39 protein-coding genes (1 of these 39 running past the window's edge) are annotated in these 44,687 nt (G+C 36.0%); 17 read left to right on the top strand and 22 right to left on the bottom strand.

What is annotated here, in order from left to right:
• Positions 1-1,151 (top strand): hypothetical protein (locus tag B6C84_RS11540; protein ID WP_165755852.1); only part of this gene is annotated, 1,151 nt, incomplete at its 5' end.
• Positions 1,152-2,382: 1,231 nt separating this feature from the next.
• Here the strand turns inward: B6C84_RS11540 and B6C84_RS02790 are convergent.
• Together B6C84_RS02790 and B6C84_RS02785 are read right to left on the bottom strand one after the other, a co-directional pair.
• Positions 2,383-2,727, bottom strand: a complete 345-nt coding sequence (locus B6C84_RS02790; protein ID WP_065578240.1) for a helix-turn-helix domain-containing protein — start codon at positions 2,725-2,727, stop codon at positions 2,383-2,385.
• Positions 2,711-2,959: a type II toxin-antitoxin system RelE family toxin gene (locus tag B6C84_RS02785; protein WP_082205163.1), complete on the bottom strand. Its 249-nt coding sequence runs from the start codon at positions 2,957-2,959 to the stop codon at positions 2,711-2,713. The genes B6C84_RS02790 and B6C84_RS02785 overlap by 17 nt, the downstream gene beginning before the upstream one ends.
• A gap of 475 nt (positions 2,960-3,434) precedes the next feature.
• Between B6C84_RS02785 and ubiG the strand changes: the two genes are divergently transcribed.
• From ubiG to B6C84_RS02750, 7 genes are all read left to right on the top strand, one after another.
• Entirely contained in the window at positions 3,435-4,223 is a 789-nt protein-coding gene (gene ubiG / locus B6C84_RS02780) for a bifunctional 2-polyprenyl-6-hydroxyphenol methylase/3-demethylubiquinol 3-O-methyltransferase UbiG (protein WP_108720918.1), read from the top strand.
• Between the two features lie 131 nt (positions 4,224-4,354).
• Positions 4,355-5,818, top strand: coding sequence for an IMP dehydrogenase (guaB, locus tag B6C84_RS02775; protein WP_086354286.1), 1,464 nt, complete (start codon positions 4,355-4,357; stop codon positions 5,816-5,818).
• A gap of 626 nt (positions 5,819-6,444) precedes the next feature.
• Positions 6,445-7,542: a hypothetical protein gene (locus B6C84_RS02770; RefSeq protein WP_086354285.1), complete on the top strand. Its 1,098-nt coding sequence runs from the start codon at positions 6,445-6,447 to the stop codon at positions 7,540-7,542.
• A 1,108-nt stretch (positions 7,543-8,650) separates the two neighbouring features.
• Positions 8,651-10,087, top strand: coding sequence for a hypothetical protein (locus B6C84_RS02765; protein WP_133052303.1), 1,437 nt, complete (start codon positions 8,651-8,653; stop codon positions 10,085-10,087).
• Between the two features lie 467 nt (positions 10,088-10,554).
• Positions 10,555-11,997: a hypothetical protein gene (locus B6C84_RS02760; RefSeq protein WP_133053376.1), complete on the top strand. Its 1,443-nt coding sequence runs from the start codon at positions 10,555-10,557 to the stop codon at positions 11,995-11,997.
• A 534-nt stretch (positions 11,998-12,531) separates the two neighbouring features.
• Entirely contained in the window at positions 12,532-13,992 is a 1,461-nt protein-coding gene (locus tag B6C84_RS02755) for a hypothetical protein (RefSeq protein WP_133053375.1), read from the top strand.
• Positions 13,993-15,528: 1,536 nt separating this feature from the next.
• On the top strand, positions 15,529-16,944 hold the full coding sequence (locus B6C84_RS02750; protein ID WP_133052322.1) for a hypothetical protein: 1,416 nt from the start codon (positions 15,529-15,531) through the stop codon (positions 16,942-16,944).
• A 588-nt stretch (positions 16,945-17,532) separates the two neighbouring features.
• Here B6C84_RS02750 and pgm read toward each other — a convergent pair.
• From pgm to B6C84_RS02735, 3 genes are all read right to left on the bottom strand, one after another.
• Entirely contained in the window at positions 17,533-19,170 is a 1,638-nt protein-coding gene (gene pgm, locus B6C84_RS02745) for a phosphoglucomutase (alpha-D-glucose-1,6-bisphosphate-dependent) (RefSeq protein ID WP_034903334.1), read from the bottom strand.
• A 74-nt stretch (positions 19,171-19,244) separates the two neighbouring features.
• Positions 19,245-19,748 carry a hypothetical protein gene (locus tag B6C84_RS02740; RefSeq protein WP_034903337.1) on the bottom strand — a complete coding sequence of 168 codons (504 nt, stop codon included), beginning with the start codon at positions 19,746-19,748 and terminating at the stop codon, positions 19,245-19,247.
• A 21-nt stretch (positions 19,749-19,769) separates the two neighbouring features.
• Positions 19,770-19,955 carry a hypothetical protein gene (locus B6C84_RS02735; protein WP_034903340.1) on the bottom strand — a complete coding sequence of 62 codons (186 nt, stop codon included), beginning with the start codon at positions 19,953-19,955 and terminating at the stop codon, positions 19,770-19,772.
• A 166-nt stretch (positions 19,956-20,121) separates the two neighbouring features.
• Here B6C84_RS02735 and B6C84_RS02730 point away from each other — a divergent pair, with 166 nt between their 5' ends.
• Both B6C84_RS02730 and gloA read left to right on the top strand, forming a co-directional pair.
• Positions 20,122-20,610 carry an outer membrane lipoprotein gene (locus tag B6C84_RS02730; protein WP_207463560.1) on the top strand — a complete coding sequence of 163 codons (489 nt, stop codon included), beginning with the start codon at positions 20,122-20,124 and terminating at the stop codon, positions 20,608-20,610.
• Positions 20,611-20,838: 228 nt separating this feature from the next.
• Positions 20,839-21,246, top strand: a complete 408-nt coding sequence (gloA, locus tag B6C84_RS02725; RefSeq protein WP_086354280.1) for a lactoylglutathione lyase — start codon at positions 20,839-20,841, stop codon at positions 21,244-21,246.
• A gap of 60 nt (positions 21,247-21,306) precedes the next feature.
• Here gloA and gmk read toward each other — a convergent pair whose 3' ends face one another.
• Complete coding sequence (gmk, locus tag B6C84_RS02720; protein ID WP_086354279.1) at positions 21,307-21,936, bottom strand: guanylate kinase; 630 nt, start codon at positions 21,934-21,936, stop codon at positions 21,307-21,309.
• Between the two features lie 229 nt (positions 21,937-22,165).
• Between gmk and B6C84_RS02715 the strand changes: the two genes are divergently transcribed.
• Positions 22,166-22,861, top strand: a complete 696-nt coding sequence (locus B6C84_RS02715) for an AzlC family ABC transporter permease (RefSeq protein WP_086354278.1) — start codon at positions 22,166-22,168, stop codon at positions 22,859-22,861.
• Positions 22,858-23,181 (top strand): AzlD domain-containing protein, encoded by a 324-nt coding sequence (locus B6C84_RS02710; RefSeq protein ID WP_086354277.1) that lies wholly within the window; start codon positions 22,858-22,860, stop codon positions 23,179-23,181. The genes B6C84_RS02715 and B6C84_RS02710 overlap by 4 nt, the downstream gene beginning before the upstream one ends.
• Before the next feature lie 58 nt (positions 23,182-23,239).
• Here B6C84_RS02710 and B6C84_RS02705 read toward each other — a convergent pair whose 3' ends face one another.
• The 8 genes from B6C84_RS02705 to B6C84_RS02670 form a co-directional block, all read right to left on the bottom strand.
• Positions 23,240-24,139 carry a heme biosynthesis HemY N-terminal domain-containing protein gene (locus tag B6C84_RS02705; protein ID WP_086354276.1) on the bottom strand — a complete coding sequence of 300 codons (900 nt, stop codon included), beginning with the start codon at positions 24,137-24,139 and terminating at the stop codon, positions 23,240-23,242.
• A 10-nt stretch (positions 24,140-24,149) separates the two neighbouring features.
• A complete protein-coding gene (locus B6C84_RS02700; protein WP_086354275.1) occupies positions 24,150-25,580 on the bottom strand; it encodes a uroporphyrinogen-III C-methyltransferase in 1,431 nt (476 codons plus the stop codon).
• A 22-nt stretch (positions 25,581-25,602) separates the two neighbouring features.
• The gene (locus tag B6C84_RS02695; protein WP_086354274.1) at positions 25,603-26,337 is read right to left on the bottom strand and encodes a uroporphyrinogen-III synthase; all 735 of its coding nucleotides are present in this window, start codon (positions 26,335-26,337) and stop codon (positions 25,603-25,605) included.
• Complete coding sequence (gene hemC / locus B6C84_RS02690; protein ID WP_086354273.1) at positions 26,337-27,254, bottom strand: hydroxymethylbilane synthase; 918 nt, start codon at positions 27,252-27,254, stop codon at positions 26,337-26,339. The genes B6C84_RS02695 and hemC overlap by 1 nt, the downstream gene beginning before the upstream one ends.
• Positions 27,255-27,372: 118 nt before the next feature.
• Positions 27,373-28,740, bottom strand: a complete 1,368-nt coding sequence (gene purB, locus B6C84_RS02685) for an adenylosuccinate lyase (protein WP_086354272.1) — start codon at positions 28,738-28,740, stop codon at positions 27,373-27,375.
• A 29-nt stretch (positions 28,741-28,769) separates the two neighbouring features.
• The gene (hflD, locus tag B6C84_RS02680) at positions 28,770-29,420 is read right to left on the bottom strand and encodes a high frequency lysogenization protein HflD (protein WP_065578968.1); all 651 of its coding nucleotides are present in this window, start codon (positions 29,418-29,420) and stop codon (positions 28,770-28,772) included.
• Position 29,421: 1 nt separating this feature from the next.
• Entirely contained in the window at positions 29,422-30,540 is a 1,119-nt protein-coding gene (gene mnmA, locus B6C84_RS02675) for a tRNA 2-thiouridine(34) synthase MnmA (RefSeq protein ID WP_086354270.1), read from the bottom strand.
• 217 nt (positions 30,541-30,757) lie between these two features.
• Positions 30,758-31,444 carry a LexA family transcriptional regulator gene (locus B6C84_RS02670; protein WP_086354269.1) on the bottom strand — a complete coding sequence of 229 codons (687 nt, stop codon included), beginning with the start codon at positions 31,442-31,444 and terminating at the stop codon, positions 30,758-30,760.
• A gap of 155 nt (positions 31,445-31,599) precedes the next feature.
• On the opposite strand from B6C84_RS02670, the gene B6C84_RS02665 reads away from it, so the two are divergent.
• Entirely contained in the window at positions 31,600-31,827 is a 228-nt protein-coding gene (locus tag B6C84_RS02665; protein ID WP_065578965.1) for a helix-turn-helix domain-containing protein, read from the top strand.
• Positions 31,828-31,881: 54 nt separating this feature from the next.
• On the opposite strand, the gene tpiA is transcribed toward B6C84_RS02665, so the two are convergent.
• Positions 31,882-32,646: a triose-phosphate isomerase gene (tpiA, locus tag B6C84_RS02660; RefSeq protein WP_034902247.1), complete on the bottom strand. Its 765-nt coding sequence runs from the start codon at positions 32,644-32,646 to the stop codon at positions 31,882-31,884.
• Positions 32,647-32,746: 100 nt separating this feature from the next.
• On the opposite strand from tpiA, the gene zapB reads away from it, so the two are divergent.
• The 4 genes from zapB to B6C84_RS02640 all read left to right on the top strand — a co-directional run bounded on the left by zapB (position 32,747) and on the right by B6C84_RS02640 (position 36,214).
• Positions 32,747-32,992: a cell division protein ZapB gene (gene zapB / locus B6C84_RS02655; protein WP_034902244.1), complete on the top strand. Its 246-nt coding sequence runs from the start codon at positions 32,747-32,749 to the stop codon at positions 32,990-32,992.
• A gap of 76 nt (positions 32,993-33,068) precedes the next feature.
• Positions 33,069-34,370 (top strand): DUF2868 domain-containing protein, encoded by a 1,302-nt coding sequence (locus B6C84_RS02650; protein WP_086354268.1) that lies wholly within the window; start codon positions 33,069-33,071, stop codon positions 34,368-34,370.
• Position 34,371: 1 nt separating this feature from the next.
• Positions 34,372-35,730: a DUF3482 domain-containing protein gene (locus B6C84_RS02645; RefSeq protein ID WP_065651011.1), complete on the top strand. Its 1,359-nt coding sequence runs from the start codon at positions 34,372-34,374 to the stop codon at positions 35,728-35,730.
• Positions 35,678-36,214, top strand: coding sequence for a C40 family peptidase (locus tag B6C84_RS02640; RefSeq protein WP_081298901.1), 537 nt, complete (start codon positions 35,678-35,680; stop codon positions 36,212-36,214). Before B6C84_RS02645 ends, B6C84_RS02640 begins: the two co-directional genes overlap by 53 nt.
• Before the next feature lie 296 nt (positions 36,215-36,510).
• Here the strand turns inward: B6C84_RS02640 and nifJ are convergent, their stop codons facing one another.
• The 7 genes from nifJ to rsmE all read right to left on the bottom strand — a co-directional run.
• Positions 36,511-40,053 carry a pyruvate:ferredoxin (flavodoxin) oxidoreductase gene (gene nifJ / locus B6C84_RS02635; protein WP_086354267.1) on the bottom strand — a complete coding sequence of 1,181 codons (3,543 nt, stop codon included), beginning with the start codon at positions 40,051-40,053 and terminating at the stop codon, positions 36,511-36,513.
• A gap of 289 nt (positions 40,054-40,342) precedes the next feature.
• Entirely contained in the window at positions 40,343-41,380 is a 1,038-nt protein-coding gene (purM, locus tag B6C84_RS02630) for a phosphoribosylformylglycinamidine cyclo-ligase (RefSeq protein ID WP_086354266.1), read from the bottom strand.
• Positions 41,381-41,472: 92 nt separating this feature from the next.
• Entirely contained in the window at positions 41,473-41,892 is a 420-nt protein-coding gene (gene ruvX, locus B6C84_RS02625; RefSeq protein ID WP_034902234.1) for a Holliday junction resolvase RuvX, read from the bottom strand.
• A gap of 3 nt (positions 41,893-41,895) precedes the next feature.
• Positions 41,896-42,453 carry a YqgE/AlgH family protein gene (locus tag B6C84_RS02620; RefSeq protein ID WP_034902232.1) on the bottom strand — a complete coding sequence of 186 codons (558 nt, stop codon included), beginning with the start codon at positions 42,451-42,453 and terminating at the stop codon, positions 41,896-41,898.
• 21 nt (positions 42,454-42,474) lie between these two features.
• Positions 42,475-42,930 carry a GNAT family N-acetyltransferase gene (locus tag B6C84_RS02615; RefSeq protein ID WP_086354265.1) on the bottom strand — a complete coding sequence of 152 codons (456 nt, stop codon included), beginning with the start codon at positions 42,928-42,930 and terminating at the stop codon, positions 42,475-42,477.
• 2 nt (positions 42,931-42,932) lie between these two features.
• On the bottom strand, positions 42,933-43,889 hold the full coding sequence (gshB, locus tag B6C84_RS02610) for a glutathione synthase (RefSeq protein ID WP_086354264.1): 957 nt from the start codon (positions 43,887-43,889) through the stop codon (positions 42,933-42,935).
• 195 nt (positions 43,890-44,084) lie between these two features.
• On the bottom strand, positions 44,085-44,687 hold the 3' portion of the coding sequence (gene rsmE / locus B6C84_RS02605) for a 16S rRNA (uracil(1498)-N(3))-methyltransferase (RefSeq protein ID WP_065614209.1). The gene runs 123 nt beyond the window's last position; the window shows 603 of its 726 coding nt (coding positions 124-726); its start codon lies off the right edge, out of view; it ends in the stop codon at positions 44,085-44,087.

Here is a 44,687-nt window from a genome sequence, read left to right as displayed (position 1 = left end):
TGTTAGTACCAACGGATACTAATTCTATTGCATTAAGTTCACTTATTGGCACACCGTATAATTATTGGGGTGATGATGATGGCGATGGTCAGGGGATTGATGGTATCACCGCTACCGGTAGTTTAAATTTATCTATTGTTGATAGATGGAATTATCCTGTTACCCGTAATAAAGTACTGACTATTTGTAATTCGCCATATAAATTAACCTTATCTAGTTATGGAGGTAGATTAACAACACGTTATGGGGTACCTAATGAAAGTCGTTTTACGGCAGGTAATGCCACTTATTATATTAATCCTAAGGCATCATCGCCAGTGATTTGTTTTGCAAGACCTTACTTAGAAAGGGGTGGAGGTATTTCTGCTGCCGTTTGGGAATATGGTAAGGGTTTTCTACCACAGTCAGTTACGCCGTCGTCTTATGGTTTAAACTTCCCGACTACTGGTGCTCATAATTTGTATTTTGATTTAGATATTAGTGGTAATAATCAGGCCTTATCTTGGGCGCCGGTTTCTCATGGTGGTATTACTGCTACTATGACCGATTCAACAAGTACCAGCGTTAAAGTCACCCTAACTGGTCCTGCCGTTACAGACCCTAATCAATGGGAATCAGAAAATCCAGATAGAATCGACAGACCATCTTTACCGCAGGTATTTGAGTTAGTCGGTCGTGATAGCAGTGGTAATGCGGTGGTCAAATATGGATTTGTGTTAAAGCAGTGGTTTGTTAATCGTGGTAATGCTTGGGTTAACTATTCTAGTGTGGAATCTTGGTGTAATAAGATTGGAGGATATCGTCTCCCAAATGTCAGGGATTTAACTAATGCGTCTTGTCGGGCAGGTAGATATAGTCCAGAAGTCATTTGTAACGGTGTAGTAGATGCAACACCTTCATCTGGTGGTATTTATAACAGTCGTCACATTGGTGCAGGATTTTTCACGGAATGGGGGTATATGTGCAAATACAGGGGTGCCAACTTTCCCTGCGAAACCAGACTCGTTGGGGGATATGAGTTTGGTTATTGGACGCAAGATAGGAGGGGGGATATTCCTCGAAGGTTTTGGTATGTTACCTCGAGGGATGGTTATATGGCTAGCAAGATCAGGGATATCGACAAAAGTGGTGGGCTCTGTGTCTATCCCTAACTATTATTTCTTAGTCCTTAGGTATTGAAGCTGAGGATAAGAAAAATAACGTTAGGACATTAAAGAATCATTGCCCAGCCAAGGCAATGGCGTTGACGTTAACGAAGTGGCGATAAAAAGCGATTTTGTGGCGCGACATTGGCAACGTGCTGACAACTGAGAGAGGTTAGCATGACAAACAGGGATGTTTGGCAAGGCTGTGTTTTGTCAGGAACAAATCACAGTCGGTGCGTTAAGAGCGAACGAAGGCGAAAGGCAGTCACATCGTGACCACTTGCGTGGTCGCCGCGGGAGATTGTAAAGAGGGTTGGCGCCAACCCTCTTAACTCGGACGTAATCACCGTATAGAAACAACCACCAAACAACAAACGTCCGAAACTAAAACAACTAAAAAATTTTGAGGAGAGGGGTTTTTAAAGCCAAAATCCATCCAATAAATCGCTAACGTTAGTTATAACATCAGCTATTACTGATAATAAACGTTTATTTTTATAAATTAGTTTAGTGCTTCTTATTTAGCGACATTGGCAATGTGCTGACAACTGAGTGAGGTTAGCATGGCAAACAGGGATGTTTGGCAAGGAGCGTTAAAAGCGAACGAAGGCGGAAGGTAGTCACATCGTGACCACTTGCGTGGTCGCCGCGGGAGATTGTAAAGAGGGTTGGCGCCAACCCTCTTAACTCGGACGTAATCACCGTATAGAAACAACCACAAAACAACAAAACGTCCGAAACTAAAACAACCAAAAAATTTTGAGGAAAGGGGTTTTTAAAGCCTAAATCCCGCCAATAAATCGTTAACGTTAGTTATAAAATCAACTAGTAACCAAAAAATTTGAGGAGAGGGGTTTTTGAAACTTAAATTCCTACTTATTGCTAACCCTTTTTTTTAACTTAAAATAAAATGATTGAAAATCAATATATTAAAAAATTACTTAAAAAAAGGGTTTTTAATAGTAAAATTGCGCTTTGTCTTTTTAACAACTGCATTTATAGTATATTGGATTCTAGTTCACTGCCGTATAGGTAGTTTAGAAAATTCTCCTAGGCCTAAAAAGAAAAAGGCTAACGTTCACTGCCGTATAGGTAGTTTAGAAAGTTTAGAAAGCATTATGATTGAATATTTCATAGTTCACTGCCGTATAGGTAGTTTAGAAAAAACGAAATAACGGCTAGACATTGCTCATTAAGTTCACTGCCGTATAGGTATTTAGAAATAATATTGTATAAATTAAAAATCCAGTAGCTCAGGGTTAATACCTAGTGCGCTAGCTATTTTAATACGTGTTGCTTTCCTTAATTTTTGACTTTTTTCATATTGAGAATATGCAGATTGACTGATACCGATTTTATTGGCAACTTCAACTTGAGATAATTTTAGATATTCTCGCCATGCTTGAACTGGTGAATAATTATTATCAAAAACCAGATTAACAACTTCGTTGGGCACACCAGTATCAGTATTAATTTGTTTAGTATTCGCTAATTCTAAATATTGTGTATAAGGCATAACCACAAACTGTGGTTGCCCTTGTTCATTATTAATAAACTGTATGTTATTAGTAAGTGCGTTCATCTCGTTTTTTCACCTCTTCGATAGAAACAATATGAATAATGCCATCAAAATTAAAAAACACTCGATAATTTCCAACTCTTAATCTGTACTGATATTTGTAGTTAGTCAGAGATTTTACATTAATGCAATTAGGCATGTTTGATAACTCATCAATTTTATTACGAATCAAAGCGTTGTTTTTAATTTTTCTTAATTGCTTCAATGCTTTTATTTGGTAAATAACTTTATTCATATATTCGCGGTAATTGATTTTTATATAAGTATTGTATAAGTAATATAAGATTTGTAAAGTAAAATATAAGTAATTTCATCACAAACCACTATAGGGCGGTTTTATATTACTGCGAATCCATAAATAACATACTATTAACTAAAATATTAAGTTCACTGCCGTGTAGGTAGATTTAAATTTTAAGCCATTACATTATGTTGACGAAAGAGATTAAAGATCATGTCAAATATGCCTTTTTGACAAGGCTATTTAAGTTCTAAAACAAATAATAGATAATGTATAAATACTTAACGTCAAAAAACTAGTCACGTAATGACCAGCTAGTTTCGCTGTCGATGGCGAAAACTAGTGGGGGGTATAACCCCCTTATTCGAAAATATCCTTTGTACTAAAATCCCCTCAGAAATTATTTAAACCTCTAAACGTTAGTAAGCTAAAACAGTTCAGTGTGATAAAAAGTTGAGAAAAAGAGAGCATGAAATCTTTGATATTGCTAATCATCAGCCCATCGCATATATTACATAAAATATTTACGTCTCTAAAAAGAATAGTCATGACACAAAATATCGATTTAAACGAAATAGATAAGTTTGCAAAACTTGCTTCGCAATGGTGGGATCCCAATGGTCAATGCAAACCATTGCATATTATTAATCCATTACGAGTAGATTATATAAAACAACAATCCGGTGATCTAAACGGAAAACATGTATTAGATGTTGGCTGTGGCGGGGGTATTTTGGCAGAGAGTCTTGCTAAACTTGCGGCTAATGTAACTGCAATTGATCTTGCTGAAGAATCATTAGCAGTGGCAAAATTACATGCCGAGCAAAATGGTTTAGACATAAACTACCAGAATCAAACCGTAGAGCAACATGCTGAACAATTCCCCGCACACTATGATGTTATTACTTGTATGGAAATGTTAGAACATGTTCCAGACCCGTTTTCAATCATTCAGGCTTGTGCGAAATTGCTTAAGCCTAATGGACAACTCTATTTATCGACCATTAATCGTAATCATAAAGCAAAATTAATGTTGATTTATGGTGCGGAATATATTGCACGCTTAGTGCCGAAAGGTACTCATGATTTTAATCGTTTTATTCGTCCTTCTGAATTAATGACTTGGGTTGAACAGGCTAATTTAACTGTCAAAGGGATAATTGGTATGGAGTATCATTTGCTCAGTAATCAATTTCGCTTAGGTAAAAACGTTGATGTCAATTACATCTTAATGGCACAAAAAAGCGATGGCGAGTAACAGAGATTAGTTTGCGCTATATTTATCTGCTGAAATATAAATATAAAATTTTACTGGTCTTTTATATTAAAAGTGAGTAGAATACATCGGCAATATTTTATCAACAATTCAACTCAATGGTGAATATTGTCATGTCTCGTATAGTTAAAGAAGCCCTCACGTTCGATGATGTTTTATTAGTTCCAGCCCATTCAACTGTTTTACCTAACACTGCTGATATTACAACTCAACTGACGCAAACCATAAAATTAAATATTCCAATGTTATCTGCGGCAATGGATACCGTTACTGAAGCCGAACTTGCTATAGCTCTTGCTCAAGAAGGTGGCATTGGTTTTATCCATAAAAATATGTCAATTGAAGCTCAAGCTGAACATGTCAAACGGGTTAAAAAACATGAAAGCGGCATAGTACAAGACCCAGTATCGGTACTACCAACGGCGAGTATTAAACAAGTGATTGACCTAGCTAAAGAGTATGGTTTCGCTGGTTTCCCAGTTATAACAGAATCGCAAGAATTGGTTGGAATTATTACTGCTCGTGATGTTCGATTTGCTACTGATTTATCACTATCTGTTACAGCGGTGATGACGCCTAAAGAACGCTTAGTTACTGTTAAAGAAGGTGAATCTCGGGAAAGTGTTTTGAAAAAAATGCATGAACATCGTGTTGAAAAAGTATTAGTTGTTGATGATCGTTTCCACTTAAAAGGCATGATAACAGTCAAAGACTACAACAAAGCCGAGCAAAAACCAAATGCTTGTAAAGATGAAAAAGGTCGTTTACGAGTGGGCGCTGCTGTTGGTGCCGGAGCAGGTAATGAAGAACGGATTGCTGCATTGGTAGAAGCTGGTGTTGATGTATTACTTATCGATTCATCACATGGCCATTCAGAAGGTGTACTTGAACGTATTCGCCAAGCAAGACAAGCTTATCCGAATTTACAAATTATTGGCGGTAACGTTGCTACAGGAGAAGGTGCTAAAGCACTAATTGACGCAGGCGTTAGTGCAGTAAAAGTGGGTATTGGTCCAGGTTCAATTTGTACTACACGTATTGTTACTGGGGTAGGGGTACCACAAATTAGTGCGATTATGGATGCTGTTGAGGTAGCCAAACAACATAATATTCCTGTTATTGCTGATGGCGGTATTCGTTTTTCAGGTGATATCGCTAAAGCAATTGCCGCTGGAGCATCTTGTGTTATGGTTGGTTCAATGTTTGCTGGTACGGAAGAAGCACCAGGCGAAATTGAATTATTCCAAGGTCGTGCTTATAAATCTTATCGTGGTATGGGGTCGTTAGGGGCAATGGCAAAAGGATCATCTGATCGTTATTTCCAATCTGACAATGCTGCTGACAAGTTAGTACCAGAAGGTATAGAAGGTCGAATTGCATATAAAGGCTTATTAAAAGAAATTATCCATCAACAAATGGGTGGCTTACGTTCATGTATGGGATTAACTGGCTGTGGAACTATCGATGAACTTCGCACTAAATCGAAGTTTTATCGCATAACTGGTGCGGGTATGAAAGAGAGTCATGTTCATGATGTTCTTATCACCAAAGAGCCACCTAACTATCGAGCCGGCTAATAAGTATGATTTAGAAGGGATTGAATACAATCCCTTTTTTTATTTGTATCATTTGCATTCTGAAAATCTTAGGCGTGTTTTTTTAAGAATTAAAACTATGCTTTAATTACCTAACTTAATAATAATATTTACAAAATTTAACAAATAAACAATTAAATACTATTGCTTAGATTTTTTTTATGACTATACTTCAAGTGTTTATAATAAACAATATTCGACGGATATTTAGCCGATAAAAATAAAATAAAACCAAAAAAAATCATAGAATTACTTGACAGGAACGTCAAAATGCATTATAATTTACAACACCAAACACCAAACACCAAACCTGCCCAACCTCTCTTTTAAATTCGGTTAATTTAAATAATAATCCTATTTTTTTTCTTTTATTCATATTATGTTTTTTATTCATTAGTCAAAAAAGTCAAGCCATCACAACACATACTATAAATACTATTATCGGTAATAAACCAAGCGTTATTAATATAGAAGCTGCTGCCAAAAAACATGGCTTTACCTTAAATGGTGTTTTTTATAGTTCAAGTTCACATAATTTAAGTGATACGGATATCAATATATTTGAGGGTTTTACACATTTAAGTGATTTTATTATTAAAGACTACACTGTGGATGATTTAGATATTTCATCTAATTACGATGATTCTGACGGTGATAGCATCCGTAATAATATGCCATTTACCGTCGAACAGACGATTTATCATTGGTTTGATAATTATGGAGTGAAAATTCCTGATATTGATAAACATAATATAATAGGTTGTGCCAATTATGCCTTGCCTTTAACATTATCAATAGAAACTTTAGTAAAAACTTATTCTGAATATGGTAACCCGAATGAAAGTGAGGCAGTAACGATAACTAAACTATATAAAATCGCACCTATAGGTGATATATGTTATCTGAAGCCAAATTCAACTAAAGTTTATCCTTTAAAACAATGGCGTGGTGGTGATGCTCAAGGGACTCTGTATCCATGGCATACAGGTCCAATAAAACCAGATCCCGAAAATGGTGGTGGTTATAATGAAGATTTTATTGTTGATAAGGGTTTCAGAGCTAAGCCAATTGTTTCAGATAAACACTTTCCAACTACAGGTTTCCCAGGTGCACAATTTCAATTAATAATGGATTATCCTCCCGATAATTATATCTATAGTGTACGAGTTAATCCTGGCAATGTAGCAACCGTAGATGAAACAGGTAATGTTCTTTTAAAAGCTAAACCACCGGAAGGTAATGGTGATATTGTTATCCGAGCAACATTGAAGTTATCTCCTAATCAACATTTTGATTATAAATTTAATCCGACATCCATTTGGATAGAACCTCAGGATGTAGGTAATCATTATTGGCAGGATGCCTTTAACCAATTTTGTGGAGGAATTAATGGATTTCCATCCCGTAAAGATTATTCAAACTCACCTATAGTGAACGCTGGCCCAAATTGGCAACGCAATGGTAAATGGAATTTTTCTACTCGGGCAATTAATCAAGGACTTTATCCTGAATGGGGATATATAACTCGTCGTAGTTATCCAAATTCAAAATGGGAGTGGGATGACACTGCTTATTTTACTAAAGAGCCTAATAATGAAACGCAATACTTTGTTGCTTATTTACATGATGGTGGAATATTACCTGTACCTCATCCACCTGATGATTCACACGGAAATGATGTTGCAAATATAGCTTGTTTAAAATAACATTTTGTTAAACTGAGTTATGATTTATCTACATCAACGCTTGACTGAATCCGTTTGACTTAAGTTGAGGCCTTTGACTTTTATTGGAATCGTTGGGAAATGGTAGCGCTAGGAAATTGTGAAATGTAACAGCACTTGTTAAACAATGAACTAACGCTACGCAGTAAAACAAAAGAATTCAATTATCGATGACTTTTCGGAAAGTATTTTTAATCTATAATTTGTTATTTTTTGTGATGACATAGATAGCTTATAGTTTAAAAGAACAGATTGAATCTTATCAAAATATATCCAATAACCCATATCTCAATAGAACTAGCCACCAAACTAACTACAAAACAACAAAACGTCCGAAACACAAACAACCAAAAAAATTTGAGGAACGGGGTTTTTGAAACTTAAATTTCTACTTATTGTTAACCCTTTTTTTTAACTTAAAATAAAATAATTGAAAATCAATATATTAAAAAATTACTTAAAAAAGGGTTTTTAATAGTAAAATAGCGCTTTGTCTTTTTGCCAACTGCATTTATAGTATATTGGCTTCTGTTCACTGCCGTGTAGGTAGTTTAGAAACGGACAAGGTAACTATCAATGCGAATTAGTGGGTTCACTACCGTGTAGGTAGTATAGAAATATATAAATGGATGTATAATCAAGAAATATACTGCTTATTGAGTAGGTTAAAAAATAGAATTTTAAAAGCGATTGATGCAATCTCTTTAATATTTATATCGTATGTTATACCCAAAAGTTGAAAAATACATTTTTAAGAATTAAAACGATATTTTAATGATATAACTTCATAATAATATTTACAAAATTTAACAATTAAACTATTAAATGCAGTTGCGTCGATTTTTTTCAGACACTATACTTTACAGATAATTTTAATCGCAATATTTGGTGGTGATTTAGTCGGTTAAGATGAAATAAAGTAAAATAAAACATGAGATTACTTGACAAAGGATGTTAAAATGCATTATAATTTACAACACCCAACACCCAACACCCAACCTGCCCAACTTATAATTTAAATTCATCAAAGTTAAGCTCTCAATATTCATTTTTTGCTATAAGCGAGATCCCACGAAATTTTGCGCGATCCTTGCTTCAATCATTTTTGTCTCGGCAGATCTTTTTATGGTTATCGTTTAGCTTGTTGCTAATAACTTCCTATACCAGCCACGCATTAACGGCTAAAACATCAAATCCTATACATGGTAATGCGCCTTATTTAACCTTTGATGGCGGTCAAACCCGGGTGACTAATACCGAAGCGCTACTCGGGATATCCCTTTCTGATGGTAGACAATTCACCCCCACCCTCACAACCAGTAATTCAAGAGACAATCCTATCGTTTTACCTGTTGCTGGTCAAAGTTTTGCAGATATTGGTATGTTTATACCAACGGATACTGATTCTATTGAATTAAGTTCACTTATTGGTCCGCCCAATAATTATTGGGGGGATGATGATGGCGATGGTCAGGGTAGGGATGGTATTAGAGCTAGTGGCACTCTAAGTTTATCCATAGTTGATAAAAATGATAATGCTGTTGCACGTAGTGATGTACCAACAATTTGTAATGCGCCTTATAAAGTGACATTAACAAGTACAAATGGAACGTTAAACACTCTATACGGTATTCCTAATAATAGTGATTTCAGCGGTAGTAGTGTGAGTTATTATATTAACCCTAAGGATTCGCCAAGGGTGTGTTTTGCTAAACCCATTTTAGTGTATGGTAATTACTCTGAAGGACATGACTTTGGTGGTTCTCCTGATATTTGGAATGAATATAAGGGATTTATTGTTCAGTCTACTGATCCATCATCTTATAATTTAAATTTTCCGACTATTGGAGCCAATAATTTATATTTTGATTTAGATATAGGTGGTGCTCGATCTTTAACATGGGAGGGAATAGAGCAAGGTAAAATTACTACTATAATAACCCCTACGCCAGGTGATTCTACAGGCACAAGCTTTCGTGTTACCCTAAAAGGACCTTCCGCTACTAAAGAACAATGGGGATCCAATGAACCGAATAATATAAAAGTAATACCTAAAGCTGAATTACCTAAATCATTTGAGTTAGTCGGTAGGAATATTAATGGTGATGTAGTTGTCAAGTATGGTTTTCAGTTAAAACAATGGGTGGTTAATCGCGGTACCAATGAATATAATTATAGTAGTATTTCTTCATGGTGTGGCAATATTGGCTATCGCTTACCTAAGGTAAAAGATTTAACTAACGCGTCTTGCAGGGGGCGCAGCAAATATCCTTTATCTAACTGTCAAGATGCGGAGGGTGCTATGCCTGCATCTCCTGATAACTATTATCAACGTCGAATTGGTGCGGGTTTTTTTTCGGAGTGGGGATACGTGTACTTATATCCAGAAGCTAACTTCCATGATCGTTACTATTATTGGACTAGTGATACCAATAGAACAGATTCACGGTTTATTATCGACTCTCATAGAGGGGATATACATATCCAACAGAATCATTCCACTTTCGGGCTCTGTGTATGGCCGTAGTTTTAACAACTGATTTTTTAGTTTAAGATCATGAGAAAAAATAAAGTAAAACCACCAAAGAAAAGTTGCGAACATGCACAAAATGGAACAACAATTAATTGTTGGTACTTTTATTATTAATGTCTTGATTTTGAAGTATAATTTTTCATCAAATTTTACAAAAATTAACAATTAAACCGCCAAAAATAGTTGCATGGTTTTTTCCAATCACTATACTTTCAAACTTTATTTTTATAAAAGGATAACTTTTATAATTTTTGGTATAAAAGTATAAATTAATCATTAGTTTAATTGACAAGGACGTCAATATGCATTATAATCTTGCAACACATAACACCTGCTCAACCTATAATTTAATCTTTTTAAAGTTAAGTTCGTATCGTTTATTACTTAACTGTAGTTTGTTTTTTAAGCAATTTGGGCGAAATTTTTCAAAATTTCTTAATTTAGCCTTTTTATCTCGGCCGATGGTTTTGGTATTAACCGTAGTTGTTTTACTTTCTATTTCTTTCGCTAATCATGCATTAACCGCTCAAACGACCAATATTATTTATGGTAATGCGCCATATTTAACCTTTGATGGTGGTCGTACCCGGGTAAAAAATACCGAAGCGCTACTCGGGATATCCCTTTCTGATGGTAGAACATTTACTCCCACAACCAATAATTCAAGTTCAACTAATCCTATCGTTTTACCTGTTGCGGGTCAGAGTTTTAATGATATTGGTATGTTAATACCAACGAATACTGATTCTGTTGAATTAACTTCAGTTATTGGTCCGCCCAATAATTATTGGGGTGATGATGATGGTGATGGTGATGGTCAAGACCCTGATGGTATAACTGCCACAGGTAGTTTAAATTTATCTATTATTGATAGATTCAATAATCCTGTCACACGTAATACAGTGCTAACCATTTGTAATGGGCCCTATAAGGTGAAATTGGCTAGTACCAACGGCACTTTATCAACCCGTTATGGCGTTCCTAAAGGTAGCGATTTTAATGCTAGTAATGCGACATATTATATTAATCCTAAGGCACCACCAGAAGTCTGTTTTGCAAAACCGAACTTGCAATATGGTACTCTTCTTGGAAGATCGGATTTCCGAGGTCCTGCTACAATGTGGAATGAAAAGATGGGGTTCATTACACAGTCGAAAAATCCGTCGTCTTATGATTTGAATTTCCCTACTACAGGGGCTCATAATTTGTACTTTGATCTAGATATAGGAGGTAATTATCGAGAATTATCTTGGCAGCCAGTTTCTCATGGTGGTATTACAGCTACTATGACGGAAGCAACAAATAAAAGTGTGCGGGTTAGCCTAACGGGTCCATTTGCTAAAGATGAGCAATTGGGTTCAAGTAATCCAAGTAGTTTGGGAACTATACTCAATCCGACATTACCACAGACATTTGAGTTAGTTGGTCGAGACAGTCAAAGTGGGGAAGAAGTCGTCAAATACGGATTCAAGTTAAAGCAGTGGTTTGTTAACCGTGGACTTAAATCTTATACTAATGAAAGTGTATCGTCTTGGTGTAGTGATATTGGATACCGTATGCCTAAGGTCAAGGATTTAACTAACGCGATTTGTGCGGGGGCTAATTCAGGTAGCAACGGCAACATATGCAAGGGTGTAGTTGGTGCGACACCTTCATCAACTGGTAATCATTATCAGCGTAGAATTGGTGCCGGTTTCTTTTCGGAGTGGGGCGACTTAAGGGGCAATACTGATGCTGGTTTCAATTATGGTTATTGGACTAGCGACCCTGGCCGAGATAGTAATTATAATAATTTTGTCGTGTTCGCCTATGCTGGCTATGCATCTAGTGTCTTTATAGCCAATGGAAGTAAGACTGATACTCATATAGGAGTTTGTGCCGCAGCTCCTTTAAAGGATGATTAATTCAATAACCAAGCGAATTATGACGTGGGTGGCTAAAGCAATGTTGTGGCGACAACCATCCGTCCCAACTGGGACGGGGTTATTTTTGAGGATTGGGATTTTTAAGATAAAAAATTTGAGGAACGGGGTTTTTAAAGCCTAAAAATCCCCCTAAAGTTTCTTCGAAATTGGTTTTAAGGGCGTAATTAAGACATAATATTACATTCACCTTTACAAAAGTTAACAATTAAACCATCAAAAAAAGTTGCATGGTTTTTTCCAATCACTATAATTTTTGAACTATATTTATATAAATGGATAAATTTTATGCTGTCAGGCATAAAATTGCAAATAAATCATCAATTTAATTGACAGGATTGTCGATATGCATTATAATTTAAAACACCAAACACCAAACACCAAACCTGCCCAACCTATAATTTAACGTTAGTAAAGTTAAGCACGCACGGCCTATTATCTCATTACAATTTATTTTTCCAGCAAATTCGGCAAGCGTTTTCAAAATTTCTTAATTTAGCCTGTTTACCTCGGCCGATGGTTTTGGTATTAACCATGGTTGTTTTACAGTCTATCTCTTTTGCTAATTATGCATTAACCACAAAAACGACCAATATTATTCAAGGTTCAGCGCCTTATTTAACCTTCGATGGTGGTCGTACTCGGGTGACGGAGACATTCTTTCCCAATAAGCTGCATTGGATATCCCTTTCTGATGGTAGAAAATTCGACGGCGGAAGTATTCGTTCAGATGTCGACCCTATCATTTTACCCGTTGCAGGTCAGAGTTTTGAGGATATTGATATGGTAGTGCCAAAGAATGCTGATTCAATTGAATTAAGTTCACTTATTGGTGAGCCTTATAATTATTGGGGTGATGATGATGGCGATGGTCAGGGTATTGATGGTATCACCGCTACCGGTAGTATAAATTTATCTATTGTTGATAGAAAAGGTCAACCGGTTGCGCGTAATGAGGTGCTGGATATTTGTAAAGCGCCGTATATATTAACATTAAGTAACACTGACATTACATTAAAAACACGTTATGGCATACCTAATGAAAGATTTATTCATGATTCTTACATTATATACTACATTAATCCTAAGGTAGAGTCACAACAACAAATTTGTGTTGCTAAACCTAACATGAGATTTGGGGGAGCTTTACTACCTGATAGCAGTTGGATTTATAAACGTCATCTTGGCCCAGCTTCCATGTGGAACCCTAATATGGGTTTTCTTACTCAGTCATTTACGCCATCGTCTTATGATTTAAATTTTCCGACTACTGGTGCTAATAATTTGTCTTTTGATTTAGAAATTGGTGGTGTTAGACATATGTATATAGATTGGGAGGTGATTACATCTGGTGATATTAAGGCGACGATAACCAGATCGTCAAAAAATAGCAGTACGAGTATCACTGTCACTCTAACAGGTCCTGCCATTACAGATAATTCGCAAAAGGATACAAATAATCCGAGTCCTATCGGTATACCATCTTTGCCGCAGGCATTTGAGATAGTTGGTAAAATGAAAGATGGTGGTAGGGAGACTGGGGTCGTGGTGAAGTATGGTTTTGTGTTAAAGCAGTGGTTCGTCAACCGACAAAAGCGTTTCTACACTTATCGTGATACATCAACATGGTGTACTAAGGTTGGATATCGTATGCCTACGGTTAAGGATTTAACTAACGCGTCCTGCAAGGGCGAAGGTGTAGGAAATCCTTATTACTGTGAAGGTTCTGTTGGTGCTACACCATCAGCACCCAATAATTATTACACGCGTCACATTGGTGCGGGATTCTTCTCGGAGTGGGGGAAGATGCAAGATTATTCCGGAGGCGATTTCCACGGCGGTCGCAATTATGATGATGCATACTATTGGACGAGTGATAGAAGCCCTCATAATGCCTTTTTTGTGGTTAACTCGAACACTGGTGCTATAAGTGTGAATATGTATTCTGAGCGTTACGGGGTTTGCGTCTATCCTTAGTGTTTTTTCTTAATTCTTAGCTCTTGAACTAAAGAGCTAGGTATAAGAAAAATACCGTTAGGGCGATAAAAAGCGATTTTGTGGCGCGACATTGGCAATGTGCTGACAACTGAGTGAGGTTAGCATGGCAAACAGGGATGTTTGCCAAGGAGCGTTAACAGCGAACGAAGGCGGAAGGCAGTCACATCGTGACCACTTGCGTGGTCGCCGCGGGAGATTGTAAAGAGGGTTGGCGCCAACCCTCTTAACTCGGACGTAATCACCGTATAGAAACAACCGCAAAACAACAAAACGTCCGAAACTAAAACAACCAAAAATTTTGAGGAGAGGGGTTTTTAAAGCCAAAAAATCCCCCTAAAGTTTCTCCGAAATTGGTTTTAAAACTAAAATTAGCTTGCTATAAACATAAACGTTTATTTTGGCAAATAAGTTTGGTGTATTTAATTTAGCGACATTCGCAATGTGCTGACAACTGAGTGAGGTTAGCATGGCAAACAGGGATGTTTGCCAAGGCTGTGCTTTGTCAGGAACAAATCACAGCCGGTGCGTTAAGAGCGAACGAAGGCGGAAGGCAGTCACGCAGTGACCACTTGCGTGGTCGCCGCGGGAGATTGTAAAGAGGGTTGGCGCCAACCCTCTTAACTCGGACGTAATCGCCGTATAGAAACAACCACAAAACAGCAAACGTCCGAAACTCAAACAACTAAAAAATTTTGAGGAAAGGGGGTTTTAAAGCCTAAAATCCATCCAATAAATCTCTAACGCTAGTTATAACATCAGCTATTACTGATAATAAACGTTTATTTTTATAAATTAGTTTAGTGCTTCTTATTTAGCGACATTGGCAATGTGCTGACAACTGAGTGAGGTTAGCATGGCAAACAGGGATGTTTGCCAAGGCGGTGCTTTGTCAGGAACAAATCACAGCCGGTGCGTTAAGACCGAACGAAGGCGGAAGGCAGTCACATCGTGACCACTTGCGTGGTCGCCGCGGGAGATGGTAAAGAGGGTTGGCGCCAACCCTCTTAACTCGGACGTAATCACCGTATAGAAACAACCGCAAAACAACAAACGTCCGAAACTCAGCGAACCAAAAAATTGAGGAACGGGGTTTTTAAAGCCTAAAAATCCCCCTAAAGTTTCTCCAAAATAGGTTTTAAGGGCGTAATTAAAACGTAATATTACATTCGCCTTTACAAAAGTTAACAATTAAACCGTCAAAAAAAGTTGCATGGTTTTTTGCAATCACTATACTTTTATAGCATATTTATACAAATGGATAAATTTCATGCCATTAGGCTTGAAATTTTAAATAAATAATTAAATTAGATTGACAAGGATATCTGATATGGATTATAATTTTCAACACACAACACACAACACACAACCTGCCCAACCTATAAATTCACCTCTCTAAAGTTAAGCTCATACCGTTTATTATTTCACTACAATTTATTATTTCAGCAATTTCCAAAATTTCCGAAATTCCGGCAAAATTTTTCAAAATTTCTTGGTTTAGTCTTTTTATCTCGGCCGATGGTTTTGGTATTAACCATGGTTGTTTTACAGTCTATCTCTTTTTCTAACTATGCATTAACCACTAAAACGACCAATATTATTTATGGCTCAGCACCTTATTTAACCTTTGATGGTGGTCGAACTCGGGTAACAAATACCGAAGCGCTACTCGGGATATCCCTTTCTGATGGTAGAACATTTACTCCGACAACCAATAATTCGAGTTATAGAAATCCTATCATTTTACCTGTTGCTGGTCAGAGTTTTAATGATATTGGTATGTTAGTACCAAGGAATACTAATTCTATTGCATTAAGTTCACTTATTGGCACACCGTATAATTATTGGGGAGATGATGATGGCGATGGTCAGGGCGTTAATGGTGTCACCGCTACCGGTAGTTTAAATTTATCTATTGTTGATAAATGGGGTCTAGCTGTGGCCCGTAATGAAGTGCTTAATATTTGTAAAGCGCCATATAAATTAACCTTATCTAATGATAGCGGTACATTAAAAACACGTTATGGTGTGCCTAATGAAAGTCGTTTTAGTGCAAGTAATGCCGTTTATTATATTAATCCTAATCCTAATATATCATCGCCATTGATTTGTTTTGCAAGACCTACCCCACAACCTGCTAATGGATTTATTGTTCCTGCTTCCATTTGGGACAGGGATAAGGGGGGGGTTCTAACACAGTCAGTCACGCCGTCGTCTTATGGTTCAAACTTCCCGACTACGGGGGCTAATAATTTGTATTTTGATTTAGATATTGTTGGTAATAATCAGGTCTTATCTTGGGCGCCGGTTTCTCATGGTGGTATTACTGCTACTATGACCAATTCAACAAGTACCCGCGTTCGAGTCACCCTAACAGGTCCTGTTGCTACACCATCGCAATGGAGTTCAGATAATCCAGGTCAAATCAACAGACTATCTTTACCTCAAGTATTTGAGTTAGTCGGTCGTGATAGCAGTGGTAATGCCGTCCTCAAATATGGATTTGTGTTAAAGCAGTGGTTTGTTAATCGGGGTAATTATGGAAGTACCTATACCTATTCTAGTATGGAATCTTGGTGTAATAAGATTGGAGGATACCGTCTTCCAAAGGTCAAGGATTTAACTAATGCGGGTTGTCAGGGATCTGTTCTACAACATAGATGTGGAGATAATGTAAATGAAGTAGTAGAGGCAACGCCTCCGTATCCTGATGGTAATTATGCCCGGCCTTACATTGGTGTAGGATTTTTCGCGGAATGGGGGGAGCTGGATCATTACCCTAATGCCAACTTCATCAGAGATTTATATTACGAAAAATCCTATTTAACGAGTGAGCAGACGAGTGATAGCCGAGTTTACTTTAGGGTTTTCTTGAGCGGTAAAATTTGGGTTAGGGGGGGAAGCTCTGGCTACGGAATATGTACCTATCCTTAGCTATTATTTCTTAGTTCTTAGGTATTGAAGCTGAGGATAAGAAAAATAATGCTAAGACGTTAAACAATCATTGCCCTGCCAAGGCAATGGCGTTGACGTTAACGAAGTGGGCGATAAAAAGCGATTTTGTGGTGCGGCATTCGCAACGTGCTGACAACTGAGTGAGGTTAGCATGGCAAACAGGGATGTTTGCCAAGGCGGTGCTTTGTCAGGAACAAATCACAGCCGGTGCGTTAAGAGCGAACGAAGGCGGAAGGCAGTCACGCAGTGACCACTTGCGTGGTCGCCGCGGGAGATTGTAAAGAGGGTTCGCGGCAACCCTCTTAACTCGGACGTAATCACCGTATAGAAATAACCACAAAACAACAAACGTCCGAAACTCAGCGAACCAAAAAAATTGAGGAACGGGGTTTTTAAAGCCTAAAATCCCGCCAATAAATCGCTAACGCTAGTTATAACATCAGCTAGTAACCAAAAAAAGTTGAGGAACGGGGTTTTTGGGAAAGAAAAACCAGATGATTGTGCTATGATTTAGAGCATTATTCATCTGGTTTTATATTGAATAGATTAATTGTTTAATCTACTTTTTTATTTTATCGCTTTAGCCACTATTTGCTGAGCTTCTTGTTGTAAGGTTGCTAAATGCTCATTACTTATAAAGCTTTCCGCATAAATTTTATAGGCATCTTCAGTACCAGACGGACGAGCGGCAAACCAACCGTTTTGCGTGATAACTTTTAAACCACCGATTGGTGCGTTATTCGCTGGTGCAGTAGTTAGGCATTGGGTAATTTCTTCACCGGCTAGTTTATTTGTAGTTAATTGGCTGGCATCGAGTTTGGCTAATTTTTGTTTTTCAGTAAATGATGCAGGCGCTTGAATTCGACCATAATAAGAAACACCAAATTTAGCTTCAAGCGCTTGGTATTGCTCTTGTGGGTTTTTGCCAGTTTTTGCTGTCATTTCAGCCGCTAATAGGCATAAGATGATACCATCTTTATCCGTTGCCCAAACTTTGCCATTAGTTCTTAAGAATGATCCGCCAGCGCTTTCTTCACCAGCAAAACCTAGTTTACCGTGATAAAGGCCATCTGCATACCATTTAAAACCGACAGGATATTCAAGATATTTTTTGTTTAAGCTATTAGCTACACGGTCGATCATTGAGCTAGTGACTAGCGTTTTACCAATAGCGATATTTTGATGCCACTGTGGACGATTTTGAAATAAATAGTTTACGCAAGTTGAAAGGTAAGCATTTGGGTTCATTAATCCTTTCGGTGTAACAATGCCGTGACGGTCAGCATCAGTATCGTTACCAAAAGCTAAATCAAATTTATCTTTAAGGTTTAATAAACCAGCCATCGCCCAGCGACTTGAACAGTCCATACGGATCACTTGATCATGATCAAGATGCATAAAGCTAAATGTTGGATCAATTTTATTATTGACGATTTCAAGGTTTATGCCGTACTTTTCAGCAATACGAGGCCAATAGGTAATACATGCACCGCCAAGGGGATCAACACCAATTTTTAGCGATGATGACTTGATTAATGATAGATCTAAAATATTTTCAAGATCGTTGACATAATCAGTTTCATATTCTTTAGTATGTACAAAGTCTGATTTTAGCGCTTTTTCTAAGCTGACACGTTTAACACCATTAAGGTTGTTTCTTAGCAGTTCATTAGCACGGTTTTCGATTTGTTTGGTAATATCAGTATCGGCAGGACCACCATTAGTTGGATTGTATTTTATACCGCCATCTTCAGGTGGATTATGTGAAGGGGTAATTACAATACCATCAGCTAATTGAGATTGTTTATCCTGATTATAAGTCAATATCGCATGCGATATTACTGGTGTCGGCGTGTACCCCCAATTTTGTGCTATAACCACGGTTTGTTCATTAGCTACAAAGACTTCAAGCACTGATTTTAATGCAAGTTCAGATAAAGCATGAGTATCTTGACCAATAAAACATGGTCCAGTGATATTGTTTGTTTTGCGATACTCGGCTACCGCTTGGGCAATTGCTAATATGTGTGCTTCGTTGAAGGTGGCTTTATTTGAGCTGCCACGATGACCTGATGTACCAAAAATAACTAATTGGCTAGCATTATCAACATCTGGTTGAATTTGATAATAGTTATTTTGTAATGTTTGGATATTAATTAGGTCAGATGGTTGAGCTAATAATCCCGCACGGCTTGACTTAGCCATTTTTTACTCCTCTTTCATAACTTTATTTTAATATTCACTTTTATAATCATTATGTTAGTGAATTGTTATATAGTCTACGGTAAAAAGGCATGGATAACTTGATTAATCATGCTTTCTGAAATACCCATGTCACTCATAATCGATTCAATAATATATAGTTTTCGCGCTGTATTCGTATTACTAATTACCCAATATGGGGTACCAACAATTTCTCTTGGTTTAGTGTTTTTTCCTGAAGTTTCTAAGGATTGTTTGTCTTTAGCTAGGTATTGCCGTTTACTGCCATGTAGTGACGTTGCTGCAATTGAAAATAGTGCTGGGTTGTAGTTATATAGCGCGCCAAGTAGTAATAAAAAACGGCTTATGATCGATTTTTCATTCGTGAATGTATCGCTAGTAAGGAGATCATTAAAAATTGGGTAATGATTTTCTTTGGCTAATATAGGATCAGCTTTAGTCATTTCAGGTTGGTTAAAGTTTAATAAACGTCGCAAAATACTTGATGCATCTTCACCAATATGTTTAGTTTGACCTGCAATAAATTGATAAAGTTCTTCGTCGATTTCGATAGTTTTCATTCTGTTACTTTGCCTATTAAATTATTGTACTGGACAACCATTAACTGGAATGGTGTCAAAATTTAAACTTTTAGTTGGTCTGTCTTGTAAACAATCTGGTTTAGATTGATGTGTGACGGTTTCATTTTTTATCGTCGTTTGCTGATTTTCATCATGACAGGCCGTTATCATAACTGATAATAGTAAAGGAAAAAATAACCGTTTCATGTACTTATTGTATGGTAGATTAACAATTGAGCTGAGTATAACTCAAGTTAGCCAAAAATTGTATTATCTAATGATAAAATAATGAAAATGATATTGTTGTTTTTCAAAAAGAATATTATTCTAAACAAGGTATAAAAATATACTCAAATTATATGAGGAATAAATTATGAAAAAAATCGTCACATTAACTATTCTAGCAGCAATTTTATCTGGATGTAGTAATAGTGATATCTATTCTGGCGATGTTTATACAGCAGACCAAGCAAAACAAGTTCAGCAAGTAAGTTATGGTACAGTTGTATCGGTAAGGGCAGTTAAGATTCAAGCAAATTCAAATGGTAAAGACGGTGGAAATGTTGCTGGTCCTTTAGGTGGCGCGGTAATTGGTGGCGTTTTAGGTAATACAATAGGTAATGGTACTGGTCAAATCTTAGCCGCAGCAACAGGTGCTATTGGTGGTGCGATTTTAGGCGATGCGATTGAAAACAAATCTAGTCAAGCTGATGCAGTTGAGTTAGAAATTAAACCAGAAAATGGTTCTAACTTTGTTATCGTACAAAAAGGTGATGTTAAACAGTTTTATGCTGGTCAAAATGTTAAATTAATTACTAATGGTCAACGTATCAATGCCGCACCAAGATATAGTGGTAAATAATATCTGATCTATTTCAAATCTATCATTCAAATCTTGTTAGTTTTATCTGAATTTGCTTTCACTTATACTTGTTATCAGTGAAAGCTTTTTTCTATTTTAATTATCTTATTTGCTATTTTATCCTTATCAGCTAATTGATTATTTTGTCGACATAAAAATTTGCCTGTCTAATCACAAATCGCTAAACTCAAACTAAATGTTTTAATAGAAATAAGGAACTATATAGTAATGCGTATATTACATACAATGATCCGAGTCGGGGATTTAAAACGATCAATTGATTTCTATACTCGAGTTATGGGAATGACATTGCTTAGAACTAGTGAAAACCCGGAATATCAATATTCACTGGCTTTTGTCGGTTATGGTGATGAATCAACCAATTCAGTAATTGAATTAACTTATAATTGGGGAACTGAAAAATATGATCATGGTACTGCTTTTGGTCATATTGCTATTGGTGTTGATGATGTTGCTAAAATGTGTGAGGATGTTCGTCAAGCTGGTGGTCGAGTTACCCGTGAAGCAGGTCCAGTTAAAGGTGGTAAAACGATTATTGCTTTTGTTGAAGATCCCGATGGTTATAAAATAGAGTTAATTCAAAATAGCCAAGCGACTAAAGCATTAGGCAATTAATTCAGTTATTTAAATTTTACTATCGCCGAGTGATCGGCGATATTGGTTATTAAAATTTAGTTAATATTTCGCCGTCAATAGATCGGTTAATAGTTGGTGATGGGCTATGGCTTGTTTGCTTTGTTCAAGACTAGCACTAGTCATAATGGCATTTAATGCAGTTAATGATTCATCAAAATCATCGTTGATAATTACATAATCATATTCGTTGAAATGTGAAATTTCAGATTGAGCTTTATGCATTCTTTTGCTGATCACCTGAGCATCATCTTGACCACGTTTGATGAGTCGATTTTCAAGTTCTTTGAGTGATGGCGGTAAGATAAAAATACTTTTTGATTCAGGCATTTGTTGTCTAACTTGTTCGGCACCTTGCCAGTCAATATCTAAAAAAACATTAATACCTTGCAATAGAGATTGCTCAATTTCGGCTTTAGATGTTCCATAATAGTGATCGAATACATGGGCATATTCCACGAAAGCGTTCTGCTTAATTAATGATTCAAATTCTTGATTATCAACAAAATAGTAATGTTCACCTTGTTGTTCACCAGGTCTTGGTTTTCTTGTCGTATGAGAAATTGAAACTTTTGCTGGATGGTGGTTTTTTTGTGCTAAATAGGCACGAATAAGACTTGATTTACCAGCACCACTTGGTGCTGAGATAATGAATAAAGTACCCGTATACATAAATAATATTACCGTTTTTTAATAAGATAATGAGTGATTTTTATTGTCACAAAGAGTCGATAGGCGCTATTATAGCAAAATTTGCTTACTGTATGTGGCTTATTGTTACATATAGATTTTATTATTAGCGATCAATCATATAACGAATAATACGGCAGTGAAATTGAATCAACATTATTACAATTATTAAATATATTAGATAGCAGTTTATGTCATTAAGGAAAGGAAAATGTCTTTAACATTTAAAGATGGTGTACAAGCGTGTATTCCAACTTTATTGGGTTATATTGGAATAGGTATTGCCGCTGGTGTTGTGGGTAAAGCGTCTAACTTATCGGTATTAGAAGTGACTCTCATGGCAATTATTATTTATGCGGGCGCATCACAATTTATCATCACCGGTTTAATGATGGTAGCAACGCCAATATCTGCGGTTATTTTCACGGTGTTTTTAGTTAATTCGCGGCATTTTTTGATGAGTATGGCGACTGCACCGGCATTTCGTCGTTTCTCATTATTGAATAATATTGGTATTGGTAGTTTATTAACTGATGAAAGTTTTGCGGTAGCCATGAATGCTATTGCTAATAAACAACCCGTAAATCCAGCCTGGATGCATGGCCTAAATATAACCGCTTATGCTGCTTGGATTCTATCATGTTTAGTTGGGGCATTGATTGGTGAATGGTTGCCCAATCCAGCACAATTTGGATTAGATTATGCTTTAGTGGCGATGTTTATTGGTTTACTTTATTTACAGCTAACAGCTGATAAATCTAAAACACTTTTAAATCGTGTTATTGTAATTTTGACAGTCAGTGTAATATTGATTTTTTTATTACGTTTTGTCTCATCCGAAATGGCGATATTACTTAGTACTTTTGCCGGTTGCTTTATGGGGATTATTGTGGAGCGTAAAGCATGAGTATTTATAGTATATTAATCATTTTGGGTAGTGGTTTGGTGACTTGGTTACCTCGGGTTATCCCTTTCTTATTAGTCAGAAAATTGCAATTGCCTGAAGTGGTAATTCGTTTTTTATCCTATGTACCTATTTGTATCTTAACCGCACTGTTTGTCGAGAATCTTTTTATAGTTAAACAAGGCGAATTTCCTAGTCTTAATTTTGAATATTGCTTAGCTGCGCTGCCAACTATTGGTGTTGCTGTTTTGACTCGCAACTTAATGTGGGTGGTTATTGCTGGAATGAGTAGTATGGCATTAATTCGCTATTTTATTATCTAAACAGATTATCTATTCAAACAAAAACAGGGCAATTGCCCTGTTTACTATTTAATATTTTTTAGGTTCTTTCTTTTTGTTGTAATTTTAGAATACTTTTATTCAACTTTTCCGCTTCGGCTGTTTGGCCTAATTGATTTAAATAGTTGGCCATTGCTTTTTGGTTGGCTAGGTTATTAACAATAACTTTTGGTTGTTGTTTCCACCATTTTATCAAAGCAAGTGGATCACTGTTGGTTGATAATTGTTTGATACGGCCAATATAGGCTGCTTGTCTAAACTGATCAAGTTGAGAGTCTGGATAAGCTTTAGTTTTATACATGATTGGTAATAAATCAATAACTGATTGATAATCTTCCGTTTCATAATAGAGTTGATCGGCTAATCTCAATATTTCAACATTACGCGGTTTTTCGTTTAATAATTTTTCAATTGTGATTTTAGCTGCACTATATTCATGATTTTTGAGTTGTAGACGAATTTGTACCAGTTGAAAAGCAAATAACTCTTTTGGTTGGCAACATTTTGCCGCTTCGGCTAAAGATTGATTGGCGGCGATTAATTGGTCTGCATCAATTTGTGCTTGAGCTGCAAGTAAATAAGATAAAGTAGAGCTTTTTGCACCTTTGGCACTTTTCATAAATAGTTTTGCAGCTTGTTGATAATCACCTTGTAAAAGGTAAAATTGCGCTTGTTCAACCCGTTTAATTGATTTCTTCGGTGATTTTAATCTTAACCATTCACCAAAAGCAGTTTTTGAGTTAAAGACTTTTTTACCTATTTCATAAACTAAATACAGGACAAGCAATCCCAACAATTGTAGTATGACAAATGAGTTAAAAGACATACTTATTCTATATTTAGCAACTTCAAATATCGCTGAACCTTGATTGCCTTCAAGAATAGGGCCAAGAAAAAATCCACCGACTAATACTAAGAAAATAATGAGTATTTTTAACATTATTATTCTCCTATTTGCCTAATGCTGATTTGACTCGAGTTTGCATTAATTTTTCAAGTTCAATAATGCTGTCGAGTTTATCGGGGATGTTTTGATTACTAATCGATTGTTTTTGTAAACTATCAAGATCATTTAAGAACAATTTAACCGCTGATGCATTACCATCGAAATAAGCATTAATCCAAGTCGAAGCATCATGTAAAGCACGTTGATATATGAGTTCTTGATGTCTTGGTACTGCCTGCGCCGCAATTAATAACCGGAAACGAATATTTTCACGAAGATACAGAGTCTGTTCTAAACTTAAAGGTGTTTTTAAAATTTGGCATCTGACAATTTGCTTTTCATCATTACCTGCCTTATCGAGACAAGTGGCAAAATGGTTATCTTTTGCGTCTAGTTTTTCAATTTTGATAAATTTGTCCATAAATTTTTCCGCATTAGCGAGTAAATTGTCTGACCAATCATCTATTGATGAGCTAACTTGATCTTCAGCTAAGTTTGATGACGGTTTATTATTTGTTGAAACCTCATTTGCGGTTTTAATTTCATTTTGGTTAACTGCCTGTGCAGCTTCTTTATAATTACCGACTAAAGGTAAGTCGGTTAATGATTCAGATAAACCTAATAGTTTAATAATAATCCCATCTTCATCAATAAAACTGATTTGTGATAAGGCATTAATATCTTTGCTAATGGCTTGTCTTGCGGTTAATAGACTTGGATCATTGGTTTTGGCCAAACTTTCATCAGCACTTTTCAATAATAAACGGGCACTGGTATAATCTTGGTCATTCCAAATTTTTCTACCCGCAAGGTGGACTAAATAGTTAGCCTGTGAGATTAACCAAACATTATTATCAAGGGTGGATAGGGCAGATAAACGTTCATTAATCGTATTCAAATTTTGTTCGTTTAACTTTGTTGCATCATTAATTTGTATGGTTAATTGTTGTTGAATTTTTTGGTTTTCATTTAATTGGCGATCAACACGCTGTGATAGAGATGTAAACTGTTGGTTTTGTTGATTGACGGCATCATTAATATTAGTTTGCAAATCATTAATTATGCTAGCTTTAGTATTTTGCTTTAAGTTTGCAACTTCTGTTTGTAAGGTGGAAATTTTTCGCTTTTGATTTTCAATTTGTTTATATCCTTGGAAATAAACAAATCCACTTAAGCAAACTGTTAATGCTATGGCAAGTATTGACAGTTTTGATACAGGTGCGTGGGATTTACTACTATTAACCGATGAATTGGTAACCGATGAATTGGTTGGTTGTTCGATTTTTGGACTAGAAGTTTTTTTGATTGGTTCTTTTTTATCTACGTTCATCGTCGTTTTCGCTTCTTTGTTTGCATTAGGTATTGGCGGTTGACTAAATGAAGTGGTGCTGATGTTGGATAGTGTTGCATTGGCACCATAATATTTTGTTGACATAAATTAACCCCATTTAGATTTTTTAAATATTTTTGGCATTATGACATAGAGTTATCATTGTTTTAAATAAAAATTGATTATTTGCACTAACAATTTTTAAAACTTTTTGCCAATTTAACTGTTTAGCTTTTGCAAAAATTCTCTCACTGGTTACGATTAGTTGTGCATCACTTTTATGTTTATTTTGGCAGTAAATATCCAGTTGTAATAGGTGATCAACACTCGTAATTAATATGATTTGTTGGGTAATATTTTCGGCTAATATGTTTGGTTTATAAGTAATAGTTTGACGAGTATAACATGCAATTGTTTTCACATTAACTGTTTGTAACTTTAGCTGCTGAGATAATTGTTGACCGCCTTTATCCCCACAAAGAATTAACGCATTATGACCACTTATTGCTTGTTGATTTAATAATGATAATAATCCGGCACTATTTTCTTCATTAGGGTAATCAACATGAACGCTATTTTGTTGACTAAATAGTTCGGCAGATTTTTTGCCAATGGCAAAATAGCGAAGGTGATTAGGTAACCTGAGATTAGGTAGATGTTGTTCAATCATATAAGTGACTTGTGGTGAAACAATAATAACCATATCACCTCGATTGAGGTTATCCAATTGTTGCTGTAAATACCCCAGATCTTGACCAGCTAAGATATTAAAAAAAGGTAGATGTTTTGCTGGTATATTGGCTTGATTTAATAATAGGGTTAAATTATCCCCTTCGGGGGAAGGGCGAGTAATATAAATCATTAGTTATTTAGTTCCGCTAATATTTTATCAGCGCCTTTAGCTAATAATTTTGCTGCCAATTTTTCGCCTAAGCTCTCGGCTTCTGTAGCTGCTCCTGTTACGCTAACTTTAATAATTGTTGAACCATCTAGACTGCCAACTAAACCAGTTAAGGTTAATAAATTGTTAGTTAAAAGACTTTGACAGGCAATAGGCACTTGGCAACCGCCTTGTAATGCCTGATTCATTGCTCTTTCAGCTTGTATACATATTCGGCTATGTTTATCATCAAGTGGCGCAAGTAATTGCAAAATTGTTTCATCATTAATTCGAGTTTCGATACCAATGGCACCTTGGCCTACCGCAGGTAAAATTAAGTCAGTATCAATGTATTGTTTGATTCGCTCTTGTAACCCTAGTCGTTTTAAACCGACAGCAGCTAGAATAATGCCATCATATTCTTGGTTATCCAATTTGGCTAAACGGGTACCAACATTACCACGTAAATCTTTGATGATTAAATGTGGATATTTAGCCCGTAATTGACATTGACGTCTTAAACTTGAGGTGCCAATGATAGCTCCATCAGGTAAATCATCTAAACATTGATATTGATTTGATATGAATGCATCACGAACATCATCACGTTGACAGATTGTGGCAAGCGTTAATCCTGTAGGAAATTGAGCTGGAATGTCCTTAATAGAATGAACGGCAATATCAGCTTCATTATCTATTATGGCTTGTTCTAATTGTTTGACAAATAATCCTTTACCGCCGATTTTCGATAGCGGACTATCCAATAGTACATCACCCTTAGTTACCATTGGGATTAGTTCAACGGTTAAATTTTGGTGGATTGTCATTAATTGTTGTTTAACAAAGTTAGCTTGCCAAAGGGCTAAGGGACTTTTTCTTGTTGCGATGCGGATTTTCAATGATGCTCCCTATCTTCCGAACTTTAAATATTTTTGTTGTTATATTTCATTCAACATAAATTGGTTCGCCTAAAACTCATTATATTTGAGCTTTAGGCTGCAACACTTATTATGTCATTTATAGTTCATCAACAAAATTAATGGCAAAACCAATGTAATTTGCTGGGGTTAGCTGTTTTAAACGAGCTTTTTCATGTTCAGGTAACGCTAACGAATCGATAAATTGTTGCATTCCTTGTGCATCGACACGTTTACCTCGCGTTAATTCTTTTAATTTTTCGTATGGTTTTTCGATACCATAACGACGCATCACGGTTTGAATGGGTTCTGCTAATACTTCCCAATTGCGGTTAAGTTCATCAAGTAGATACTCTCGATTGACTTCAAGTTTATTTAGACCTTTAAGTGTAGATTGATAAGCAATAATCGCATAACCAATACCTACACCAAGATTACGTAATACGGTTGAGTCGGTTAAATCTCGTTGCCAACGAGAAATAGGTAATTTACTACCAAGATGACTCATGATTGCATTAGCAAGCCCTAAATTGCCTTCTGAATTTTCGAAATCAATTGGGTTTACTTTATGTGGCATAGTTGAAGAGCCAATTTCACCAGCAACGGTTTTCTGTTTAAAATGATTTAGAGCGATATACCCCCAAACATCACGATCAAAGTCGATCATAATGGTATTAAAACGGGCAATGCAATCAAAATATTCTGCAATATAATCATGTGGTTCAATCTGGGTGGTATATGGGTTCCATTGTAATCCTAATGAAGTTACAAATTCCTCACTAAATTTATGCCAATTGATTTGTGGGTAAGCAACCATATGCGCATTATAATTACCTGTAGCGCCATTAATTTTACCAAGAATTTCAATTGACTCTAATTGTTTGAGTTGTCTCTTTAGTCGATAAACAACATTGGCAAACTCTTTACCGATGGTGGAAGGTGTAGCTGGTTGTCCATGTGTTCTTGATAATAATGGTAAGTCACGATAAGTCTTAGCTTGCGTAGTGATGGTTGCAATTAATTTGTTCCAGTAAGGGATAAGAACTGTGTCTCTGGCTGTTTTTAACATTAATGCATAAGATAAATTGTTGATATCTTCTGATGTGCAGGCAAAGTGGATAAATTCATTAATAGCTTGCAGTTCTTCGTTAGTGTTAACTTTTTCTTTTAAGAAATACTCAACAGCTTTAACATCGTGATTTGTTGTTTTTTCGATTGTTTTGATACGTATTGCATCTTGTTCATTAAAGTTGTCAACAATTTCATTCAGGTGCTTGTTAGCTTGCTCACTTAGTGTTGGTACCTCAAGAATATCTGCTTGATTAGCGAGTTTTTGTAGCCATCGAACTTCAACTTGCACACGATATTTTAATAAACCATATTCACTAAAAATGGTGCGTAATTCTGTTGTTTTGTCACCATAACGACCATCAATTGGTGATAGGGCGGTAAGAGCAGATAATTCCATCGGTTTTACTCCGTTGCTATTTTTTAAATTTAATAACTTTGTTGATTAATATCTTTTAATAATTCTTGTGCTGCATTACATATTCGTTTACGACCCAGCAAAATTTGCCAACGACTTCCACCAACTTGATACCATAAAATGGCAGAACGAACACAACCTAGTAGTGAAGCTCTAACTTTGGCTTGCACCAATGAATTTTGTAAATACTCCGCTTTACCTACTACTTTGATTTTGGTTGATAAGGGACTGATGATATCCGAATAGATTCCCGCTAATGAATAAGAGAGATCATCAACATGATTACTGATTGTCTCTTGATTCATATCTGAATAAAGTCCAGATATCCGTTGCAAACGTTGATCTATTTTACCTAATGCATCGTTATTTTTTAAAAGTTTGCTGGTGACACTTAATGCACCAAACAAATAACGGATGTTTTCAACTTGTTGCTTTTGATTTGATGATAGTAGTGAGATAAGAGTTTCTAGGCCTGTTTTAATATTGATAATACCATCATAAACATCATCAGTGGTTTTTGGCGATGTATTGAATATACTTTTAATTGCTATTTGATAAAGCGTATTGTTACAAACCCCTGTATTAGCAAGTTGGGGAATAAGTGACGCACTTTGTGTTACGCCGGCAAGGGCTATTGCAATATGATGATATTTACTATTCACTTTAATGCTCCTTACTGCTTACAATTCGTTCCTCAATAATACCGCCACCAAGGCAGACTTCATCTTGATAGAATACCGCTGATTGTCCAGGTGTTACTGCTGCAACAGGTTGTTCAAATATTACTTGAATTTTATCTTGTTCTAATGGTGTGACACTACAAACAATATCTTGTTGACGGTAACGCGTTTTTACTGTGCATTGAAAAGGTTTGGTCACAACTTTACGATCAACCCAGTGTAGTTGTTGAGCAATTAATCCATCTGAAAACAAAGCTGGATGATCATGACCTTGGGCAACAATTAATTCATTATTTTTTATGTCTTTGTCAACAACATACCATGGCGTATCATCGGCTTGTTTTAGACCACCTATGCCAAGTCCTTTACGTTGTCCTAATGTGTGATACATTAGCCCTTGATGTTGGCCGATAACTTCACCATCTACAGTCCGAATCACGCCTGATTGTGCCGGTAAGTAACGAGCTAAAAAGTCACTAAATTTTCGTTCACCAATAAAACAGATCCCGGTTGAGTCTTTTTTAGCTGCGGTTGCTAGGCCTAGTTTTTCGGCGATTTTTCGTACTTGTGGTTTTTCTAGTTCACCAACAGGAAATAAGCTTTGTCTGATTTGATCTTCACTCAGCGTATATAAAAAATAACTTTGGTCTTTATTGTTATCTATACCGCGCAGTAATTCGACTTTGCTTCCATTTTCTCGCTTGCGAACATAATGGCCAGTAGCGATATAATCAGCACCAAGATCTTCGGCTGCATATTCAAGAAAAGCTTTAAATTTGATCTCTTTATTGCATAAAATATCAGGATTAGGTGTTCGACCTGCCTTATATTCGGATAAAAAATGTTCGAATACGTTATCCCAGTATTCGGCAGCAAAATTGATTGTGTGTAATTTGATGTTTAATTTGTCACATACTGCTTGCGCATCAGCTAAATCGATCGCTGCTGAACAATATTCTTCTGTGTCATCTTCTTCCCAATTTTTCATAAATAAACCAACAACATCGTAACCTTGTTGTTGTAATAAATAAGCAGAAACAGAAGAATCTACGCCGCCAGACATGCCGACAACGACTTTTTTTCGAGTGTTTATATTTGGCATAATAACTAAATCAATGGGCAAAAATTTTATAACGATTTTAGCATAATTATGATGAAAAGTGTAAGGCTATGCGAAAGAGGGATAAGGGTTTGACTAACAAATTTTTATTAGTAGTTGTCTGCTGATATCTATTCGCAGAAAAAAATTAATTATAGTTCCAAACTCCATTGATAATATCAATGGAGTTAAATTTAAAGATAGCATTATTATGGTGATCTTAATTAAGATCTTTCAGTAAATAGACCACATGGCCGATTATTTTAAAATCGTGTTGTTCTTTTTTGTCAACCACAATAGCTGGATATTTAGGGTTATCTGAAATTAAAACTAAGTTAGCACCTTGATTTTGAATACGCTTGATACTTATATGATCATCATACTGTACCGCATAAAGAAAACCATCAATAGGTTTAGCGTTAGCTTTATTGATAATAAGAATATCATGATTTGATATGGTTGGTTCCATACTGTCACCCTTAGCCCAAACAGCGATTAGATTATCAACTTCACAACTGTGATGTTTGATTAAGGTGATATCAAATGGGATTGTTTCTAAAACTGAAAATGCACTATTTGTTTCATTGAGATGATGAAATGGAATATCAATAGAACCTTTACCTTGGCTTTCTGGAAGTAAACGACATTCGCCTTTTCCTGTTGCAAGCCACTCGATTGGTATATCACATTTCTGCGCTATGGTTGCCAATCTATTTAGCGATGGATAGGTTTTACCACATAAATAATCTCGTATTACTGCTTCTGACATTCCTACTTTTTTCGCAAAAGCGTTACCAGAAAGACCTTCTAAAACAATAGTTAATCGATTTTTAAAATTTATAACTCCTGTACTGGTCAATGTTCGTGTTTTTTCCTGTTCTGACTGTTTTTTTACTTTGTTTTCCATTGTTTTTCATTCCATTTCTAGATATTTTTTTGTTTTTATTATTTTAATTCGTTTTTTTATATGCTATTCTTTGCAGGTAACTTGTTATCGCTTTAGTCGCGTAATACCGATAATCTTTACAATAGCAAAAAATTTAACCAATAGAGGATCTCATAATGAGAGAACAAGATCAAGACTGGACACCATCAAGAGTTGTAGGTGAGATTAAAATCCGAGGCGGAAATTTAAGAGCGCTTTCTCGTTCAAGTGGTTTACAGGCTGATACTTTACGTAATGCACTATATCGACATTGTCCTAAATATGAACGTATTATCTCTGAATATTTACAAGTGCCTGTTGAGCAAATTTGGCCATCTAGATATGAAAAGAAGGGTAAAAAATAAGTTACAATTGTACTACTGAGTAGAAAAAGACGCCTAAAATAGGCGTCTTACGTTTTATTTCTTAGCTTGTTCTGCCGCTTTAACGATTGCTGCAAAAGCATCGACTTTTAATGAAGCTCCACCAACTAAAGCACCATCAATATCTGGTTGGGTAAATAGTTCAGCTGCATTTTTATCATTAACTGAACCACCATATTGAATAATTACTTGTTTAGCTACAGCTGCATCTTGTTTTGCGATATGATCACGGATAAATTTGTGAACAGCTTGTGCTTGAGCTGGAGTTGCAGATTTACCTGTACCGATTGCCCAAACAGGTTCATAAGCAATTACTGCGCCATTAAATGCTTGTACACCTAATGCATTAATAACAGCATCAATTTGACGAGCACATACTGCTTGAGTTTGGCCAGCTTCGTTTTCAGCTTCAGTTTCACCAATACAAAGTACTGGTACTAGACCTGCTTCTTTTAATACACCAAATTTTTGGGCAATAAATTCATCAGATTCTTTGTGATAAGTACGACGTTCAGAATGTCCAATAATGACGTGAGTTACGCCGATTTCTTTTAACATAGTTGCTGATACTTCACCAGTATAAGCACCAGAAAGATGAATACCGACATCTTGAGCACCTAAAAGAATGTTTGAGCCACCTAATTGATGTGCTACAAAATCTAAATAAACGCTAGGCGGTGCAATTGCAATGCCACAGTTAGCGTCTGTTGATAGCTCATTTCTTAATCCTGCGACCAAGTCTTTTGCCATACTGATACTACCATTGAGTTTCCAGTTACCCATAACGAGAGGTTTTCGCATATTTTTCTCCAACTTAAAATTTAAAAAGGTGTTGATTTCAGAATGAATTAGTTATAATACTACTTATTATACACCAAATAAATTGAGCTTGAGGAAAAATATGTCATTAGAAATATTGAATCAATTAGAAACTAGAATTCAACATACTGTTAACACCATTAATACATTGCAACAAGAGATTGCTAGATTAAAGCAAGGTAATCAAGAACTTGAGCAATTAATTAATGATAGTTCTGATGAAATGAAAGCATTACGCGATGAAAATGAAAAACTAAAACAAGATCAACAAATTTGGCAGCAACGGATTCAAACTCTTTTAAGTAAAATTGGTGAAATCACCCAGTAAACGACTCAATCTATCTTAAACGCGACTTATGTCGCGTTTCTTTTATGACTAACCTAAATGTGAAAATTAAATAAAAATGCGTGAACAGCTAAAATCTTTATGGCTTACTGAAACTATTCATTTAATTGAGTCACAATCTGGACGCTTTGCTGATCAAGATATTAATCGGCAAGTTAAAGCTATGCCAACCTCTTTGGTTAATCGTATTGTTACGCGAGCCACCTTATTATCTAAACAAAATGGTTTATATTTGGCACAAAAAGTAATGTTGCGCTCAATTAAGCTGTCATTTTTGTTATTATTGTTTTTATCACTTTTTATCGGTAGCTCGTTGACATTTGGCGCGTTAAGTCAAAATCCAATCAATTTATATTTGGCATTATTTAGTTTATTGGGTGTTCATTTTATTACGCTAATTATCTGGCTTTGCTCATTTTTATTTTTTTCTCGCTTTGGTGGTAGTTTATTAATTCACGGTTGGTTATGGATAGCGGAAAAACTCTACCAAAAAAAGACTGTGCAACAACTTGTTCCTGCTTTTGTTTCATTATTTGGCTACCGAATTCGTTGGTTGCTAGGTTTTGTACTTAATTTGTTTTGGACAGTTATTTTAACTAGCGCTTTAATTGTTTTGTTAGTGCTTTTTTCTACCCAACATTATAGTTTTGAATGGAAAACAACTTTATTAAGTGCCGATTCAATTATTGAATTAACTCATTGTCTAGGTTATTTGCCATCTTGGTTTGGATTTTCTATTCCAAAAGATGATGTGATTAAACTGAGTGAACATGCATTAAGTTCTGGTGATATTCGTTCTTCATGGGCGATATGGTTACTTGGCGTTTTTATTTTTTATGGCTTAACTGTTCGTTTACTTCTGATGATTTTTTGTGGTGTCACCTGGATGGTAACCAGTCGAAAAATTAAGTTAAATTTAGATGATCCTGATTATCAAATACTTGCGCAACAATTACAGCCATTAGTTACTAATGTAGAAGATGAAGATAAATTAGGTGAAAGCAGATGGCAATTGCCGATTTCGCAAATTGAAGAAGGGCATGGTATCTATTTAGTGGCAGTGGATATCGTTGAAAGTTGGAAACCTACAACTACAGTTCCGTTCTATGGCTTTCTCAATACCCGTGAACAACGGGTTGCTATATTGGACTATTTACAATTAAAACCAGCGAAAAAATTATTAATCGCCATCGATACGGATCGCGCCCCTGATCGTGGATTATTAAACTTTATTCAACAGCTAATTAATAAATCCCAGCAAACTCGGATATGGTTTATTAATCACGGTAAGCAATTTCATAATTGGCAATCGTTATCTTTACCATTAGCCGAACCTAATTGGTTAGAGCAGGATAATTAATATGATTACTTCATTGAAATTAGCAATAGTTGGCCATGCCAATTTTGGCAAAACTTCGCTTTTGCGAGCATTGTCGCACAATAGTCATTTTGGTGATGTTTCAGATAAACCGGGCACCACAAGACACGTTGAATCAATTAAATTGTCTTTGGCTAATAATACCGACATTACTTTTTATGATACTCCGGGTTTTGAAGATAGTTTGGCGCTTTATGATTATATAACACAAATTCTACCAGCTAATACTAAGCTAGATGGTATCGATAAATTAACGACTTTTTTACAAAGTCCGGAGGCTGAAAACCTTTTTAATCAAGAAGCAAAAGTCATCAGACAAGTGTTAAATTGTGATGCAGCTATCTATGTCATTGATGTCCGAGAGCCTGTGCTACCTAAATATCATGATGAATTGGCCATTTTAGCAAATAGTGATAAACCTATTCTTGCTGTCCTTAATTTTACTTCAAGCAAAGAACAAAATGAAAAGGAATGGAAAAGATTGCTTTCAATAATAGGTATCCATGCTATCATTGGGTTCGACGCTGTGTTTCCACCCATAGATGGTGAAGAAAAATTATACAAAAGTTTAGCTTTACTAATTGAATCAGCTAAAAAAATATTGGATAATTGGTTAGATAATATTACGAGGATTCGTGAATCACGTAATCATACAGCAAATAAGCTTATTGCCGAAGCATTGGTTGATGTGACTGCTTTTTATAAAATGGCAAAATCAGATGATAAGCAAGCTGTAACTGATATGCAAAATAAAGTTAGGTTACGTGAACAAAAAGTAATAAATGATTTATTGCAACTCTATCAATTTGATTCAACTCAAGAGAGTGAAGAAAATCTACCTTTAATTAAAGGTAGATATAACGCGGATTTGTTTAATTTAGATGCGTTGAAATTGATGGGTATACATTTGACTAAAGGATTTGTATCTGGTGCAACTATCGGAGCAAGTATTGATTTAGCTACTGGTGGATTATCCTTTGGTTCAGCTGCGTTAATTGGTGCAGCCGTGGGTAGTTTGATGCAAACTGCAAAGCATTACGGTTCTAGAATGCGTTATCAGCTTTCTGGATATAGTAAATTAAGCGTTGATGATGTGATTATTTGTTTTCTTTCTTTACGATTAGTTCAACTTAAAGAGAGTTTAAATTATCGCAGCCATGCGAACACCAGCCCGATTAGATTATCTAAGCTAGATAAAAATGAGTGGCAAAAAGGTGTGTTACCTAAAAGTCTAAAGGTAGCAAGACGTTATTCGCATTGGTCGACTTTAAATAAAGGAACAAAAAGAAATGATAAAAAAAGGCAGTCGGTTATTAACCAAGTTGCGCAACAATTGCGGTAGTGTTAAAAAACGATGTTTAGTAATCTCGATTATTTTTTCTCTGTTTGTATTGTTTGGTTGTAGTAGTAGTCAAGGTCAAGTAGCGGTAAATAAATCAGATCCAGTTATTTTGGCAAAAATCGATCAACATTATAAAAAATGGAAAAAAACGCCATATCGTTATGGTGGTACAACCTTAGCTGGTAGTGATTGTTCTGGTTTAGTTATGAATTTCTACAAAAATAGATTATCAAAAACTTTGCCAAGAAGTACTGTAGAACAAGCTAAACTAGGCTATAAAGTTACTACTCCTAAAGCGGGTGATTTAGTATTCTTTAAAACCGGTCGTAGTCGTAGCGGTTTGCATGTTGGTATCTACTATGCAGATGGTAAATTCCTACACGCTTCAACATCAAAAGGTGTTATTTTCTCTAATTTAAAAGAAGATTATTGGAAAAAACATTATTGGATGACTCGTCGGGTTATCGATACCAAAGTTAAGTAAAATTTTAGACTCACTGATATGATCTATACAGTGAGTCTTTAGCGTTCCTTCCTCGGTTGTTTCAATTTTATATCAGTGAATTTTCCCTTAAACCATACAACACATTGGCAACATATAACATTTTTCCAGGTGTTCCTAGCGATATTCGACACCAATTGGTAGCTAGATTGAAATTTAGTTCGGGTTTGCCCCCATTATGTCAATATTTAAGATCATTGCTAATATTAATGAATATACTAACAATGATCTTAATACCGCATAACTAAGGCTATTTTTGCCTGATAGTTATTTTGTGATTAACTATCTGCTGGCGTTTCAATATCAGAATAGGTTGCCAGCATTTGCAAGAATTTATATTTAGAATTTACCATTTTAGTTGATTGCGCATGTAAAGTATTGGCAATAACTGGTTCGAGTGTTTCTAAACGACGGAAACGTTGTTCTTTAAGTAAAACTTCCGTTAATGATTCACTGTTTGGTGCTTTAGAGTCTAACACTAAACCTGGTTTTCCTTCTTGCATACGACGCGGATCATAACGATATAATGGCCAGAAACCTGATTTAACTAAATCTTTCATCTGTTCATGAGATTTAGATAAATCGTAACCATGTTCTTCACAAGGGCTATAAGCAATAACCAGAGAAGGGCCATTATAAGCTTCAGCTTCTTGCAATGCTTTAAGTGTTTGGTTCAATTGCGATCCTAAAGCAACTTGGGCGACATAAACGTGACCATACATCATTACACTGACCCCAAGATCTTTACGAGCTTTATGTTTACCTAAATCAGCAAATTTGGAAACTGCACCCATTGGTGTTGCTTTCGATTGCTGTCCGCCAGTATTAGAGTAGCATTGGGTATCAAGCACTAAGATGTTAACGTTTTCGGTTAAACTCATTACATGATCGAGTCCACCAAAGCCAATATCATAAGCCCAACCATCACCACCAATAGCCCATACTGATTTATCAATCAAATAATTAGCATCTTGCATTAACTCTTTAGCTGCAGCTGAAGTTAAATGCGCTAATTGTTGACGTAATAAGTTAACTTGAGTTCGTTTTTCATCAATAGATAAATCTGGTGATTGTAAATTAATCACTATCTCTGGTGAAACTTCACCGGCAACATGTTCAAGCAAACGTAATGCTCGTTTTTTATGCTGATCATAAGTAATACGATAACCAAGTGCAAATTCGGCATTATCTTCAAATAATGAATTTGCCCAAGCCGGTCCACGGCCATTGCGATCGGTTGTATATGGGGATGATGGTAAATTACCACCATAAATTGACGAGCAACCAGTTGCATTAGCAATAGCGAGATGATCACCATATAATTGGGTTAGTAGTTTAATGTATGGTGTTTCACCACAACCAGCACAAGCACCAGAATATTCAAATAACGGTGTTAATAGTTGTGATGTACGTACATCAATTCGTTCTAGCGTTTTGATTTCCCGATCAGGAAGGTCGGTGAAATACTCATAGTTAGCACGTTGAGTTTCGAGATTGTCAATTCGTGAACGCATGTTAATGGCTTTGATATCAAAGTTATTACGGTCACGTGAAGGACAAACTTCAACACATAAATTACATCCGGTACAATCTTCAGGCGCAACTTGTAAAACATAACGTTGACCTTTCATATCTCGAGCTTTTACTTCAAGTGAGCTTAATGACTCAGGTGCATTGAGCATATCATCTGGTTCAACAACTTTTGCTCGAATGGCTGCATGCGGACAAGCAACCACACAATGGTTACATTGAGTACAAAGTTCAGGTTGCCAGATTGGTATTTCTTCAGCAATATTACGTTTTTCCCATTTGGTGGTGCCAACAGGCCATGTTCCATCGGGTGGAAAAGCTGAAACAGGTAAACTATCACCTAAGCCAGCTAACATAGTTGCAGTGACCATTTTAACAAAATCAGGGGCATTGCTTGGCACAACTGGCGGACGTAATGGACTACTTTCATCCACGCAACTTAATGGAATTTGCTCAAGAGATGCAATGGCTAAATCAAGTGCTTTCCAGTTATTTTCAACAATATCTTGTCCTTTACTGCTGTAACTTTTGGCAATAACTTCTTTTAGTTGTGAAATGCTAAAATCATTTTTAAATATTTCTGATAAATGAAAGAATGCGGCTTGCATTACGGTATTAATTCTTGCCCCTAAATTACATTCTCGAGCAATTTTAGCTGCATTAATAATATAAAAATGTGCTCTTTTCTTAATTAGTTGAATTTGCACTTCTTTAGGTAATCTATGCCAAACTTCATCCTTACTATAAGGTGTATTCAGCAAGAAAATACCATCATCTTTTAATCTTTCAACTATTTGATATTTGTCGATAAACTGATCTTGATGACAACCGATAAAATGGGCACTGGTTATCAAATATGGTGAATCTATTGGTTCAAGGTTAACTCGAAGGTGAGAAGTGGTTAAACCACCTGCTTTTTTCGAATCGTAAACGAAATAACCTTGTACATAAAATGGTGAACTATCACCAATGATTTTGATATTATTTTTGGTCGCTGAAACTGTACCATCACTGCCTAAACCATAAAATAGAGCTTCAAGTGCTGATTTTTGTGGAATGGATTTTTCTGGTAATGGTAGTGACAAGCCGGTTATATCGTCATAAATACCTACTGTAAAGCGAGGTTTAGGTTTCTCTGTTGTTAGTTCATTAAAAATGGCTAACACACAGCGAGGATCGAACTCTTTGGATGATAAACCATAACGACCACCAATAATTTGTGGTAAATGGTCACGTTCGCCACGTGAAAAACTTTCAGCAAAGGCTGTCATTACATCTAGGTAAAGAGGTTCAGCTTGTGCGCCGGGCTCTTTGGTACGATCTAGCACTGCGATTTTTTTCACAGTTTGCGGAATAACGTCAAGGAGATGAGTCGCTGAAAATGGTCGGAATAATCTTACGATAACGACACCAACTTTTTCGTCATTTTTAAGCAGATGATCGACAACTTCCTTCGTGGTGCTGACGCCTGATCCCATAATGACAATGATACGCTCAGCATCTTTTGCGCCATAATATTCGAAAGGTTGATACTTTCTACCGGTCTCTTTTGCAAAGGCTTGCATAGCATCAACAACATGATTAAAAGTATTCTCATAATATGGATTAACTGCTTCACGGCATTGGAAGTAGGTATCAGGATTAGCTGATGTACCACGAATAACTGGATTATCTGGTGTTAAGGCACGGCGACGAAAAGCATCAATAGCTTGATTGGGAAGCAAATTACGAATCTGTTCATCACTGATTGGATAAATTTTATTTACTTCGTGTGAAGTTCTAAAACCATCAAAAAAGTGAATAAATGGTACTCTACTATTGAGTGTCGCTATTTGTGCGATTAAGGCTAAATCTTGGGCTTCTTGTACCGAGCTAGAACACAGCATGGCAAAACCAGTTTGCCTAACTGACATAACATCAGAATGATCGCCAAAAATAGATAAGGCATGAGTTGCAACAGTACGGGCGGCAACATGTAATACAAATGGTGTTAATTCCCCAGCTATTTTATATAGCGAAGGAATCATTAATAACAGACCTTGCGATGAAGTAAATGATGTTGCTAATGCTCCAGTCATTAATGCACCGTGCACCGTTGATATTGCTCCCGCTTCCGATTGCATTTCAACAACTTTAGGTGTATCACCAAAAACATTGGGTTTGTTAAACTCCGCCCACGAGCTAGCTTGTTCAGCCATAGATGAACTTGGAGTTATTGGATAAATAGCAATGACTTCGTTTGCACGATATGCGACAGATGACACCGCACTGTTAGCATCTGATATGATCATTAAAAAACCTTGTATCTTAGAGTATTATGACATTACTTAGTTATAATAATTTTGCATATTGTACCAGAAACTAAGATAGCTTTTAGTTATTTTTGAGTTAAATTTTTGCCTAACTATACGTTTTTAGTAAAAATAAAAAAGGCAGGGGATTAGTATATTAAAACATAAGGCAGATATTGCAGATTGATACTAAAAGGAATTATTTTGATGATTTTTATATCGATAATTTTTGTCCAGTAATATTGACTGATTAGTTACTATTACTAGACAAAAATTGATATCGTATATATTACTGGATAACAACTCGTTCAGTTGATGAAGAGTGTTTTATTTCGCCAAGTAACCAAGCTTTTTCACCATGCTGGTTAAGTAAATTAATGGCTTGCTCGGCTAACTGTTTTGGTAAAGCGATGATTAAACCTACGCCACAATTGAAAGTACGGTACATTTCATGACGGCTTACATTACCTGCTTGTTGTAACCAATTAAAGATGGCCGGCCATTGCCAACTAGATTCATCAATAACAGCTTGAGTATTATCAGGTAAAACTCGTGGAATGTTTTCCCAAAAACCACCGCCAGTAATGTGTGCAATAGCATGAACATCGATTTTCGAAATCAAATCAAGCACTGATTTTACATAAATCTTAGTTGGCGCAAGTAAGTGATCTGCTAATGGTTTTCCGTCTAATTGTTCTGTTGCTGGATTAACACCACTAACTTCAATAATTTTACGTACTAGTGAATAACCATTTGAATGTGCACCGCTTGATGCAAGGGCAATTAAAGCATCACCATCTTGTACTTTACTACCATCAATCATTTCTGATTTTTCAACTACACCAACACAAAAACCTGCTAAGTCATAATCATCACCATGATACATACCTGGCATTTCTGCGGTTTCACCACCAACTAATGCACATCCGGATTGTTTACAGCCTTCCGCAATACCCGTAACAACTGTCGCTGCAACATCAACATTTAATTTGCCAGTAGCATAATAGTCGAGGAAAAATAAAGGCTCAGCTCCTTGAACAATCAAATCATTAACGCACATAGCAACCAAATCAATACCAATTGATTCATGACGATTTAAATCCATTGCAAGGCGCAATTTTGTGCCAACACCATCAGTACCTGAAACTAAAATAGGTTGTTTATATTTTTGTGGAATTGCACATAATGCACCAAAACCACCAAGTCCACCCATAACTTCAGGACGTTTGGTCTCTTTAACGACAGATTTAATACGATCAACCAATTCATTGCCAGCATCGATATCAACACCAGCATCTTTATAGCTAAGAGATTTATTATTTGACACGGGGAGCAGTCCTTTCAATAGAAAAAATTGCTTGTTATTTTAGCAAGGATGAAATTTATTGGCGACTAATTATTGTTAAAATAATCTTTTGATTATCTAGATTCACAATTTTCGAACCAACTTTCTAAAATAATAATTGCCGAAGTTGCATCGACATGACCTTTTTCAAGGGCTCGGTAACCACGTGAAGCAAAAATATGTGATTTTGCCTCAACGGTTGATAAACGTTCATCTTGTAAATGAACTTGATAGCCAAACATGCCATGCAAACGGTTAGCAAATTTGCGTGCTCTTGCGGTTAATGGTTGTTCTGTACCATCCATATTTAGTGGTAATCCTACCACTAAATAATCAGGTTGCCATTCATTGAGTACTTTCTCTATTGACTGCCAATTAGGAATGCCATCTCGAGCTTTGAATGAACAAAGTGAATTTGCGGTCTTAGTTATATCTTGACCGATAGCTGCGCCGATGCTCGCTGTACCAAAATCAAATGCAATGATGGTAGCCATAACTTAAGCGGTGCCCATTTGATGTGAAATTGTTTTAATATTAATGCCCAATGATTCAGCCGCTTTCTGCCAACGATCTTCAATAGCTACCTCGAAGATAATTGCAGGATCAACATCGGTAACTAACCAATCATTTTTTGCTACTTCACTTTCAAGTTGTAATGATTGCCAACTTGAATAACCTAATGCTAAGAAAAGATCTCTTGGTTGTTCTGGTGTACCAATAGACTTTAATGCATCGAGAGATGTGGTAACCATGATATCATCAGAGATTTGTATACTTGAAGCAAACCCTTGATGAGGTGTATGGAGAATAAATCCTTGCTCTTCAGCAAGCGGGCCGCCACAAAACACAAGGTGTTCAAGTTCAGCACAGCTTTTTGATGCGGTTATCTCTAAACGGGATAATACTGTTTCTATGTTAAGATCTACAATGGGTTTATTAATAATAATCCCCATTGCGCCATCACGATTATGTTCACAAATATATACTACTGAACGACTAAAAATTGAGTCATTAACAGTTGGCATGGCTATAATAAAATGATTTTTTAGATTCATATGCTCACATTGTCGTTAAATTTATAATGCACATTTACCAATTTTGACTTTATGTTCAACATTACAGCGCATTAATATTTCAGGATGATTGGTTTCTTCATTAATTGATTCACCAACAATTGCAAAATTTTGTGATAAATAAAAGTTAATTGCATCACTATTTTGTTTGTAAACATGTACCATTAATTCGTTATGACGTTGTTTGGCTTTTTCAACTAATGCTGATCCGGTACCTTGATGACGAAAATTCTTTTCAACATATAAACCTGAGATATAGTTTTCAGTTAGGCCAATAAAACCAACAACAACGCCGTTGATATCTTGAACATATATTGTTGACATTGGGATCAACATCTTCACTAATTCAAAGTTTTGTTTAAAAAACTCAGGATCGATAAAATTATGTGCTTGTTCATTACCTTGCAGCCAAATTGTCATTATGGCATCTAAATCTTTTGCTTGATATTCTCTAATCATTTTTAACTCTTTATATTTAATCTTGATTCAATCGCATCCATTAATAAACCTGTGATTGATAAATCTGGGTTAGCTGCTTCAATTTCTCGAACGCAAGTCGGGCTGGTAACGTTAATTTCGGTTAGTTTGTCACCAATAATATCAAGTCCTACAAATAGTAGTCCTTTTTGTTGCAAAACAGGGCCGATACTGTTAGCGATTTGCCAATCACTATCACTTAATGGCCTAACTTCACCATGTCCACCAGCAGCTAAATTTCCTCGAGTTTCCCCTTGTTGTGGAATTCGTGCTAAGCAGTAAGGCACGGGTACACCGTCGACAACTAAAACCCGTTTATCGCCATCTTTGATTGCGGGAATAAATGTTTGCGCCATGCAATAACGGGTATTATGTTCAGTAAGTGTCTCAATAATCACCGAAACATTAGGATCATCTTGTTTCACGCGAAAAATTGACGAACCACCCATGCCATCTAGTGGTTTTAAAATGATGTCATGATATTGTTGATGAAAAGCTTTGATTTGTGTTGTCTGACGAGTAACTAAGGTTTCAGGTGTAAAGTCAGCAAACCAAGCAGTAAATAATTTTTCGTTACAGTCGCGTAGACTTTGAGGTTTATTTACTACCAATACGCCTTTCTCTTCCGCACGCTCTAATATATAGGTTGCATAGATAAATTCAGTATCAAAAGGTGGATCTTTGCGCATTAATATTACATCAAGTTCACTTAATGCTATAGTCTGTTCGTCTCCAAAATCAAACCAATGCTCACTATTGTTATGAACTGTTACTGTACGAGTCGTGGCACTAGCTTCTCCATTGCGTAAAAACAGATCATTCATCTCCATATAATAAAGTTGATAGCCGCGTTTTTGTGCTTCAAGTAGCATCGCAAAACTGGTATCTTTTTTTAATTTGATATGGCTAATGGGGTCCATAACAATACCAAGTTTGATCATGGTAACTCCTTACTGATTATATTTGATTTTACTGAATTCGGTGTTGATGATTTGCTGCTGCTCTACCTATTTAATAATTTAGATAAAACCAAGGTAGAAAGAGGTATTAGCAATAATAATCGAATTTTCAACTATCATACCCGTTACCGATTAATAAGCAAAGCAATCATTTATTAACTTATTTATTTCTTGTGACTAACCTAAATCACCAAAACGAACTTGAAGCGCTGTTATTGCAGTTAACGCCGCTGTTTCAGTACGTAATACTCTCGGCCCGAGCAAAATATCAGTAAACTGATATTGATGAGTCATGCTAATTTCTTCATTAGATAGACCACCTTCCGGCCCAATTAATAAACTAATATTGTTATTATCACACGGTAATTGGTTTATTCCTTGTTCGGCTTTAGGGTGTAAGTTAAGTTTTAAACTATCGGTTAAATTTGCACACCAAGTTTCTAATTTCATTACTGGATTGATGCTTGGGATGATATTTCGTCCACATTGTTCACAAGCCGAAATAACAATTTTTTGCCATTGTTGAACTTTCTTTTCAAGCCTTTCTTGATCGAGTTTGACGCCACAACGTTCTGAAAGTAGGGGGGTAATGGTATTAACACCTAATTCGACCGATTTTTGAATAGTAAATTCCATTTTATCGCCACGAGAAATCACTTGCCCTAAATGAATGTTTAATGGTGATTCTCGATTATCTAATACACTGTTTGCTGTTTTTACAATAACCGTTTTTTTATTAACTTCATGTATAACGGCAGGCGTAATTTGGTTGGAACCATC

The organism is Gilliamella apis, from assembly GCF_002142155.1.
Lineage (GTDB): Bacteria > Pseudomonadota > Gammaproteobacteria > Enterobacterales > Orbaceae > Gilliamella > Gilliamella apis.
This window is presented reverse-complemented; position numbering and strand designations above follow the sequence as displayed.

What these genes read in the sequence shown, in the direction of transcription:
- gshB (WP_086354264.1), bottom strand. Translation starts at nt 43,889, where the DNA reads ATGATCAAACTTGGTATTGTTATGGACCCCATTAGCCATATCAAATTA.
- B6C84_RS02735 (WP_034903340.1), bottom strand. Translation starts at nt 19,955, where the DNA reads ATGAAACGGTTATTTTTTCCTTTACTATTATCAGTTATGATAACGGCC.
- B6C84_RS02620 (WP_034902232.1), bottom strand. Translation starts at nt 42,453, where the DNA reads ATGAATCTAAAAAATCATTTTATTATAGCCATGCCAACTGTTAATGAC.
- pgm (WP_034903334.1), bottom strand. Translation starts at nt 19,170, where the DNA reads ATGGCTAAGTCAAGCCGTGCGGGATTATTAGCTCAACCATCTGACCTA.
- B6C84_RS02640 (WP_081298901.1), top strand. Translation starts at nt 35,678, where the DNA reads ATGATAAAAAAAGGCAGTCGGTTATTAACCAAGTTGCGCAACAATTGC.
- B6C84_RS02740 (WP_034903337.1), bottom strand. Translation starts at nt 19,748, where the DNA reads ATGAAAACTATCGAAATCGACGAAGAACTTTATCAATTTATTGCAGGT.
- B6C84_RS02715 (WP_086354278.1), top strand. Translation starts at nt 22,166, where the DNA reads ATGTCTTTAACATTTAAAGATGGTGTACAAGCGTGTATTCCAACTTTA.
- gloA (WP_086354280.1), top strand. Translation starts at nt 20,839, where the DNA reads ATGCGTATATTACATACAATGATCCGAGTCGGGGATTTAAAACGATCA.
- B6C84_RS02645 (WP_065651011.1), top strand. Translation starts at nt 34,372, where the DNA reads ATGATTACTTCATTGAAATTAGCAATAGTTGGCCATGCCAATTTTGGC.
- B6C84_RS02710 (WP_086354277.1), top strand. Translation starts at nt 22,858, where the DNA reads ATGAGTATTTATAGTATATTAATCATTTTGGGTAGTGGTTTGGTGACT.
- ruvX (WP_034902234.1), bottom strand. Translation starts at nt 41,892, where the DNA reads ATGGCTACCATCATTGCATTTGATTTTGGTACAGCGAGCATCGGCGCA.
- tpiA (WP_034902247.1), bottom strand. Translation starts at nt 32,646, where the DNA reads ATGCGAAAACCTCTCGTTATGGGTAACTGGAAACTCAATGGTAGTATC.
- B6C84_RS02615 (WP_086354265.1), bottom strand. Translation starts at nt 42,930, where the DNA reads ATGATTAGAGAATATCAAGCAAAAGATTTAGATGCCATAATGACAATT.
- B6C84_RS02785 (WP_082205163.1), bottom strand. Translation starts at nt 2,959, where the DNA reads ATGAATAAAGTTATTTACCAAATAAAAGCATTGAAGCAATTAAGAAAA.
- B6C84_RS02695 (WP_086354274.1), bottom strand. Translation starts at nt 26,337, where the DNA reads ATGATTTATATTACTCGCCCTTCCCCCGAAGGGGATAATTTAACCCTA.
- B6C84_RS02760 (WP_133053376.1), top strand. Translation starts at nt 10,555, where the DNA reads ATGGTTTTGGTATTAACCGTAGTTGTTTTACTTTCTATTTCTTTCGCT.
- zapB (WP_034902244.1), top strand. Translation starts at nt 32,747, where the DNA reads ATGTCATTAGAAATATTGAATCAATTAGAAACTAGAATTCAACATACT.
- purB (WP_086354272.1), bottom strand. Translation starts at nt 28,740, where the DNA reads ATGGAATTATCTGCTCTTACCGCCCTATCACCAATTGATGGTCGTTAT.
- B6C84_RS02670 (WP_086354269.1), bottom strand. Translation starts at nt 31,444, where the DNA reads ATGGAAAACAAAGTAAAAAAACAGTCAGAACAGGAAAAAACACGAACA.
- B6C84_RS02700 (WP_086354275.1), bottom strand. Translation starts at nt 25,580, where the DNA reads ATGTCAACAAAATATTATGGTGCCAATGCAACACTATCCAACATCAGC.
- nifJ (WP_086354267.1), bottom strand. Translation starts at nt 40,053, where the DNA reads ATGATCATATCAGATGCTAACAGTGCGGTGTCATCTGTCGCATATCGT.
- B6C84_RS02705 (WP_086354276.1), bottom strand. Translation starts at nt 24,139, where the DNA reads ATGTTAAAAATACTCATTATTTTCTTAGTATTAGTCGGTGGATTTTTT.
- guaB (WP_086354286.1), top strand. Translation starts at nt 4,355, where the DNA reads ATGTCTCGTATAGTTAAAGAAGCCCTCACGTTCGATGATGTTTTATTA.
- B6C84_RS02750 (WP_133052322.1), top strand. Translation starts at nt 15,529, where the DNA reads ATGGTTTTGGTATTAACCATGGTTGTTTTACAGTCTATCTCTTTTTCT.
- ubiG (WP_108720918.1), top strand. Translation starts at nt 3,435, where the DNA reads ATGAAATCTTTGATATTGCTAATCATCAGCCCATCGCATATATTACAT.
- B6C84_RS02790 (WP_065578240.1), bottom strand. Translation starts at nt 2,727, where the DNA reads ATGAACGCACTTACTAATAACATACAGTTTATTAATAATGAACAAGGG.
- mnmA (WP_086354270.1), bottom strand. Translation starts at nt 30,540, where the DNA reads ATGCCAAATATAAACACTCGAAAAAAAGTCGTTGTCGGCATGTCTGGC.
- B6C84_RS02650 (WP_086354268.1), top strand. Translation starts at nt 33,069, where the DNA reads ATGCGTGAACAGCTAAAATCTTTATGGCTTACTGAAACTATTCATTTA.
- gmk (WP_086354279.1), bottom strand. Translation starts at nt 21,936, where the DNA reads ATGTATACGGGTACTTTATTCATTATCTCAGCACCAAGTGGTGCTGGT.
- B6C84_RS02665 (WP_065578965.1), top strand. Translation starts at nt 31,600, where the DNA reads ATGAGAGAACAAGATCAAGACTGGACACCATCAAGAGTTGTAGGTGAG.
- B6C84_RS02730 (WP_207463560.1), top strand. Translation starts at nt 20,122, where the DNA reads ATGAAAAAAATCGTCACATTAACTATTCTAGCAGCAATTTTATCTGGA.
- B6C84_RS02755 (WP_133053375.1), top strand. Translation starts at nt 12,532, where the DNA reads ATGGTTTTGGTATTAACCATGGTTGTTTTACAGTCTATCTCTTTTGCT.